We start from the raw sequence: 57,111 nt of genomic DNA, 5'->3' as shown, positions 1-57,111 counted from the left end.
ATGCGCACCATGACCCGGATGGGGCAGCCGGTCCTCGACGAGCTCGGTGAGGACGGCTTCTTCGTGAAGGCCGTGCACACGCTGGGCGCCCCGCTGGCCGACGGCGAGCAGGACGTGCCGTGGCCGTGCAACTCCACCAAGTACATCTCGCACTTCCCGGAGTCCCGCGAGATCTGGTCGTACGGGTCCGGGTACGGCGGCAACGCCCTGCTCGGCAAGAAGTGCTACGCGCTGCGGATCGCGTCGGTGATGGCCCGGGACGAGGGCTGGCTTGCGGAGCACATGCTCATCCTGAAGCTGACGCCGCCGACCGGCGAGTCGAAGTACGTCGCCGCGGCCTTCCCGTCCGCGTGCGGCAAGACCAACCTGGCCATGCTGGAGCCCACGATCTCCGGCTGGACGGTCGAGACGATCGGTGACGACATCGCCTGGATGCGGTTCGGCGAGGACGGCCGCCTCTACGCGATCAACCCCGAGGCCGGCTTCTTCGGCGTCGCGCCCGGCACCGGCGAGCACACCAACGCCAACGCGATGAAGACGCTGTGGGGCAACTCCGTCTTCACGAACGTCGCCCTCACCGACGACAACGACATCTGGTGGGAGGGCATGACGGAGGAGACCCCGGCCCACCTGACGGACTGGAAGGGCAACTCCTGGACGCCCGGGTCGGGCACGCCGGCCGCGCACCCGAACGCCCGCTTCACCGTCCCCGCCTCGCAGTGCCCGATCATCGCGCCCGAGTGGGAGGACCCGCGGGGCGTGCCGATCTCGGCGATCCTCTTCGGCGGCCGCCGCGCCTCGGCCGTGCCGCTGGTGACCGAGTCCTTCGACTGGAACCACGGCGTCTTCCTCGGCGCCAACGTGGCCTCCGAGAAGACCGCCGCCGCCGAGGGCAAGGTCGGCGAGCTGCGCCGCGACCCGTTCGCCATGCTGCCGTTCTGCGGCTACAACATGGGCGACTACATGGGCCACTGGGTCGACGTGGCCAAGGGCAAGGACGCCGCGAAGCTCCCGAAGATCTACTACGTCAACTGGTTCCGCAAGAACGACGCGGGCAAGTTCGTCTGGCCCGGCTTCGGTGAGAACAGCCGCGTCCTGAAGTGGATCGTCGAGCGCCTCGACGGCAAGGCCGACGGCGTCGAGACCCCGATCGGCATCCTGCCGACCCGGGAGTCCCTGGACACGAACGGCCTCGACCTGCCCGACGCCGACCTGGACTTCCTGCTCACGGTCGACAAGGAGGTCTGGCGCGAGGAGGCCGCCCTGGTCCCCGAGCACCTCAACACCTTCGGCGAGCACACCCCGAAGGAACTGTGGGACGAGTACCGGTCGCTCGTGGAGCGCCTCGGCTAGTTCCCGCACAGACCGGCGAGGCCCCGTACAACGGCGTGCGGGCCCCCGCCCGCAACGGGAACACCACGCACACCTCACCCTTCACAGCACCTTCACATGTTTCAATGTCCTCACCGTGCGCCCCGGTCAGGGGATGGGGCGTCAACTCGGCCTGTGGGGGGCTTCGTTGAGATCAGTGAGGCAGTACAGAAGGACGGCCGCGATCATCGCGGCGGGGGTGCTCGGGGCGGCGGGCCTGGTCGGCGTCACGGCGCCCGCGGCGTCGGCGGCGACCCCGGCCGACGTGGCGGTGCGGCTGCAGATGTCGTCGTTCGGGTCGATGGTCGTCGACTCGGAGCACCAGCGCGTCTTCGTCGCGGACAACTGGACCGAGAACTCGACGTACAGCGGCAACATCCTGGTCTACGACTTCGAGGGCCGCAGGATCGGTCTGATCAACAACTACTTCACCACGTCGGGCATGGCGCTCAGCGCGGACAGCTCGACGCTCTACGTCGCCGACGTCTCCACGGTGACCTCGTACGACACCCAGACCCTGAAGTCGACGGCCACCACCTACGTGGACTCGGGGCGCCGGTGCTCCCGCGCCGCGGCCTTCTCCGGCGGCAGCCTCTGGTACACGTACGCGCCGGACGCCTACGAGGGCTCCTGCGCGACCTACACGCGCAATCTGGTCAGCGTGCGGGGCGGGAGCGTCGCGGGCGGCGGGTGGACCGGAGCGGGCCCGCTCTCGCTGGAGGCCGTGCCGCAGGCGCCGAACAAGCTGGTCGTCGCCCAGTCCCTGAACGCGGCGGCGAGCAACCCGTATCTGACGGTCATCGACACCACGGACGGCTCGTCGGTGCGCGGCCCCGAGCGCCGGTTCGCGGCCGCCGACGGCAGCGGCGCGCTGAACACCAAGGACACCGCCCTGTCGCCGGACGGCACCAAGGTCGCCGTCGCCGACGCCAACTACCCCGGCGGCACAAGGCTGTTGAACGCCGACGACCTCAGCGACGCGGCCACCGGCTACCAGGCGCTGCCGGACGGCGCCAAGTCCACGGCCGTCGCGTTCAGTGGCGACGGCAAGTACATCGCGCGGGGCGCCGCCGCCTCGGGTTCCACTCCGGACCTGCTGATCCAGCCCGCCGACCCCGACCAGGGCGGTACCCCGCTGGAGTTCGCCTTCGAGGGGGACCTCGACGGCAACTCCGTGGTGCCGGAGGGTCTTGCCTGGTCGGCGGACGGTTCGCGGCTGTTCGCCGTGACGACGGACGGCGTCTACGGGCGCTGGCTGCACATCGTCACCCCGCCCGCCGAGCAGTACGACTCCCGCTTCGGCACCGGCCTCACCCAGAGCCCGTCCGCCGCCGTCGTCGGCGAACCGCTGGGCCTGCGCGGCAAGCTGGAGTTCGACGGCACCGCGCCCGCCACGCCGGGACAGGTCACCGCCGTGCGCAAGGACGCCGACGGCACGACCGAGCTGGCGCCGGTCAAGGTCGCCGCTGACGGCTCGTTCACGGTGCTCGACGTCCCGGACCGGGTCGGCGAGGCGACGTACACCGTCTCCTACCTGGGCGACCTGACGCACCGTCCGGCCACGGACATCACGAAGACGGTGCAGGTCGGCAAGGCCGGGTCGAAGATCACCCTGAGCGCCCCGGCCGAGGCGTCGAAGGAGGCCGGTGTCGAGATCACCGGCACGTTCGAGGCCGGGGGCCCGGCGCTGTCCGCCGGGACCAGCCTGAAGGTGCGGCGCACGGACCGCCTCGGCACGGGCGAGCTGACGTCGGTCACGGTCGGCGCGGACGGCACGTTCCGGATCAAGGACCTGCCGCGTACGACCAAGACCGTGACGTACGAGGTGAGCTGGGCCGGTGACGACCTCCACGAGGGCGCCACGGCGTCGGCCGCGGTGATCGTGGGGAGGTAGCCCCGCCCTAGGCGGCGACCAGCGTGTGGGCTTCCATGCGCTGGGCCGCCAGGATCGCGGCGGCGGTGTCCGCACGGGACGCGGCGACCACCAGGGCGCGCCCGGCGAGGGCGTGCGCCCGCTGGTGCAGCCCGGCGACGGCGGGTTCGTGGAGGGAGGCGGCCACGGCGGCGCGGACCGGCGGGTGGCCGCCGCGCAGCCGGGTCACCTGCGCGACCAGTGCGTCCGCCGCCTCGTCCAGCTCGGCGCTCGGCGAGAGCCGGCGCAGCTCGTCCGTCACCGCGAGAAGCGCGGACAGGTGCCCGGCGAGCTGGATGTCCAGCTCCTCCTCGCGGGAACGGTGCGGGAAGTCGCCGCCGTGGTCGGCCGCCATCGTGTGGACCGATTTGGTGCGGATCGGCTCGTACATGGAGGCCTCCGGGGCAGCAGGCGGTAACTTGGCCTCCATCGTACCTTAGAACGCGTCTAATTTAGAACCTGTCCAAAGTAGGCGCGTCAGGGCTGGCTGTAGCCGTCCAGGAAGTTCCCGATCCGGGTCACGGCCGTGGTCAGCTGCTCGGCCGAGGGCAGGGTGACGACGCGGAAGTGGTCGGGCTCGGGCCAGTTGAAGCCCGTACCGTGGACGACCATGATCTTCTCGGCGCGCAGCAGGTCGAGCACCATCTGCCGGTCGTCCTTGACCTTGAAGACCTTCGGGTCGAGACGCGGGAAGAGATACAGCGCGCCCTTGGGCTTCACACAGGTCACGCCGGGGATCTGGGTCAGCAGCTCGAACGCGACGTCGCGCTGCTCCTTGAGCCTGCCGCCCGGGAGGACGAGGTCGTTGATGGTCTGGCGGCCGCTGAGCGCGGCGACGACTCCGTGCTGGCCCGGCATGTTCGCGCACAGGCGCATGTTCGCGAGGATCGTCAGGCCCTCGATGTAGGACTCGGCGTGCGCGCGCGGGCCCGAGATCGCCATCCAGCCCACACGGTAACCGGCGACGCGGTACGCCTTCGACATGCCGTTGAAGGTGAGCGTCATCAGGTCCGGGGCGATCGCGGCCGTCGGGGTGTGCGTCGCGTCGTCGTAGAGGATCTTGTCGTAGATCTCGTCGGAGCAGACCAGGAGGTTGTGGCGGCGCGCGATGTCGGTCAGGCCGCGCAGCATCTCGTCGCTGTAGACGGCGCCGGTGGGGTTGTTCGGGTTGATGATGACGATCGCCTTGGTGCGGTCGGTCACCTTGCGCTCGACGTCGGCCAGGTCCGGCATCCAGTCGGACTGCTCGTCGCAGCGGTAGTGCACGGCGGTGCCGCCGGAGAGCGAGACGGCCGCGGTCCACAGCGGGTAGTCGGGGGCCGGGACGAGCACCTCGTCGCCGTCGTCGAGCAGGCCCTGCATCGCCATCACGATCAGCTCGGAGACCCCGTTGCCGATGAAGACGTGCTCGACGTCGGTCTCCACGCCGAGGGTCTGGTAGTGCATCATCACCGCGCGCCGGGCCGCGAGCAGGCCCTTCGCGTCGCCGTAGCCGTGCGCGTCGCCGAGGTTGCGCAGCATGTCCTCCAGGATCTCCGGCGGGCAGTCGAAGCCGAACGCCGCCGGGTTTCCGGTGTTGAGCTTGAGGATCCGGTGACCTGCCGCTTCGAGCCGCATCGCCTCCTCGAGCACCGGGCCCCGGATCTCGTAGCAGACGTTGGCGAGCTTGGTCGACTGGATGAGCTGCATGCTGAGACTTTACGGCGGTGTTTCGTGCCCTGGCGCCCTCTTTACGGCCTGCCGTGGCACTCCGCGCCGCCCTGGTCGCGGATCCTTCGGCACGGGGTGCCAGGTGTCTTCGGATTGCGGGGTGGGGTGCGGGGCGGGGCTTTGAAGGGGCTGGTCGTGGGGGCGGGTGAGATGGACCACTCGTGGATACGTTCGCCTCCGGCGGGCGCGGGCTGTGTCGTTGTGCGGCTCCGCCGCGCGGGCGTGACCGGCGGTGAGGTGAGCCCCGTCGGGGGCGCGACCGGCGGCGAGGTGCGCCCCGTCAGGGGCGCGGGGAACTGCGCGACCAGCCCCCACCGGGCCTGCACCCGGCGATGACGGGTCGGGACCGGGCTGGGGGCCGGTTGGAGCGCTCGCCCCGCGCCGGGGTGCCGCCTTGCCCACCCTGCCGCCCTTGGCGGCAGATTGCCCAAGGCGGCGGGGCCGGCGTATGGCCCGAGGCGGCGGGGGCCGGCGTATGGCCCGAGGCGGCCGGGGTCGGCGTATGGCCCGAGGCGGCCGGGGTCGGCGTATGGCCCGAGGCGGCCGGGGTCGGCGTATGGCCCGGGGCGGTCGGGGTCAGGCCGGGGTGAGGGATGTGGGGGTGTTCGTGAGGATGGTGCGTTCGGCTCGGGTCGCCTGGGGGATCCATTCCGGGGCCAGCGCCGCGTAGGTCGTGACGTCGTGCCACGTGCCCTGGGTGTGGAAGAGCTGGCGCAGCGTGGCCTCGGGTCGCAGACCCGCCGCGATCATGATCTCCCGCATCCGGGTGTGATCGGCGCGGTGCCCCGCCCAGATCCGGTGCAGACCGAGCGGTCCGAAACCGTGGGCCATCAGCAGCCGGCCCGCCTCGTGGCCGTGACCGCGCACCGGGGCGTCGGGCAGCAGCACCAGACTGGTGAGCATGGCGTTGCGCCCGTACTCCTCCAGGAGCAGCCCCATGGTGCCGACCATCGTGTCGTCGTCCAGGGCGCACACGGCCAGCGTGTACTTGTGGCGCGGGTGGTGGAAGGGCTGGGCCAGGCAGCGGGCGAAGGCGTCCTGGGCCTGCCGGACGTCCATACGGTCGATGCCGAGATAACGGGTCAGGACCCGGTGGGTGTGAATGCGCTCGAAGGGGGCCAGGTCGGTGGGGCGCAGCTCGCGCAGCCAGAGGTGATGGCCGTGCAGATCGGGCAGCCGGTTGCGGTTCACGCGCACACTCCCTCGGTCGGACGGCCCACGCACTCGTCGAGGTCGACGTAGTAGCGGCCCGACGCCAGGGGCCGGCCGAGCAGGACCCGCCGGGCGGCGTCGGTGACGAGGGCGCCGCCGAGCGCCACCCCGCTGGCCAGTTGCGGCCAGCTGGACAGCGTGGTCCCGATCCGGCCGAGCGCCGCGGTCATCGCGGGGCTCAGGTTCGCCTCGTCGCAGACGTCGAGGAGGTACGCCCTGGCCGCGGCCGGGTCGAGGGCGCGCACCTGCGCCGCGGTCAGACCGCCGCCGCGCCCGTGGAAGAGCGGGCGGTCCGGCTCCAGGTCGAAGCGCTCGACGTCGAGCAGACCGCGGTCGTTGGCGTCCATCAGGACGGGGACCCGGCGGGCCCGGGCGTGCTCGCGCACGGCCGTCTTCACCCAGGGCGTGTCGCACTCCTCCACGACCAGGTCGAGCGCGCCCGCGCCCTCCCCGACGAACGCGCCGACGTTGTCCTCGGTCAGCCCTTGCGGCCAGAGCTCGATGTCGAGAAAGGGATCGGTCTCGTACATCTGGCGGGCGCACAGGACCGTCTTGGCGACGCCGATGTGGTGCACCCCGGCCCGCAGCCGGTTGAGGTTGCTCAGGCCGACGGCGTCGAAGTCCGCGAGCCGGAACGATCCCCCGACGCCCTCCATCGCGCAGGTCAGGGCCGCGCTGTTGCCCACGGAGAGGCCGACGACGCCGATCCTGCGGTCCAGCAGCCGGAGCTGCTCGGCGCCGGTGATCTTGCCCCGGTTGCGGTCGGTGCGCACCCGGCGGAACTCCGGCTCCGGCAGCACGCGCACGAGCCGCCCCGACCACGGGTACCAGACCCAGGTCCCGTACCGCCGCGGGTCGGCGCCCGCCAGCACCCCGGCGACCGCGTCGTCGAGCGCGCGCCCGTCGGGGAACCCGCCGGGGTGCAGGCAGCGCACGAGCTCGGCGAGTTGTTCGCCGATGCGGTCGTGCGTCTCGCGCACGGCGCCCGAGTCCCGCAGGGAGCCGAGTCTCGCCCGGTCGTCGGGGTCGTCGGGGCGCAGCAGGACGGGGTGCCAGGAGACCGGTGCGGCCGGAGCCGGCGCACCCTGCCCTTGCGTACGGAACGTGACGGAAGGAGCGGAATTGATCACAGCCAGTGAAACTAGCAGCGCGTTGGTGTACGAGGGGGCGCGCGCCGTGCTTTGCACTACGGGAAAATGTGAGCGAATCGTCAGCCGTGCGCCCCGCCTGTCGTTCGAGCGAATGTTCGAATCGCGCGGTACGGTGGAGTCATGCTTCAGGGATCCCTCTTCGACCAGGCCGAGGAGATCGCGCTCGGACCGCTCGCCGGCGTGCGGCGGACCGTGCTCGGGGACGGCGCCTGGATCGACGTCCTGCCCGGCTGGCTGCGCGGCGCCGACGCGCTGTACGAAGAACTGGCCGGGTCGGTGCCGTGGCGGGCCGAGCGGCGGCAGATGTACGAGCGTGTCGTCGACGTGCCCCGGCTGCTGAAGTTCTACGGCGCGGGCCAGGAGCTGCCGCACCCGGCGCTCGGCGCGGCCCGCGACGCCCTGACCGCCCACTACGGCGACGAACTGGGCGAGCCGTTCACCACCGCGGGCCTCTGCCACTACCGCGACGGACGCGACAGCGTCGCCTGGCACGGGGACCGGATCGGCCGCGGGGCGCGCGAGGACACCATGGTCGCCATCGTCTCGGTCGGGGCGCCCCGGGATCTGCTGCTGCGGCCCGTGCGCGGGGGCGGGCCGACGGTGCGCAGGGCGCTCGGGCACGGCGACCTCATCGTGATGGGCGGCTCCTGCCAGCGCACCTGGGAGCACGCGATCCCCAAGTCGGCGCGGGCCGCGGGCCCGCGGATCAGCGTCCAGTTCCGGCCACATGGGGTGCGCTGAGCGGTAGTTGACGGTATGCGGCGATATCGCCGTCGGCTGTTCCTGGGCCTCCGCAGTCCTTACAATTCGCGCCCATGTCCTGGCAGCACCCCCACGAAGGCGGCGACCCCGCGATCCCCGGGGTCGTGTACGACCCGCAGCAGTCCGCCCGCTCCTACGACGGTTACGCCGATCCGGCCGCCGCCCATGGCTGGAACGACGCGGTCGTCCCCGACCCCCACGCCTATCCCGACGCGTACGACACGGCACCGCTGGAACCGATACCCGACGGATCCGCGTACGGGCCCGGGCCCGAACGCGAGCCCGAACGCGAGCCCGAGCCCGAGCGGGACGACGACGGCGCCGTCTTCGTCGACGGCTCCGGGCGCAGACGTCGCCTGATGCGGCGGGGCGGCATCGCCGCGGGAGCGGTCTGCGTGGTCTTCCTCGGCGTCGTCGTCGCCGGGCTCTTCGGGTCCAGCCCCTCCGGCGGCCCGCTGCCCTGGAGCGACGGCCAGGACGAGCACAAGCAGCCGCGCGCCGAGCACTCCGCGCCGGCCTCGCCCAGCCCCGGCGCCACCGGCGGCGCGGCCACACCGAGCACCACCCCGTCCGCGTCGGACAGCGCGGACACCGAGAAGCAGACCGAGAAGGACGCGAGCCCGACCAGCTCCGCGACCCAGAGCACCGGCACCAAGGCGCCGACGACCACGGCACCGGCCACCACCGCACCCGCCCGGGGGAACTCCGACAACAACCCCGGTCGAGGCAACGGCTCACCGGGGGCGACCAAGGGACCCAAGTGACCCCCACGCGCGCTCCTGCCGCACCTTCCCGCCCGTCCCGCACGTCCCGGTCCCGCGGCCGCACCCGGCACGCCCTGCGCCGCGACCCGCGCGCCCACTGGGTCCTGCTCCTGCTCGGCCTCGCGGTCGCCGCCACCGCCCTGGTCTTCAGCGGATACGGCCGCCACGAGATCGCCGCCACCGGCGCTCCGGCCGCCGACTGCGCCCCGGCCGCCAAGGAGCTGCGCGACGGCGGGCCCGTCCTCAGCGAGGCCCCCGGCACCGGCGCCCTGCGCAGCGCCCGGATGCCCGCCGGGGCCGTCGCCCTCACCTACGACGGCGGGCCCGACCCGTCCTGGACCCCCCGCCTGCTCGACGTGCTGAAACGGCACCACGCGCACGCCACGTTCTTCCTCACCGGCACCCAGGCCGCCGCCCACCCGGACCTCGTGCGCCGCATCCGCGACGAGGGCCACGAGATCGGCACCCACACCTATACCGACACGAACCTCGCCGCCGTCTCCGCGACCCGCGCCCGCCTCGAACTCTCCCTCGGCCAGAACACTCTCGCCGGCTCCGCGGGCCTCGGCACCCGCCTGCTGCGTCTGCCGCACACCGCGCGGACCGCGGCCTACTGCGCCGACCAGGCCGAGGCCGCCCGCCGCGCCATGTCCGACGGCTATGTCGTGGTCGCCGCCGACGACGCCGCCCGCCCCCTCAAGCGGGGCGCGGTACGGCAGTTCACCGGATCCGCGCAGGCCGTGCGCGACACCGAGCGGCTGTTCGCGGTGCCCATCGGCGGCGTGCGGTTCACGACGGTCGGCGCCGGGCTCGGCCTCGACGGTGTCACCTACGACGTATCCACGGCGGACAAGGTGCGCGGCACGGCGGTCGTCCAGGCACAGGCCGTGTTCCGGTTCTTCGTCGACGCGACGGTGTGGCTGATGGCCGCGGCCGGCGCGATCACCGTGGCACGCCTGCTGCTCCTGTTCACGGTCGCGCGCGTGCACGTACGCCGCGTACGGCGCAGGAAGCGGCGCGGACACCGGCCGCCGCCCCTGACCGAACCGGTCTCCGTGATCGTGCCCGCGTACAACGAGGAGGCCGGCATCGAGGCGACGATCCGCTCGCTGCTCGCCTCCACGCACCCGTACGTGCAGATCGTCGTCGTCGACGACGGCTCCACCGACCGGACGTACGAGATCGCCGAGTGGATGCGCGCCCAGGACCCGCGGATCACGGTGGTCCGGCAGGAGAACGCGGGCAAGGCCGCCGCCCTCAACACCGGTCTGAAGTGGTCGCAGTGCGAGCTCGTCGTGATGATCGACGGCGACACGGTCTTCGAGCCCGACGCCATCGGCAACCTGATCCAGCCCTTCACCGACCCGCGCGTCGGCGCGATCAGCGGCAACACCAAGGTCGGCAACCGGCAGGGGATCCTCGGCCGTTGGCAGCACCTGGAGTACGTGATCGGGTTCAACCTGGACCGCCGCATGTTCGACGTCCTGGAGTGCATGCCGACCGTGCCGGGCGCCATCGGCGCGTTCCGCCGCACCGCCCTCGAAGGCGTCGGCGGCGTCAGCGAGGACACCCTCGCCGAGGACACCGACCTCACGATGGCGCTGTGCCGGGCCGGCTGGCGCGTCGTCTACGAGGAGTCTGCCATCGCCTGGACCGAGGCGCCGGACAGCGTGCGGCAGCTGTGGAAGCAGCGCTACCGCTGGTGCTACGGCACCCTCCAGGCCATGTGGAAGCACCGCAGGGCGTTCGTCGAGGGCGGCCAGGCGGGCAAGTTCGGGCGGCGCGGACTCACGTACCTGCTCGTCTTCCAGACCCTGCTCCCGCTGATCGCACCGCTGGTCGACGTGTTCGCCGTGTACGGGCTGCTGTTCCAGGGCGCGGGGCAGGCCCTCCTGGTGTGGGCGGTGTTCACCGCCGTGCAGGTGATCAGCGCCCTGTACGCCCTGCGCCTGGACCGCGAACGGTTCGAACCGCTGTGGACGCTGCCGCTCCAGATCGTCGTCTACCGGCAGCTGATGTATCTGGTCGTGGTCCAGTCCGTGGTCACGGCCCTGCTCGGCAACCGGCTGCGCTGGCAGCGCATGCAGCGCACCGGAACCTTCAGCAAAGGCCTTGTAAATCACGGTAGTTGAGCGCGTAAAGCAGTGTGGCGGAGGTGGTGCGCGGGAGTACGGTTCCCGCGCTCGGCCCGGAGATCCAGCGTGTCCGTGTGGGGCGGGCGCCGCTCCGGGCCGCGGAACCGGAGGCACACATGCGCCTGCAGTCCGCGAGATCCGGCAGATCCGGCAGACGGCGAGCGACCCGAACGGTCCTCGCCTTCTGCGCCGCCGGACTCCTCGTCGCCGGGACGGGATCCGTCACCGGCGCCTATGCGGAGGACGACGACGCGGGACACGGCCGCCACGAGGTGGCCGGGGACGAGTCCCACGAACTGATGGAGTCGCTCGACTCGTTCAACGAGCCGCGGCTCTCACCCAGCGGCCAGGTCGCCCCCGGCGCCTACGCCGCCGCCTGGGCGCACATCACGAACATGCCGGTGCAGCCGGCGAGCTGGAGCGAGGTCACCACCTCCCCGTACAACGCCGACGCCCTGCACTACCGCGACCACTCCGCCTCCAACTCCGGTGGCGGCGCCGGGCATTCGGCGGGCCGGATCGCGGCGATGGCCACCGACCCGACGCACACCGGCGTGGTCTACGCGGGCGCGGCGGGCGGCGGCGTCTTCCGCTCCGGCGACAACGGGGCCACCTGGACGCCCATCGCCGACAAACTGCCCGCCCTGTCGGTGGGCGCGCTCGCCACCGCGCCCGACGGCTCGCTGTGGCTGGCGACCGGCGAGGCGAACACCGCGTCCGACAACTACCTCGGCAGCGGCGTCTACCGCCTCGCGAACCCGGCGACCGGCACCTTCTCCGAGGCGGACAAGGTCGGCGGCACCGAACTCGACAGCACCTCGATCCACACCCTCGCCTTCGACAAGGCCGCGGGCTACGTCTTCGCCGCGTCCTCGCACGGCGTCTACCGGCGCCCGCTCGCGGCCGGGCAGTCGACAGCCTGGTCGAAGGTGCTCGCCCCGTGCGCGGGCGTCGGTGTCACCGGCGTCAGCTGCGGCACGACGCCCGAGTTCGCGGACATCGCCGACGACATCGCCGTGCGCCCCGGCAGCGACGGCAAGAAGCTCGTCGCCAACGTCGCCTGGCGCGGCGGAGCCGGCTACAACGGCTTCTACTACTCCGACGACGCGGGCACGACCTGGAAGCGCGCCAACCCGACCGGGGCGATCAACCCGGCCGAGATCGGCAACGCCTCCTTCGCGTACGCCGCCGACGGTTCGAAGCTCTACGTCTCCATGGAGTCCCCCAAACTCCTGGGCAAGGCGTCGGGCGCCGGGGTCTACTCGGTCCTCGCGGGCGTGTACGTGAGCGAGAGCGGCGACGCGTCGGGCTCGTACAAGCAGATCGCGACCGCCGCCCAGCTGGCCGCGTCGGGCTCCGCGATGAAGGTCAACGAGATCGGCACCGGCTACCAGCCCGGCTCCCAGGCCTGGTACGACCAGATCGTCGCCGTCGACCCGGCCGACCCGAACCACGTCTACCTCGGCCTTGAGGAGATGTTCGAGTCCCGCGACGGCGGCGCGAACTGGAAGGCGATCGGCCGGTACTGGGACTTCGGCATGCCCTGCTTCTCGTACGACGAGGAGAGCAACACCTGCGACGGCGACGTCATGCACTCCGACCAGCACGCCCTCGCCTTCTCCCAGTGGAAGGGGCAGGCCCCGCAGCTCTTCGTCGGCAACGACGGCGGCGCGTACGCCCGGCCCACCGCCCAGAAGACGTCCGGCTGGCGCAACCTCAACGAGTCCGGGACGCTGCGCAACCTCCAGTACTACTCGGTGGGCGCGGGGAAGATGACCGACGGCAGCGGTGAAGCCGTCTGGGGCGGCCTCCAGGACAACGGCGTCTCGCTCCTCGCCCCCAAGGGCTCCACCTACCAGGGGCAGGCGCTCAACCCCGACGGGCAGATGGTCTCCCCGTTCGGCGGCGACGGCGGCGACCAGCTCGTCAACCCGGCCAACGGCTGCGAGACGGTCGGCGAGTACACCAACCTCGCCCTCCAGATCACCCGCAACTGCGGCTACACCGCGAGCGACGACGGCGCGGAGGACGTGATCACGGACATCGCGCCCGACGACCCGAACGCCCGCTTCATCGCCCCCTTCAGCGCCGACGACAAGGACGCCGGGTACTGGGTGGCGGGCGGCCAGTACATCTGGGGCAACACGCAGACGTGGGCCACGGACGACGGCGACGCGTGGACGCAGCTGTACGACACCGGCGCCGGGCACTCCACCACCGCGGTGGCCAGCGCCAACCGCGTGGTGTGGGGCGCCTGGTGCGGCTCCTGCAACCCGGGCTCGTCCTTCGGGCGCGGCATCGTCACCAACTACGGCGGCACCTGGCACCAGGTGACGCTCCCCGCCGACTTCCCCAACCGCTACATCGCCGACGTCACCATCGACCCGTCCGACGCCACGGGCGGCACGGTGTACGCGGTCGTCAACGGCTTCTCGCGGCACTGGAACGAGGGCCCCGGCGCCGGTTACGGCCACGTGTGGCGCACCACCGACGGCGGAAAGACGTGGACGGACGTGAGCGGTGACGCCTCGGCCGCCGACTCCTTCCCCGACGCCCCGGCCAACTCCCTGTACGTGGCGGCGGACGGCACCCGCGTCGTCGCCACCGACCTCGGCGTCTTCACCAGCGCCGCCGGGGCCGACGGCCACTGGAAGCGCCTCGGCACGAACCTGCCGACCGCTCCGTCCGTGTACCTGTCGCCGAGCCCCGACGCGAAGAGCCTGTACGTGGCCACGCACGGGCGTGGCATCTGGAAGGCCGCGATGCCCTGACCGGCACGTTCCGCAGGCTGCCGGGACACGGCCGTGACAGCGGCCGCGCCCGGCAGCCGGCCCAGGGCGACCCCCCACACCGCCCCGACGCCCCGCAATCCTCGGTCGCTGCTTCCCGCACGGCGGGAAGGCCGACGGATCGACGTCGACCGGGTGGATCGCCGCGACGCGGCCGACCGGGAACCGTCAGGACACGGTGCGCCGCACGGACCTGCCCGCCAGCACGTCCGTGCGCCGCCCGTCCTCGATCACGGACTTTCCGTCGATCAGCACGTGCGGGATGCCGACGGGCAGGGTGCGCGGCGCGTCGAACGTCGAGCCCGCCGCCACCGTCTCCGGGTCGAAGAGCACCAGGTCGGCGCGGTACCCCTCGCGGACCAGGCCCCGGTCGGGCAGGCGGAGCCGGGCCGCCGGACGGCCGGTGAGGTGCGCGACCGTCTCCTCCAGGGAGAGAACGCCCAGGTCGCGGGCGTAGTGGCCGAGATAGTGCGGGAACGTGCCGTACGCCCGCGGGTGCGGCTTCGTGCCCTGGAGGATGCCGTCGCTGCCGCCCGTGTGCACCCGGTGCCGCATGATCGCGCGGACGTTCTCCTCGTGGCCGACATGCTGGAGGATCGTCGTGCCGAGCCGGTCCTCGATCATCAGGCGGCGGGCGGTGACCCAGGGGGACTCGGAGCGGGCCGCCGCGTTCCCGGCGACCGTCCTGCCGATGTGGCCGGCGAGTTCGGGGTTGGTCGTCCCGGAGATCTCGATGGTGTCCCACTCGATCGGAACGCCGTGACAGCCGTCGGAGCCCAGCTCCTCCACGTGGTGCCGGATGCGTTCGGCGGTCGCGTCGTCGAGGAGGCGGGCGAGGGTGGCGTCGGGCCCGCCCTCGTTGGCCCAACCGGGCAGCATCGCCACGAGCGTGGTCGAGCCCGGGGTGTACGGATACGTGTCCAGGCTGATGTCCGCGCCGGAGGCGAGCGCGTCGTCGAGCAGGTCGAGCAGATCGGCCGCCTTCCCCTTGTTCACACCGAAGTTCATGGTGGCGTGGGCGAGGTGCAGCGCGCAGCCCGCGCTGCGGGTGAGGTCGACCATCTCGCGGTACGCGTCGAGGGCGCCCGCGCCGTAACTGCGGTGGTGGGGGCAGTAGTAGCCGTCGTACGCGGCCACCACCCGGCACAGCTCGGTGAGTTCGGCGTCCTTGGCGTACATGCCCGGCGTGTAGGTCAGGCCCGACGACATGCCGACGGCGCCCTGCTCCAGGCCCTCGGCGACGAGCCGCTTCATGTGCTCCAGCTCGGCCGGGGTCGCGTCGCGGTCCTCCCAGCCGACGGCGTACATGCGGACCGTGCCCTGCGGGACGAGGTAGGCGGCGTTCACGGCGATGCCCCGGTCGAGGCGGTCCAGGTACTCGCCGACCGTGCGCCAGTCGAAGTCGACGGAGGTGTCATCGGGGCCGCCGCCGTTCCAGCCCGGGATCGTGCGGCGGACCTGGTCCAGGGTGCGGTCGTCGACGGGCGCGTACGAGAGGCCGTCCTGGCCGAGGACTTCCAGGGTGACGCCCTGGGCGGCCTTCGCGCTGTGGTCCTTGTCGCGGAGCAGGGCGAGGTCGCTGTGTGCGTGCATGTCGATGAAACCGGGGGAGAGCGCGAGTCCTGTGCCGTCGATGGTGCGGGGCCCTGCCGGGCGGGGGGCGGGGTCGTGTTCGCGGTGGATCTTCTCGATGCGGCCGTCAGTGATCGCCACGTCGGCACGATAGGAGGCGCCGCCGGTGCCGTCGATCACTCGGGTGTCCTTGATGACCAGGTCCATGGGGGTCTCTTCTCGTCTGCCGGGTCGGGTTCGGTGGGTGGGTGCGGGTCTCGTCGTGGCTGGTCGCGCAGTTCCCCGCGCCCCTGAGCGAGCGGAGCTCGCTTCCAGGGGCGCGGGGAACTGCGCGAGGACGGACCACCGGCCGGCAGCCGGTACACGACCGATGGCCCAACGGCGTCTAGAAGAATGTCCGCACGTAGTCCACGACCGTGCCGTCCTCCTCCACCACCGGGATCAGCTGCCACTTGTCGAACGACGTGCAGGGGTGCGAGAGACCCATCCCGAGCCAGTCACCCACCTGCACCTCGGCCCCCGGTTCCAGGCGGAGCCACCCGTGCTGGTCGGAGAGGCCCGTCACCGAGATCCCCTCCGCCGGGCGCGGCCCCTGCGCGTCCCGGACGACCTGGGCCTCGGGAAGATCCAGGTCGTACGCGGCGTCGCGCTTGCCCGCGTTCGTGAACGCCTGGCCGGGGGCGGGGTGCGAGACGACCTGCGCCCACAGCCGGAACGCGGGGTGCAGCGCGCCCTCCTCGGGGACCCGGTTGAACGGGGTCAGATGCCGGTAGTGGCCGTCGTCGTGCGAGACGTACGCGCCGGAGCGCAGCAACTTCAGTACGGGCACGCTCAGTTCGGGGATCCCGGCGAACACGTCCGCCACCGCGTCGAACCAGGCGGAGCCGCCCGCGCTGACCACGATCTCGTCGAGCCCGGTGAAGCGGCCCGCCTTGTCGAGGTCCACGGCGAGCGCGACGAGCCGGCGCAGCCATGCGCGGACCCGGTCGCCGTCGGCGTCCGGCACCTCGCCCTCGTAGCCGGCGACGCCGACGAGCCGCAGCCGGTCGGCCGCCGCCACCGCGTCCGCGACCGCCGCGCACTCGGCCTCGGTGCGGGCGCCGGTGCGCGCGCCCACCCCGGCGCCGAGCTCGACGACGACGTCGACGGGCCGGCCCGCGCCCGCCTCGGTCAGGGCGGCCTGCATCAGTTCCGCGCCGCGCACGGAATCCACGTAGCAGACGAAACGGAACGAGGGGTCCGCGTCGAGCTCGCCCGCGAGCCAGCGCAGGGCGGCCGGGTCGACCAGTTCGTTGGCGAGGAAGACCCGCTCGATGCCGAACTCCCGTGCCACGCGCACCTGGTGGGGGACCGCGAGGGTGATGCCCCACGCGCCGTGCTCGATCTGGCGGCGGAAGAGTTGCGGCGCCATCGACGTCTTGCCGTGCGGCGCGAACGCGAGACCGTGCCGCGCCGAGTACGTCTCCATCAGCGCGAGGTTGTGCTCCAGGCGCTCGGCGGACAGGGCGAGGACCGGGGTGGTGAAGCCGTCCGTGAAGAGGTTGAGGCGGCGCTCCGCCAGCTCGGCGACGGTCGCGCCGTCGGCCGAGGGCGGCAGGCCCTTGAAGCGGAAGTCCACTCGGTCGTTCGCGAGCTCGTCCAAGCGGTCGGCGGTCATGGGCCCTCCTCCGGGCGTGCCGTTGCATTATGTGCAACGGTCATTGCGTATGTCGCTCACTGCTGTCTAACATCCGAGCCGACGCCGGGTCAACGGAGCCGTGGACCCGCAGACGCAAGGAGGAGCCCCCATGGATTCCGCGCATCCCGCGCCGCCGTTCGAGGTGGTCGCGCTCGGCGAGTCCATGGTCACGTTCCTGCCCGCCGTCCCCGGGCGCCTCGCCGACGTCCCCTCCTTCGACCGCGGGATCGGCGGCGCCGAGTCCAACGTCGCCTGCGTGCTCGCCGCCGGCGGCCACCGCACCCGCTGGGTCAGCCGGGTCGGCGCCGACGGCTTCGGCGACCACCTCGTCGAGGCCGTCGGCGCGTACGGCGTCGACGTCGCCGCCGTACGCCGGGACCCCGCCCGCCCCACCGGGATCTACTTCCGCACCGCGGGCGACCGGGCCACCGACGCCCACGAGGTCGCCTATTACCGCGCCGGGTCCGCCGCCTCCGCCATGTCCGCCGCGACCATGGACCTCGACGTGCTCCGCGCGGGCCGCGTGCTCCACCTGTCCGGCATCACCGCCGCGCTCTCCGCCGACTGCCTCGGCCTGCTCCGTACGCTCATCGGCGCTCCCGGCACCGCGCACGGCGGCCCGCTCGTCTCCTTCGACGTCAACCACCGGCCCGGCCTGTGGCGCACCGCCGATGACGCCCGCGTCCTGCTGGACCTCGCGCGCGGCGCCGACCTCGTGTTCGTCGGCGAGGACGAGGCCGAGGAGGCGTGGGGCGTCACCGGCGGACCCGACGCCATCCGCGCCGCACTGCCCGAGCCCGCCGTCCTCGTCGTCAAGCGCGGGGCCGACGGCGCCGTCCTGTACGACGCGCAGGGACGGCACGCCGAGCCCGCCCCGCGCGTCGACGTCGTCGCCGCCGTCGGCGCGGGCGACGCCTTCGCCGCCGGATTCCTCTCCGCGACCTTGCGCGCCCTGCCCGCCGCCGCCCGGCTCCGCCACGGCCACCTGTGGGCCGCCGCCGCCCTCACCGTCCCCGGCGACCTCGCCACGCCCCCGAGCCGCGCCCACGCCGACCGCCTGGCCGCCCTGGAGACGGCCGCGTGGGAGACACTGCACCTCGGCCCAGGCTGGACGACCGCAGCCGCACCGGAGGCCGCCGAGGAGGTACGTACGCCATGAGCCAGACCGTCGACCGCGCGCTCAGCATCCTGCCGCTGCTCGCCGAGGGACCCGCGGACCTGGGGCAGGTCGCCGACCGGCTCGGCGTCCACAAGTCCACGGCGCTGCGCCTGCTGCGCACCCTGAACGAGCACGGGCTCGTCTACCGCCAGTCCGACCAGCGCTACCGCCTCGGCGCCCGCCTCTTCGCCCTCGCCCAGGAAGCCGTCGAGAACCTCGACGTCCGCGAGATCGCCCACGCCCACCTCGTGGAGCTGAACGAGAAGTGCGGGCACACAGTCCACCTCGCCGTCTACGAGGAGCACGAGGTCCTCTACATCGACAAGGTCGAGAGCCGCTACCCGGTGCGCATGTACTCGCGCGTCGGCAAGCCCGTCGCCATCACCGTCGCCGCCGTGGCCAAGCTGCTCCTCGCCGACCTGTCCGAGGCCGAGCGCCGCGCGATCGCGGAGAAGCTCGACTACCCCATGTACACGGCCCGTTCCACCCCCAACGCCCCCGCCTTCCTGCGGGAGCTGGAGAAGGTGCGCGAACAGGGCTGGGCCACCGACCTCGGCGGCCACGAGGAGTCCATCAACTGCGTCGGGGCGCCCATCCGCGGCGCCGACGGCCGGGTCGTCGCCGCCATGTCGGTCTCCGCGCCGAACGTCGTCGTCACCGCGGAGGAACTCCTCACCCTGCTCCCGCTGGTGCGCCGCACGGCGGAAGCCATCAGCAGGGACTACTCAGGAAACCCCGCCAACCCCTCACACAAGGAAGCCAGTTCACCATCATGACCGAGAAGATCGCGCTCACCCCGGCCACCCACACCACCCCGCCCGCGAAGTTCTCCCACGGCGTCAAGAAGGGCAACATCCTTCAGGTCGCCGGCCAGGTCGGCTTCCTCCCGGCCGTCGAGGGCCAGGCCCCGACCCCCGCGGGCCCGACCCTGCGCGAGCAGACCCTCCAGACGTTCGCCAACGTCAAGGCGATCCTCGAAGAGGGCGGCGCCACCTGGGACGACGTCATGATGATGCGCGTCTACCTCACGGACGTGGACCACTTCGCGGAGATGAACGAGATCTACAACGCGTACTTCGAGGAGCAGGGCCTGAAGGCCCCGGCCGCCGCCCGCACGACCGTCTACGTCGGGCTCCCGAAGGGCCTGCTCATCGAGATCGACGCGCTCGCCGTCCTGAGCTGACGCCCGCCGGGCACCTCCTCTGAACCACCAGCAAGCCGCTCGTCGTCACGGCACGGCCCACCCGCTCCCCGAGCGCGGTGGGTCGTGGACTTCAGACGGGGTGCCCCTCGTGTGCCTGGTCACCCACACGAGGGGCACTGGACGATTGTGCCGGCGGGAGGTGTACGCGGTGCTTAGGTTTGCTCGTGTAGCCGTCCATGGACACAGGGGGAAGGGGGAACAGCGTGATCCGCGCCTACAAGTTCCTCATTCGCCCCACGGTGCGGCAAGAAGTTGCCTTGCGGGCGATGCTCGCCGACCATTGCTCCCTGTACAACGGCGCCTTGCAGGAACGCCGTGACGCGTACCAGCACGCTTCCAGGACGAGCATCACGTACGGGGACCAGTCCGCACAGTTGAAAGAGATCCGGTCGGCTGACCCCGAGCGGCAGGGGCGCTGGTCGTTCTCCAGCCAGCAGGCCACCCTGCGTCGCCTGGATGGAGCGTTTGCCGCGTTCTTCCGTCGTGTGAAAGCTGGAGAGAAGCCGGGATACCCGCGCTTCAAGGGCGCCGGGCACTTCGACACCGTGGTTTTTCCGAGAGACGGTGACGGCTGCCGCTGGGACTCCACTCCGAATGAGCGGCAGACCCGAGTGCGCCTGCAAGGCGTCGGGCATGTGCGCGTGCACCAGCACCGTCCGGTGAAGGGGCGTGTCAAGACGATCAGCATCAAGCGGGAGCGGCGTCGCTGGTACGTCGTACTTGCCTGCGACAACGTGGGCGCCGAGCCGCTCACGGTCACAGGGCGCCGGATCGGTATCGATATGGGCGTTACGCACTTCCTGACCACCAGCGACGGCGTCCACGTGGAGAATCCGCGCTTTCTGGCGAAGGCGGCTGACGAACTGGCGGCCGCCCAGCGGGCCCTCGACGCGTTCCCCAAGCGGAAGAAGGTGAAAGACCGAACGAAGAAGCACCGGGCCGCAGCGTACAAGGTCGCTGAACTGCACGCCAGGATCCGGCGTCAGCGCCAGGACTTCGCTCACAAGGCGGCCAACTTCGTCGTGGCCGACGCCGACGTGATCGGCCACGAGGTGCTGAACATCGCCGACATGACCAGCGCCCCCAAAGCGCGGCCGGACACAGACCAGCCGGGCATGTTCCTTCCGAACGGCGCTGCGGCAAAGACCGGGCTCAACCGCAGCATTCTCGACGCGGGCTGGGGAATCTTCCTGAACATCCTGGCGCACAAGGCTGAAAGTGCTGGTCGCCGCGTTGTTCCGGTGGACGCCCGCAACACGTCCCGCACCTGCCCCGATCCGTCATGTGGGCATGTGAGTGGGGACAACCGTAGTGGGGAGACTTTCGCCTGCGTCGCATGCGGACTCATCGAGCACGCCGACCGCGTCGGTGCACTCAACATCAACCACAGGGCCGGGCTGGTCCTCTGTGAAGCAGCTTGACCGGTTTCGCAGGAAGCCCCCGTTCATCGGTGGGCGGAGTCACCTTCGCCTCGCACGTCAACGACGGCGCCCGCGCGCGGAGCGCGCCAATGGATGCAGCTGGATGGTCGCCAAGTACTTCGGCATCTCCGAGCGCGACACCCTGCGCACCTGGACGGTCCTGGAGTCGGTCCTGTCGGTGGCCGGGTTCGCGGTCGCGGGCGTGGTCAGCCTGTTCGTGTAGCGGTGGTGCGGGGCGCCCGTCCGGCGCCCCGCACGCTTACGCGAGGAGCGCGGCGAGCCCCGAGCAGCCGGTGCCGCCCGACGGGTCGGGCCGGTACACCCAGTACAGGGCGAGCAGCTGGACGGCCAGCAGCAGCACGCTCAGGCAGACCAGCGCCACGCCGGCGCCGGTGCGGCGCTGGCCGCCGCGGACCGTCAGGACCAGGGCGGCCAGGCTGCACACCGGGCCCGCCCACGCGGTCACGTACATCCGCGTCGAGGGGCCCAGATACGCGCAGTGCCGGAACGTGTCCCCGTCGAAGGAGACGTGCGCGACCAGCAGCACGGCCGAGATCACGGCCGACACGGCGGCCGCGACGAGCATCCCGCGGCGGACCGGCCCAGGTACGACGGTGGAATTCATCCCGGTCATCATGCCAACGGGCCCGCGCGGACGGGCACTTGTCCCGAAGTCCGTGCTTTGTGACCAGGACGTGAGGGCCCGGGGGAGGCGTGACACAGGCTCGTCCGCCATACTTCGGCCCGTGGAGCAGCGCATGGACAGTCAGAAGGTCACGCCCGTCGCCGGCGCCGGTTTCGACCCGGCGTTCGTCCCCGGCCTGACGTCTCCGGCCAGGGAGGCCGACGAGACGGTTGTCGAGGACGCCGAGGCCACGGTCGAGGAAGCAGACGAGACCGCGGAGGAGGTGACGACGCGCAAGCCCTCCCTGGAGAAGAAGGCCCCCGAACCCGAGGAGGCCGAGCCCGGGGACGCCGCGGAGGAGGACTCCGGGCCGCAGGACTCCGAGGGCGCGAAGGACGACGCCTCCGAGGACGCCACGGAAGACGCCGACGAGGACGCCACCGAGGACGTCACCCTGGAGGCCAAGGACCGGCGCGGCTCCATCACGGTCGACGCCACCGGCATCCGCTTCACGCTGGACGACCAGGAGGCCGACTTCACCTGGGACGAGATCAGCGCGGTCGAGGTCGGCTCCGCCCGCAAGCGCCTCACGGTGACGGTCCACACGCCCAACAGCCGCTGGTACCCGAACGACGTCGAGGCCCCGGACAAGTCCCGCCTCAAGGAGTGGGAGGACACCCTCGACAGGGCGCTGGACGCCTACTTCGAGGACTGAGTTCCTGCCCGCCCCCTTGCCAGCGGGGGCACTTTACGCACCCTTGGTGTTCATGGCGGACACCAAGGGCACCTCGGCAACCACCGAACGCAACCAACCCCGCAAGTCCAGCTGGAAGTACATCGGCCCCGGCATCGTGGTCGCCGCGACGGGCGTCGGCGCGGGCGATCTCGTCGCGACGCTGATCGCGGGCAGCAACTTCGGCTACACCCTCCTGTGGGCCGCGATCATCGGCTGTGTCGTCAAGATCAGCCTGGCGGAGGCGGCGGGCCGCTGGCACCTGGCCACCGGCCGCACCCTCTTCGACGGCTGGGCCAGTCTCGGCCGCTGGACCACGTACTTCTTCGTGATCTACGTGATCGTCTGGGGCTTCGTGTACGGCGCGGCCGCGATGTCGTCGAGCGCGCTCCCGCTCCAGGCGCTGTGGCCCGACGCGTTCCCGGCGGACTGGTCGATCAAGCCGTGGGCGATCCTCTGCGGTCTGGTCGGCCTCGTCTTCGTCTGGTTCAACAAGTACGCGGTCTTCGAGAAGGTCATGACGGTCCTGGTGGGCGTCATGTTCCTGGTCACCGTCTATCTCGCGATCCGGGTCACCCCGAACCTGGGCGACGCCTTCGCGGGCCTGCTCCCCGTGCTCCCCGACGAGAAGGACTCCGTCCTCAACACCCTGGGCCTGATCGGCGGCGTCGGCGGCACCATCACGCTGGCCGCGTACGGGTACTGGGTCAACGCCAAGGGCTGGACGAACACGTCATGGATGAAGGTGATGCGCCTGGACAACCGGGTCGCCTACATCACGACGGGCATCTTCGTCGTCGCCATGCTCTTCGTCGGCGCGGAGATGCTGCACGCCTCGCACACCTCGATCGCCGGCGGTGACAAGGGACTTCTGGATCTGACGGCGATCCTGGAGGACCAGTACGGCACGGCCACCGCCAAGCTGTTCCTGATCGGCTTCTTCGCCACGTCGTTCACCTCGCTCATCGGCGTCTGGCACGGAGTGAGCCTGATGTTCGCGGACTTCGTGGAGCGCTACCGCAGCGCGCGGGTCACGGGCGAGGAGGTCGCCCGCGGCGACCGGGAGAAGGGCTGGCCGTTCCGGGCGTATCTGCTCTGGCTGACGTTCCCGCCGATCGTGCTGCTCTTCCAGGGCCAGCCGTTCCGCCTGGTGATCCTGTACGGGGTGCTGGGCGCCGCCTTCATGCCGTTCCTGGCACTGACGCTGGTGTGGCTGCTCAACTCCAGCCGCACACCCGCGAGTTGGCGCAACGGCTGGCTGAGCAACGGCATGCTGGCGATCGCGGGCCTGCTCTTCGTCGTGCTGTGCGTGAAGCAGATCTGGGACGTGCCCTGGGCCGACGTGTTCTAGACGGAAGCGCCCCGGGCGTCGTCCGGCAGCCAGTTCCCGTGGAAGCCGTACGGCACCCGCCAGGGGAGGTGGACGCGCGCGACGGGTCCCTCGGCGATCCGGTCGGCGGCGAGCACGACGAGTTCGCCGAGCCCGGTGGCGTGGTCGTGCACGTACGTCATCAGCCATCCGCCGGGCACGTGCACGGCCTCGCCGGGGACCCGGCCGGGCCCGAACGCGAAGGTCTCCGCGGTGACATCGCCGCGCAGGCCGTACCGCAGCAGCGTCCCGCCGTGCTCGGCGTCCCCGGCGTCGACCGCGTACCCGTACGCGGCCTCGCGTCCCGCCAGCCGGTCGTCGATGCGCGGGAACTCGCAGTCCCGGTCGTCGAGTTGCTCCTCGCGGACTTCTGCGGTGACCGGGTCGAGCGTCCACCGCCACAGATGCGAGGCGGGGTGGTCGTGCCCCTCCCACCACAGGTGCGGGTACCGCACGCCGTGCAGGACGACGCGTCCGGCCGCGTCCTCGTGCGCGTTGAGGGTGTGGAAGACGTAGCAGGGCTCGATCTCGCACCACACGACCTTCCCGTACGGATCGTCGCGCCGCAGCAGCCCGATCCGCGCTCCGTGCCCCGGATCGAAGCCGTACGGCATCCCGCCTCCGCCACTCACCGCCTTCCGGAGATCGAAGACGACGGGCAGGTCGAGGAGAACGACATGGCGGGACGTGAGCGCGAAGTCGTGCATCATCACGTGCGCCGGGACGTCGACGGGCCTGCTGACGGTCAACTGCCCCCGTGCGTCCGCCCGGTGGTAGGTGACGTAGGGCGGCGTGATGCTCCCGTACGAGAAGAAGTGCAGCTCACCGGTGTCGGGGCAGATCTTCGGGTGGGCGGTCATGGAGTCGGCGAGCCGGCCGCCGAAGTCGTAGGGGCCGAGCGTCGTCAGGTCGTCGGCGGTGCACGCGATCTCGTACGGCAGCGACGACTCGACGAGGGCGAAGGTGCGCCCGGCGTGCCGCACCACGTGGGTGTTGGCGGGGCCGACGGCCAGGTCCCGGGTCCCGTCGGCCCGGTAGAGGCGTGCCGCCGGATCCTCGTAGGCCTTCGTGCGCACCCAGCGGTTGCGGTACCAGGCGGCCCGTCCGTCCTCGATCCGCACGGTGTGCAGCATGCCGTCGCCGAGGAACCAGTGGGCGGACGGGGTGCGGGGGTTGGGGCCGTTGCGCACGAACCAGCCGGTCAGCTCCGGCGGCAGGGTGCCGGTGACGGGGAGGTCGTGGGCGGTGCGCTCGGCGTCGACGGGGGCGTGGTTGCCGGCCAGATGAAAGGCGGGGGAGGGGGTGGTGGTCACTTGTCGGCACCGTTGCGGGCGGCGGCGGCGGCGGTGGCGGCGCGGGAGCGGGCGATCTCCGGGTAGCGCACGGTGAACAGGATCGGCAGGACGAGGCAGACGACGGTCAGGACGGTGCGGGCGGTGCCGTCCTCGGGCCGGGCGTGCCGCAGCCAGGCCGTGCCGATCCCGCTGACGGTGAAGGAGGCGGCCCACACGGCGCTGATCACGACATTGACCCTCTTGAAGACGGGGTTGCCCCACAGCTCCTCCGGTACCTGCGTCTTCGCGATCCCCAGCGTGAACGGCCGCCCGATGACGATCGAGCCCCAGGCGACGAGCGCCAGCCACAAGGACGCCCCGGCGGACGCGTAGTGCGCGACGGTGTCCGAGCCGGGGGCGGCGAAGGCGGCGGCCGTGGCGACGGCGAAGTACGCCCCCGCGCTCACCTCGATCACCAGCGCGTCCCAGGCGCGGCCCGCCCGGCGCTGGCCCGCGGCCAGCACGACGGCGAGGGCGAACCCGGCGAGCAGTGCGTACCGGATGTCGATCGAGCCGATCAGCGCGCTGACGGCGATCCACGGAAGAAAGCTGCGCAGGTAAGCCATGACGTCCCCCGGACGAATAGGTGGCCCGGCGGCCGGTGTTCCGGCCGCTGCCGAGCTTCGGAAGCTCCACATTCCTGAACTGACATGTCGAAGATAGAAGCTCCACTCGCGACATGTCAATAGTGGAAGGTGCAAGGTAAGCTGCCCCCCATGAGCCTTCGACACGCACTGCTGGGCCTCCTCGCGGACGGCCCGGCCAGCGGCTACGACATGCTCGGTACCTTCCGTACCAGCCTCGCCAACGTCTGGCCCGCGACGCAGAGCCAGATGTACACCGAGTTGACCAAGCTGGACGCGGCCGGTCTGGTCCGGGTCGCGGAGGAGGGCGCCCGCGGCCGCAAGACGTACGCGATCACGGACCCGGGCCGCGCCGAACTGCGCACCTGGCTCCTGGAGACGGCCCCCAACGGCTACCGCCGCAACGACGTCCTGCTGCGCGTCTTCCTGCTCGGCACGGTGGAGCGCGACGAGGCCCGCGGATTCCTGCGCGACCGCGCCGAGTCCGCGGCCGCCCGCCTCGCCGAACTGAAGTCCTTCGACGCGTCGATGGACTGGGGCGACGACGACCTGTCCGTCTACGGCCGGCTGACCCTGGAGTGGGGCAAGCGGTTCATGGCGATGCAGGCGGAGTGGGCCGAGTGGGCGCAGCGGCAGGTCGCCGGGGCTGAGCCGAGGGCCGGGGCCCTGGACTGAACCCCGGCGCGGATCACCCCCGGCTCGCCGCGCGTGTCCCGCGCGGCCCGGTGTGCGGCCCGGTACGCCGCCGTGCCGGTCGCGTCCCGGCCGTCGCCCTCTCCCCGTGTCACGCGCCCGCCCTGAGGGGCGGGGTGTGGGCAGCGTCGCCGGGGGAGCGGGGACGCTGCCCGTCCCGAGGCTCCAAGCTGGTCCAGACCAATTGTGAAGTCAAGGGGGCGTCCCCGATCGGTCCGTATTCGTTCCGTATGCGCTCCGTTCCGCGTCCGCCGCGCGGTGACGGAGGGGATGGATCCGCGCCAACCCGAACCCATCTGGCCATGAACAGTGCGAAGTTGGGTGTTGCCGGGCGGTCGCGCGGATAGGGTGCACTGGCAGCAGGGCCGCGATGGACTGCACGGACCGCAGTGTCAGAGGAGCGCAGAGCGACCGGGGGTGCATGCGTGCCGACCGCCATAGCCGTGACCGACCCCGACCTCGTGCTCGTCTCACCCGACCGGCACACACCGACGGCCTCCGTGCTGCCGGTGGGGGAGCCGCAGGAGCGGTATCCGCTCGACCGGGCGATCATCGACGTCCATACGCTGATCGAGCAGCACGGCTATGTGATCGTGCTCTGTCCGCAGTCCGCACCTGACTCCGTCGTCCACCGGCTGCACTCGGTCCGTTCCGTGCTCGAAAGTGACCGGATCGCGATCCTGCGGCCCGAACTGCCACCGCTCGGACTGGCCGTACTGGCCCTGCAGTTGCGCCAGTTGTCGATCTGCGACTTCAGCCCCGGAGTCCTCGCCTCCGCCGCGCGGCTGCTCGCCCACTACGTGTACGCGGGCGCCGTCGTCGGCTCCGTCGCCAAGCTCGACCGGGTCCCCGTCTCACTGCGCGCGCACACCAAGTCATGGGCGCCCGGCGCCCAGTTCGCGGTGGTCGCCTCGCCCCAGCCCGAGCTGGTCCGGCTCGGCGCGACGACCGGCGGCGAGGTGCCCGGCGGGCCCTCCTTCGGCACGCACCTCTTCTACGCCCCCGGGCAGCAGACCCCCGACTGGGTCACCGGGACCCTCGCCCCGGCCTGGCGGGTGAACGGGGTGACTGAGGCGCGGCTGCCGGCGGAGTCGGCGCGCTGGTGGGCCACCGGGAAGCCCGGCAGCCCCGGCCGCATCGTGGAGTTCGCCGCGGCGATCCCCGACATCTCCGTGCTCTACCAGCTCGTGTCGTCCGTGCGGCGGGAGAGCTGCCGCTGGTGCGGGCTCGAACTCATCGGGGACCGCTGCGGGTTCTGCGCGGCTCCGCTGTCCGTCGCCGAGACGCCGGGGGAGCGGGTGGGAGGCGGGCGCTCGGCGTCGGCCTCGGCCCTCGCCCCGGCCGCCGCCTCGGCGCGGGCCGCCCTGCCCAGGGCCCCGCACTGATCCGCCCGCCGGCCTCCGCTTCCGCCCGCCCTGCCCGCCTCCGTCCGTCCCGTCCCTGTCCGTCCGACTCGCAACGAGGTTGTCCCGTCCATGAATTCACGTCAGCGCCGCGGCGTCATTCTCCTGGTCGTCTCGGCCCTGTGCGCCCTCGCGGCCTTCGCCGGCGTGCTGTCGGTGATCCGTGACGTGAACTCCAAGGTGGGCGACGAGACCACCGCGTACCGTCTGAAGCAGGACGTCGCCCCGTACAAGGAGCTGTCGCAGGACCAGTTCGAGAAGGTGGAGATGCCCAAGCGCTGGCTCTCCTCCACCGCGATCACCAGCCTGAACGAGATCCGCGGCAAGATCGCCGTCACGCAGCTGAAGAAGGGCTCCCTGCTCCAGCAGGACATGATCGTCGCGCGGCCCGAACTCAAGGCGGGGCAGCAGGAGATCGCCATCATGATCGACGCCGAGACGGGTGTCGCGGGCAAGATCAACCCCGGGTCGAAGGTGAACATCTACGCCACCTTCAAGGCGGAGAACGACAAGGAGCACGACCAGTCCAAGGTCATCGTGGAGAACGCCGAGGTCATCGACGTCGGCAAGCTCACCCCGATCGACCAGCAGGGGGCGAACGCCTCCGGCAATTCGAGCGTGCGGCGCCAGGGGGAGGCCGTGCCGATCACGTTCGCGCTCGGCGCGGCGGACGCCCAACGGGTCGCGTACGCCGAGTCGTTCGCGACCCATGTGCGGTTGGCGCTGGTGGCGCCGGGCAGTGACGGGTCGGTTCCACCGGGGGACCGGACGTACACGCTGGACGAGGACAAGTAGGGGGGCCGGGCGTGGTGATTGCTGCTGGTTCGCGGTGCGCGGGGCCGGGGATTCCCGCCACCCCTGCCCGACCCGCCCCGGGGGGCTGCGCCCCCAGACCCCCGAAAGGTCTCGTCGTCGGCCGCGGCCCGGTGGGGCCCGCTCGCGCGGTTCCCCGCCCCCCTGACGGGGCTCGTCCCGTGGCCGCCGGTGCGGTCGTCGCAGCCTTGGCCGGTCTGCCGCCCGGGGCGGCACGGGTGGGCGAGACGACAGGCGCCGGACGCCCGTTCAAGGGGCAGTGCACACACCCCGGTACCGGAACAACAGCCCCCAGGGAGACTCGATGACCACGCGCATTCTCCCGGCCGTCGGGGACCCGGACGGCGCCCGCGCCCTCATCACCCTGCTCTCCCAGCTCCCCGACACCGAACCGGCCCCGCCCGTCCCCGACTCCACCGCCCTCCTCGACCTGCTGGCCCGCCTCGCCGCCGAGTCCCTGGACGAACTCCCCGAGGTCGTCCTCGTACACGAACGCATAGGCCCGGTACCGGCCCTGGACCTCATCCGCGACCTCGTCCTCCGCTTCCCCGCGGTGGGCGTCGTCCTGGTCACCGCCGACACCAGCCCCGCCCTGCTCACCGCCGCCATGGACAGCGGCGCCCGCGGCATCGTCCCCTTCCCGCTCAGCTACGACGCCCTCGCCGAACGCGTCCAGGCCGCCGCCTCCTGGTCCGCCGGCATGCGCCGCCACCTCGCGGGCTCACCCGGAGGCGAACTCGTCCCGGCGGGCGGCGGCGCCCGCGTCGTCGCCGTCACAGGCGCCAAGGGCGGCGTCGGCACCACCCTCGCCGCCGTCCAGCTCGCCCTCGCCGCACGGGCGTCGGGCCGCTCCGTGGCACTGCTCGACCTCGACCTCCAGTCCGGCGACGTCGCCTCCTACCTCGACGTCCAGTTCCGCCGCTCCGTCGCCGACCTCGCCGCGATCCACGACATCACCCCGCGCGTCCTCGCCGACGCCGTCTTCACCCACGAGACCGGCATCGACCTCCTCCTCGCCCCCGCCGACGGCGAACGCGGCGAGGAGGTCACCGACCGCGTCGCCCGCCAGGTCGTGCACGCCCTGCGGGCCCGCTACGAGGTCGTGGTCGTCGACTGCGGCACACAGATGGGCGCCGCCAACGCCGCGGCGGTCGAACTCGCCGACCAGGCCGTCCTGCTGGTCACCCCGGACGTCGTCGCCGTACGCGCCGCCAAGCGCATGGTCCGCCTCTGGGACCGCCTCCAGATCCGCAAGGCCGAGGAGACCCTGACCGTCGTCAACCGCCACGCACGCTCCGCCGAGATCCAGCCCACCCTCGTCGAGCGCGTCACGGGCACGAAGACGACCCGCGCCACTGTCCCCGCCGCCTACAAAGAACTGCAGGCCGCCGTCGACGCGGGCCGCATGCAGGACCTCGACAACCGCTCCACGGTGAAGCAGGCCCTGTGGACCCTGGCCGGCGAACTCGGCCTGGTCGCCGCCCCGCCCCCCGACCAGGGCGGCCGCCGCTCCCGGCGCCGCGCAGACAAGGGCGCCGTGACCCTCGAATTCGCCGCGATGTTCCCCCTGGTCCTGATCGTCATGGCCCTCATGTGGCAGTGCGTCCTGTACGGCTACACGTACTCCCTCGCCGGGAACGCGGCGGACGAGGCGGCCCGCGCGGCGACCTCCGCGCAGGCCGGGAACGGCGACGCGGCGGGAGCCTGCACCACGGCGGGCAGGAAACACCTCCCGTCGGCCTGGCAGAGCGCCACCGTCACGTGCGCCGACGACGGGACCCTGATGAAGGCCACGGTGCAGGTGAAGGTCCCCCTGTTCTTCCCGGGCGTGAACCCGGGCTGGGAGGTCAAGGGCCAGGCAGGAGCGGCGTCCGAAGGAACGGCCCCGTGAGGGGCGCGGGGAACGGCGCGACCAGCCCCCACCGGCGCGATGCCGCCCACGCAACGAGTTGGGGCCCGGGGGCGAAGCCCGCGGTTTCGGGACGGGAAGGGGAGGAGGGGGCGACCCCCAAGACCTCCCCCAAGACCTCCGCCGCGACGCACCGTCACCGGAAGCCGGACGACCGCGGCGTCTCCATGCTGGAGTTCGCCGGCTTCCTCCCGTTCCTCCTGGTGATCGGCATGGCCGCGATCCAGCTGGGCCTGGTCGGCTACGGCGCCAACCAGGCCGGCAGCGCCGCCCGCGCCGCGGCACGGGCCGAATCCCTGACCCCCGGCTCCGGCGGAGCAGCCGCGTCCGGCGCGGCCAGCACCTGGCTGCACCCGTCGGCGGCCGTGTCCACCGGCGACACGGTCACCGCCACCGTCACGGTCCACGTCCCCGCCGTCATCCCCCTGTTCGGCGGCTGGGACCTGCACCGCACGGCGACGATGCCGAACGACCGCGACAACGGAGGGAGCTGAGATGAGCCTGCGCAGCAGAGTGGTGGCCACCCGAGACACCACCGTCGAACCGTCCCGCGACAACAGCCTCGTGGCCGTCTACCGCGCCAAGCTCCTGGAGGAGATCGACCTCGCGGAGATGTCCTCGCTCCAGGCCGCGGACCGCCGCGTCCGCCTGGAGCGCGTCCTCGGCCACATCATCAGCCGCGAGGGCCCGGTCCTCTCCTCCACCGAGCGCACCCAGCTGATCCGCCGCGTCGTCGACGAGGCCCTCGGCCTCGGCATCCTCGAACCGCTCCTCGCCGACGCCTCCGTCACCGAGATCATGGTCAACGGCCCGGACGCGATCTTCGTGGAGCGAGCGGGCCGCGTGGAACAGCTCCCGCTCCGCTTCGCGTCCGCCGAACAACTCATGCAGACCATCGAACGCATCGTGTCGACCGTGAACAGAAGGGTCGACGAGTCGAACCCCATGGTCGACGCCCGCCTGCCCACCGGCGAGCGCGTCAACGTGATCATCCCGCCGCTCGCCCTGACCGGCGCCACGCTCACCATCCGGCGCTTCCCGCGCGCGTACAGCCTCACCGAACTCATCGGCCTGGGCTCGCTCGACGAGCACATGCTGATGTTCCTAGCGGCCTGCGTCCGTGCCCGCTTCAACATCATCGTCAGCGGCGGCACCGGCTCCGGGAAGACCACGCTGCTCAACGCCCTCTCGGCGCTGATCCCGTCCCACGAACGCATCATCACCATCGAGGACTCGGCCGAACTCCAGCTCCAGCAGGACCACGTGATCCGCCTCGAATCCCGCCCGGCGAACGTCGAGGGCAAGGGCCAGGTCACCATCCGCGACCTCGTCCGCAACAGCCTGCGCATGCGCCCCGACCGCATCATCGTCGGCGAGGTCCGCGGCGGCGAGACCCTCGACATGCTCCAGGCCATGTCGACCGGCCACGACGGCTCCCTCGCCACGGTCCACGCGAACACCGCGGAGGACGCCCTCACCCGCCTCCAGACCCTCGGCTCGATGTCCGAGGTCGACGTGCCCTTCGAGGCGCTGCGCGACCAGATCAACTCCGCGGTCGACGTCCTCGTCCAGCTCACCCGGCACGCCGACGGCTCCCGCCGCGTCACCGAGATCGCCCTCCTCGTCTCGCACGGCCGCGAACAGTTCACCATCGCCACCGTCTCCCGCTTCGTCACCCAGCCGCACACCTTCACCGACACCGGCGGTCCGCGCCGGGTCCACGGCTACTACGAGCACCTGCCGATGCCGCGCCGCGTCGCCGACCGGCTGTACGTGGCGGGGGAGTCGGTGCCCCCGGCGTTCGGCGTCGTGGAAGCCGTCGAGGCACGCAACACGAGGGAGGCCACGGGATGACCCCGGCACGCGTACCCGTACCCGTACCTGCGCCCGCACCCGTACCCGTACCCGCCCCACGCCTGGGAGCCGTGTCATGACGACGCCCGTCCTCGTCACGCTCGTCGCCACCGTCCTGACCTGTCTCGTCGCCATCGCCGGCGTGCACGTCTACGCGTCCGGGCGCGCCCAGCGCCAGGCCCTCGTCGACCGCCTCGACGACTACCCGGGCGCCGGCGCCGCGCACGGCGCCGGAGGCAGGACCCGCCGCTTCGTCGCGGTCGACCGCCGCCTGCGCCGCACCCGCCTGGGCAGGGCCCTGCACCTGCGCCTCTCCGCGACCGGCCTCGACCTGACACCGGGCGAGTTCTTCGTCTACGTGGCCGTGGTCGTCGCGGCGCTGTGGCTGCTCGCGGCGACGGCCCTGGCCCCGTTCTTCGGCCCGATCGCCGCGGCCGTGGCCGTCTGGGCGGCCGCGATCTTCCTCAACTGGCAGCGGCAGAAGCGCATCGAGGCGTTCATCAACCAACTCCCGGACGTGGCCCGCCTGCTGGCCAACGCGACCGCGGCCGGACTCGCCCTGCGCACCTCGCTCGCCATGGCGGCGGAGGAGCTGGAGGCCCCGGCGGGCGAGGAACTCTCGCGCGTGGCCGACCAGTTGGCACTCGGCCGGTCCGTCGACGACGCCCTCGACGAACTCGCCGTACGCCTGCCCTCCCGCGAACTCATCGTCCTCGTCACGACGCTGGTCCTCGCGAACAAGGCGGGCGGCACGGTCGTCTCCTCCCTGCGCAACCTCACCCAGACCCTGGAGGACCGCAAGGAGACCCGGCGCGAGATCCGCACCATGCTCTCCGAGGTCAACGCCACCGCCTTCACGGTCCCGCTCCTCGGCCTCGGCTCCCTGATCCTCGTCAACGCGTCGAACGACGGCGCCCTGGCCCGCGTGACCGGATCGCCGCTCGGCCAGACGCTGATCCTGGTCTCGCTCGGCCTGTACGGGATCGGCTTCTTCGTGATCCGCCGCCTGGGAAAGATCGAGGTCTGAGCAGCCCATGTCCACCCCCGTCATCGGTCTCCTCCTCGCCCTCGCCATGGGCCTGGCCGTCCTCGGCATCTTCACCGGCGTCCGGATGTACCGCGCCGACGCCAAGGTCCCCAGCGACCTCGCGCTCGCCCTCGAAGTCGGTGCCACCCGGGTCTCCGCGACCGGCTCGGCGATCGACCGCCTGGGCATGCGGTTCGCGCCCCTCGTCCTGCGCCTGATGGGCCCGCGCCGCGTCGACGCCAAGCGCCGCAAGATCGACATGGCGGGCAACCCCGGCGGCCTCACCATCGACCGCTACGCGGCCCGCCGCGCGGTCTACGGCGCCTTCGGCGTCCTCATGGCCCTGGTGTTCTTCAAGAACGGCCAGCCGCTGATCGGGGCGCTGACCCTGGCCTTCGGCGCGTTCGCCGCCGACGCGCTGATCTGGCAGGCGGTCCGCGACCGCAAGGACGTCATCGACCGCACGCTTCCCGACTTCCTCGACGTCCTCGCCGTGGTCGTCTCGGCGGGTCTCGGCTTCCGCCAGGCCCTCGACCGTGTCGCGGAGAAGTACGAGGGCCCCTGGGCCGACGAACTCCGCATCACGCTGCGCCAGATGGACATGGGCGTCCCGCGCCGCCAGGCCTTCGACGAGCTGCGCCGGCGCAACGCGTCCGAGCAGGTCGCCCAGTTCGTCTCGGCGCTCCAGCAGGGCGAGGAACTCGGCTCACCCATCGCCGACACGCTGATCCAGCTCGCGACCGACATGCGCCGCACCGACGCCCAGAACTCCCGCCGCCGGGCCGCGAAGACGATCCCCAAGGCCACCATGGTCACCCTGGTCTTCATGCTCCCCGCGACGATGATCCTGATCGGCACGGGTATGTTCCTCGGCTCGGGCTCCGACTTCGGCTCGATCCTGGGCCGCTGACCCCGGCCCGGCCCGGCCCGGTGCGGCAACCTTCCGGCCCGCGGCGACCACCAGAGGGAGACAGGCCACGCCCCCGGCCGCCCCGACCGCCCAGAGGACCCCAGTGACCCCCCGACCCCGAGCCCGTTCCGGATCCCGAGCCCGCGACCGCCGCGGCAGCCGCTTCACCCCGTACGCCCTCCTGGCGGTCGTCGCCGTCCTGACGCTCGTCGGCACGCTGATGGTGACGCTGGGCGGGGACGGCGACGACGGCGACGCCACGGCGGTCCGTACGACGACGAGCCCCGCCACCACACCCCCGGCGAGCCCGTCCCGCACCTCTAAGCCCTCGAAGTCCCCCAAACCGGCCAAGTCCCCCCGCCACAGCGCGACTCCGACCGCCACGGCCCAGAGCAAGAAGCGGTCCTCCCCCACTGCCGCCGCCCCCGCCCCCGCCCCGGCGGCCGGCGGCCCGGCCCCGCTCGCGGGCCGCATTCGCCCCGGCAGGACGTACGACGGCATCGCCACCTTCTACGACGCGGGGGACGGCGACGGCGCCTGCCTCTTCGGGCCCGCGGGAACCACCCTGACGGCGGCCATGAACACCGCGGACTACGAGACGTCGAAGGCGTGCGGCGCCTACATCCGAGTACGGGCGTCGTCCGGAAAGTCGATCACGGTCCGCGTCACCAACGAGTGCCCGGCGCCCTGCAAACCCGGTCAACTCGACCTGAGCGCCGAGGCGTTCGCCCAGCTCGCCGCCCCGGTGCAGGGACAGACAGCCATCACCTGGTCCCTGGTCAGCCCGGCCGTGTCCACGAACGTCGCGCTCCGCTACAAGACCGGCTCGTCCGTCCACTGGTGCGCGATCCAGGCCATCGGCCACCGCAATCCGGTCGCCCGCCTCGAAGTCCGGACGAGCGGCGGCGGTTGGCGCGGCCTGTCCCGCACGTCCTACAACTACTTCCTCTCCGAGGACGGCGCCGGATGCGGTGGCGCGATCCGGCTCACCGACATCTACGGCCAGCAACTCACCTTCACCGGAATCGCGTTGCGGCCGGACGCCGTACAGCGGACAGCCGCACAGTTCGCCCGGCACGCCTGAGCCCCGGCCCGCGCGGTGTCCACACGCGAGGGGGCGCCCGTCCGTATCAACTCGACTTCGCAATAGGCACGTTGTCCCCCTCCTGCGACGGCCTCAGACTGGCTACATTGGTCGGAGCCCAGCGTTGGCGAATGCGAACACCGCGGGAGGGGGGTGCGTATGCCGGGCCCACGACACCGACAACATCCGGTCAAGCAAAGGCAGTTAATTGTCGAATCCGGGTACAAGCGGTTGCCGGTCGCGTACGTTGCGTACGGTACGCGCGCGAGCGTAGCTCTCGTACGGGGAAGGGGAGAACGTGACCAGGACCAGGGATCGGCTGCTCGGGGTGTGGGTCAAGTGGACGGTTTCGGTGAGGGAGCAGGTTCGGGGGGAGCGGCGGGATGCGGGGGCGGGGTTTGTGGAGTATGCGGGGTTGATGATTTTGATTGCGGGGATTTTTGTGGCGATCGACAGCTTGGGCCTCGACGGCATGATCTCCGGCGCGATCATGGATGCCATCAACAACGTCATCGGCGGCTGAGCGGCGATCTGGGATCGACCCTTCCGATCTACATCTGGCTGACCGGAATTCTGCTCTTCGCCGCGTTCGCCTTCTTCGCTTTCGCGCAAGCCGCTTCGGCGCGCAATGGAGCTCAATCTGCTGCGGACGCGGCCGCGTTGGCGGCAGCGCAGTCCGCACGTGACGAGTTGATGGACGGCTTGGGCCAGGCCATCGGTGACGGTGACGACTGGCTCGGCTGGCTCCGCGGGCAGGGGTTCGAGGGTGCCGATGCGCAGGCGGCGGCCGGGCAGCTGGCCGCAGACAACGACGCCGATGTAGTCGCAGGCCCCGATCCTGCTGAGGTCGACGGCTTCCCCGGATACCGCGTAGAGGTCCTGACCCGTTACACGGTCGGTGACTCCATCATTCCTGGCACGGAGAACAAGCACGCGAAGGCGCACGCCACCGCAGTGATTCAGCCGCGCTGCGAGATTCCCGACGATGCCGACTTCAAGAAGCCCGTTCAACTCACCTGTGAAGGCGACCAGTTCGAGATCGACCCTAAAAACCTCGACCCGGGGGACCTGCCGGACGCCTCGGCGCTGTTCTCCGTTCACCTGGCCGACTGACGAGAAGGGGAAGCCGTAGCGATGAATCTTCGGCGCACTACGACGACCCGCCGGGCACTGGCCGCGGTGGCGTTCACGACTGGTCTGGTCCTCTCAGCGGGCGGCTGTGGAGGTGACGGTGGCGACAAGCCAGAGAAGGCGCCCAGTACGGCGTCCGCCGACAAGGGGAACGACAAGCAGGAGTCGCAGTCCGCCAGCCCGAGCAGTCAAGTGCTAGCAGAAGTGAAGGGCGAGAACGGCATCACACTGTCCGTCACGTCGGCCCAGCGGGACGAGGGCGGCTTCGTCACCGTGCAAGGCAACGTCACGAACGGCACGGGCAAAGGCTGGGTGCCCGTCGACTGGCGTGGCGACGAGAAGGAGCTGATGTCTAACGGCGGCTCCATCGCCGGCGCCGCTCTGGTGGACGAGGCGGGCAAGAAGAAGTACCTCGTGCTCCGGGATACAGAGGGACGCTGCCTGTGCACCCGCTTCACCGGCGGGGTGCGCAATGGGGAGACGGACAGTTGGTACGCCCAGTTCCCCGCCCCACCAGAAGGCACCACCAAGGTCACCTTCCAGGTGGGCTCGATGCCGCCCGCTGCCATCGACATCTCCGAGGGCGAATGACATGCCCCGCCACCTGACAACCGCCGTACTGACGGCCACCGTTCTGATCCTGAGCGGCACGGCCGCCCACGCCGTCGACGACAAACCCTCCGCGCCGCCCGGCAGCACCACCACCTCCGCGCCTCCGCAGGTGGACGCCAACAGTCCGGGGCTCAAGCTTGCCGACGGGGCCACCCTCGCTCCGGCCAAGGTGCTGGACATCAAGTCGGTCGTGGAGGACCTCTCCGGCGACGAGCGGCGCTCGGACACCAACGAGACGGTCACCTTCGCGTTGCAGGCCGAGGTCCTCTTCCCGAAGGACAGCGCGAAGCTGAACCCGGACGCGAGGTCCCGGATCCAGGCGATCGCGGACGAGATCAAGGCCCAGAAGGCGGGCACGGTAAGGGTGTTCGGGTTCACCGACAACCTCGGCTCGTACGCGCACGGCCTGGTCCTCTCCAAGAAGCGCGCGGAGGCCGTCCACGACGAACTGACGGCGGCACTCGGCGCGGCGGGCGGCGACGTCACGTTCCAGGTCAGGGGCTACAGCGAGGACTACCCGATCGCGGACAACGGCAGCGAGGAAGGCCGCAAGAAGAACCGGCGCGTGGAGGTGTCGTTCCCGAAGTCGGGCTGACTGGTCACTCCTTGTCGTCGTCGCCTTCGGCCTCGGGGTAGGCGATGAACGTGCCCTTGGACGGGAGGGTGACGACGAGGCCCCGTTCGCGGAGTTCCTTGGTGGCGCGGCGGGCGGTCAGGTGGGCCACGCCGTATTCGGCCGCAAGGTCCCGCTCGCCGGGGAGGCGGGCCCCGGGGCGCAGCTCGCCCTTGGCGATGCGCTCGGCGATGTGGTCGGCCATCTGCATGTAGACGTACGCGATCTTCATCGGGTCGATCGGCGACCGATCGTGCCCAGAGTCTCCTGCCATTCGAACAATGTACGACACCCATGAGCTGCACTGATCTATGGAGTGTGCCTAACCGCTATACACCACGCCTTTGCGCCCAGTACCGTGCTGTACGGAGAGAATCCGGCGGCGGCACATGGGGCCGCCCCGGGGCATGCCCAACGCTGCAAAGGAGCGCCAACATGCTGGACCTCTACGCGGGCCCGAGTGTGATCCACGACATCGTGATGGGGGCGGCCCGATGAACCACGGCCGTGACCGCGCCCCGATCCGCATGTGCGCCCGCTGCCAGCGCACCACCGAGGCCCCCGTCCTCGTACACGAGGTCCATGCCGCGACCGGACCCGGCTTCAACGTGTACGCGTGCGAGGCGTGTGCCCCGCTGTATCCGCCTCCGCTCGTCGATGAACTCGAACTCCTCGGTGGGGAGGGGGAGTCCGAGCCGCCTTCCCGCCGCTCCCGGTTGACGCTGCGGGTCTACCGGGTCCGGGCCGACGGCGAAGTGATCGGCGACCGGGGGAAAGTGCGGGTGTTGGTGGGCTCGGCGGGCGACCCGCTCGCGCGCTCGGCCGCGTACCCGCCGTGCCGGTGCGAGAGGTGCACGGCGGCCGACCGGAACTGACCGCGACCGTTGTGGGATCGCGGCGGGCCGGCGGCCGGTGGGGCTCGCAGGCCCGTCGCTTCGCAACGGTGGGGTGGTGACGGACCTCCCTTTGTCCGCGACCCGGTGGGCACCTTCTATGGGATTGCATGGTTGCTGTCCGTGGCTGGTTGCGCGTGGCCTCCGCTTGTCTCGTCGTCGTCGGACGACCGTCGATGGCTGGCTTTCGGGGGTTGCGGAGGTGGGTGGAACGGGCAGAGGTCCCCGGCATCTCCAGGCCTTCGGACGTACCCGCCGCAGTCGCCGACGGGGCGGGTGCGGCTATGGGTGGGGTGACGGTGGAGAAGGCGGCAAGGCGAGTGGAGAGAGGAAGCCTCACCGTCGGCGCGGGAGGGACGCCTGGGCGAGAGCGTGACGGATGCGGGCCACCATGCGCTCGGGGGAGTCGCGGACGTCGTTTGCGGTGAAGCGCAGGACGAGGCGGATTTCGGGGCAGAGCTGGAGGTCGTTGAAGCGGGCGAGGTCGCGGGCGTGGGCGGTGCGGCTGCCGTGATAGGCGTAGCCCTCGATCTCGACGGCGACGCCTTCGGCGGGGAAGAGGAAATCGGGCCGTACCGATGTGCCGTCCGGGGTGGTGAGGTGAGCCTGGGAGGTGGGGTGAAGGCCGGCCTCGTGTATGCGCAGCCGGGCAAGGGTCTCGGCGGGGGAGCCGGAGTGGGGGTCGACGAGCCGTAGAAGCGCCAGCGCTCTCGCCCTTCCGTGCGGGCCCTTGCGGGAGGCTTCGGCGGTGACGCGGGCGAGTGTGGTGAGCGGCCCGCGCCGACAGTTTTGTACGCGCCGCCGGGTGAGAGCGGAGTCGACGGCCATCACGGCGGCATCCGGGTCGGCGCTCCGGAGCAGGTCGCCGAGGGTTCGGTCGACGGTCGTGCACCGCAACCGTCGGACGACGGCGATGTCCCGCTCGGTGAGGGCGAGGCACCGTACGCCCGCCCGCGGCCGTCCGAGCGTCCGCCGCTCGGCGGTGAACTCGGCCTCGTACGACGGCATTTCGACTCCCCATAACCACGCGGCGGCCGAGTGGCTCACCACGAGGAACGGGGCGGACCACTGCTCGGCGACGAGCCGCACCCGCAGATCCACTTGTGTCCCGGGCGCCAGCCACGTCCCTTGGGAAAGACGCTGCCAACCGTCCCGTACGACGGTCCGCTCCAGAGTGCGGGGCTTCCAGCCGTGCGTCAGGGCCCATGACCGCAAAAGGACCCCCTCAAGCGCCAACTCCCGCAAGGGAACCCGCCCCTCACCCCTCCCGCAAGCGTTCTCTACACCCAAAGCGCCACCCCCACCCGCACGCTGCCACCAGCGGCCCCGGCCTGACGCGCCCGGTGTAGAAACCGCTCACCCCGCGCCTCTCGGAGGCCCCCACCACTCTTCCGTACGCGCACCACCCCCGCTCCGGCCTGTGGATATCTCGCCACCCCCCCTCCCTCGTCGCCTTCTCCACCGTCACCCCTCCCATAGCCGCACCCGCCCCGTCGGCGACTGCGGCGGGTACGTCCGAAGGCCTGGAGATGACGGGGACCTCTGCCCGTTCCACCCACCTCCGCAACCCCCGAAAGCCAGCCATCGACGGTCGTCCGACGACGACGAGACAAGCGGAGGCCACGCGCAACCAGCCACGGACAGCAACCATGCAATCCCATAGAAGGTGCCCACCGGGTCGCGGACGAAGGGAGGGTCCGTCACCACCCCACCGTTGCGAAGCGACGGGCCTGCGAGCCCCACCGGCCGCCGGCCCGCCCCCCGATCTACGCCCCGTCGGCCCGCCAGATCGTCATGTCCGCGGTCAGGAAGGCGGACTCGGGCATGGCGGTCGACTTGACCTCGATGACGAACGAGGCGATGTCACCGTTGCGGTGGCGCATGCAGATCTGGGTGCCTCCCGTCGCGGCGGCGAGTTTCCAGGAGTGGTACTTCTGTCCCTTCGTCAGCGCGGCGCACTCCGAGCGTCCGGCGTCCGGCGTGCCGAAGATCTGCACGAACGCCACGGTGTCACTGGTCAGTTCGCAGCCCGCCGACGCGCAGGAGAAGCGGATGTCGCCCTTGCGGTCCTTGCGCTGGTACGGCGCGTCGAAGCTGAGGGAGTTCTTCGCGTCCAGCCAGAGCCCTGTGTGCGGTTCGGCGGTCGGGGTGGTGCGGTCGTCCGGTGCCGCGGACACGGAACCGCCGGCCGATCCCGAACCGCCCTCCTCGCCCTCGGCCTTCAGCTCCGACGCCGAGGTGGACACCAGCGGGGACGGGCCGGCCGAGGCGGACTCCGAGGTGCCCGCACCGCCCCCCTTCGCCGACCCGCCCTTCGCGCTGTCGCCCCCGATGACCCCCGCCGCGTCCAGCACCGACCAGGCCAGCACCGACAGCACCAGCACCGCCGCCGTCACGGCCGCGCCCACTGCCAGCCGGGCCCCGGGCCTGCGGGCGGGCGGGCCGGCCGGTTCGGTCGGCGGGGCCCACGGGTCGCGGGGGACCGAGGCAGGAGCGGAAGGTGTCGTCAGCAGAGCCGTGGCCGGGGCCGCCGGCTGGGCGGGGACCTCCGGTTCCGGGCCCGTGATGTCCTGCCAGCGCGCTCCCGCGCCGGACGCGTCGCCGAGCCGCTCGCGGCACCACTCCACGATCTCCGGGAGCGTGGCGCGGTCGGCCGGGTCCGCGGCCAGGCAGCGGGCCATCAACGGGCGCAGTTCGACGGGCAGTTGGGTCAGGTCGGGCGCGGAGTGGACGATGCGGTAGAGGACGCTGACCCCGGGACCCTCGCCGTACAGCGACGTACCGAGCGCCGCGAACGACGCCGTCAGGCCGAGCGCGAAGACGTCGGTGGCCGACGTGACCTCGCCGCCCGACGCCTGCTCCGGGGCCATGAACTGGGGCGTGCCCACCGCCATGCCCGAGCCCGTCGCGGTGTACGAGCTGAGGTCGGCGGCGAGCGAGATGCCGAAGTCGATGACGCGCGGGCCGTCGGCGGCGAGCAGCACGTTCGAGGGCTTGAGATCGCGGTGCACGACCCCGGCCGCGTGGATCGCCTGCAGTGCCTCGGCGACCCCCGCCATCAGCCACAGCACCGCGGGCACCGGCAGCGGACCACGCCGCGCCACCGCCTCGGAGAGCGAGGGCCCGGGAACGTAGAGCGTGGCGAGCCAGGGCGGGTCGGCGTCCGCGTCACCGTCGATCAGCTCCGCCGTGTACGCGCCGCGCACCCGCCGGGCCGACTCCATCTCGCGCCGGAAGCGCCGCCGGAACGTGGGGTCGTCGGCCAGTTCGGGGCGTACGACCTTGATCGCCACCGGGCGGCCGCCCTGCGTGTGCGAGAGATAGACCCGGCCCATGCCGCCCGAGCCGAGCCGCGCCACGAGCCGGTATCCGGCCACCTCGGCCGGGTCGTCCGCCTGGAGCGGTGTGAAGGCCGCCTGCGGATCGGGCCGCGCCCCGTCCCCCGTGAGATCCATGATCCCCTCCACCTCTTCGCCCCGTGGCCGCTCGGCCCGGGGCCCCCGTACCCCCGGTCAACCAGTGGTTGACCACTGGAGCACCTTATGCCGCCGGTGACGTCCCGCCCCCAGTGGTGTGGACGGGACGTGACAGCCGTGTGCGTACTCGTGTGAAGACGGAACCGGCATGGCCGCCCGTGACGTCTTTAAGTGATCATTACCATTCCGGTCCGCCCCTGCGGGGCGGGCGAGTTGACGGGCACGGGCGAATTCGGGGGAACACCATGGCCGCCTCGGGCGACGGCTACCAGGTCCGGCATTCCGGCATGACGAGCCAGGCGAAGGAACTCGACGGAGCCGGCGACGACGCCGGCGCGATCCGCGAGCTGCTCGCCGGTACCCCCTGCTACACGCAGGAGGTGCTCGGCGGGGACGACGCGGGCCCCGCCTTCAACGCGTACGCCTCCGCCTGGACCGCGGAGTCCCGCACCATCGAGGACGCCCTGCACGAACTGGCCGACAAGGTGCGTGCCGCGAAGGGCGCCTACGGGGGCTCCGACCGCCTCGTGCAGACCAGCGCGTCCAACGTCACGGTCGGTACGAACGCCGTCGGTACGAACGCCGTCGGTACGCAGTCCGCGTACGGCACCAATCCGGTGTACGGCGGCAGTGCCGTGATCGGCTCGCCGCCGATCGGCACGAACCCGGTGTACGGCGACAGCCCCGTCATCGGCGAGCCGCCGGTCGGCACCGGCCCGACGCCCGCCGGCGACGAGCTGATCAGCACCGATCCGGTCCACGCCGAGGTTCCCTCGGCCCTCACCGACTACTGAAGGGCGCCGCGACCGCCGTGACCGAATCGACGACCGCACGCCGCGCCCGCCTCGACGGCCTGTGCGACCGGATCTCCTCAGCCGGCAGCAAGAACGACCTGATCGACGCGATCGACGACGCCCTCGGTGTCGCACCGCCCGAGGGCGACCCGGTCCTCATCGAATCCCTCGGCAAGCGCTACCGCGGCCAGGCCGACAACGCGATGAAGGTCCACGACCGCACCGACGCCGTCAGCCGCAAGGGCCTGCCCGACGTATGGGCGGGCGACACCAGCGTGCTCGCCTCCGACGCCGTGGACGCCACCGCGCGCGCCGCCGAGCAGATGGCCGAGGCACTGCGCGGCGGCGGCAACGCGCTCATCACGTTCTCCGACTGCCTGGAGGCCGCGCAGAAGAAGGACAGCGGCGGCCGCACCAAACTGCGCGACGCGCGGGCCCAACTCGGCGACAAGGACGGCTTCTTCGACGACTGGCACGAGGACGACGGCGAGGAGGCCGCCCGCAAGGCCGCCCGCTCCCTCGCCACCACCGGCGTCGACGAGCTCCTGACCGCGGCCTCCGACGCCGACGACGCGGCCCGCCAGTGCGCCCGCGACCTCAACAAGTACGCGTCCGAGGCCCGTGCCGGAAAGATGGGCACCGACGAACTCTCCGCGGTGGACCGGATCGCGCTGGCCGACACCGCCAACGTCGGCGGCGACCCCGAACTGAACGAGATCCTCAGCGCCAACGACCTGGAGCGCTCGGGCCGTGCCATGGAGAACATGACGCCCGCCGACCGGGCCCGCATGGAGAAGCTCCTCGCCGACGCCGCCACCCCGCAGGAGAAGGCGTACCTGATGAAGGCGCTCGCCTCCGGGTACTCGGTCGACGAGGTCGCCGAGTTCGGCGGGAAGATCCACGGCAAGGACGAGGTCTGGCTGCGCGAACACCTCGCGCCGGTCTCCACCAACTCCGCGACGGGGCAGGAGCAGCAGACCTTCGGCGGCAAGCTGTGGGACCAGGACGGCGCCACCTGCGTGCCGTCCTCCACCGTCACCGCCCGTGCCATGGTCGACCCCGTCTACGCCCTGGAGCTGACCGGCGGCCCCGACGGCCAGGACAACAGCGACGAGCACTTCCGCGAGCGGCTCACCGACGAGCAGATGCGGATGCACGAGGAGGGTGACGGCTCCAACAGCGGCTGGTGGTGGGACCGCCACCCCTCCGGGATGGACTCCGACGGACAGGTCGAGATCTCCGACAAGGAGCTGAGCCCGCACACCGGCGACAGCTACGAGTCGCACGACATGAACAGCGCCGACGACCGCCGCGACGTCCTCACCGACGTCGAGGAGTCCGTCGCCGAGGGCAAGCCCGTCCCCATCAACATCGAGGGCGAGGAGAACGGCGACTGGGTCGGCCACGGCATGATGATCGTCGGCCAGGAGGGCGACATGCTCCAGATCTACAACCCGTGGGGCACCACCACCTGGGTCAGCGAGGACGACTTCATCAACGGCGACCTCAGCGCGGCGACCGACGACCGCTTCTCCAAGGACAACAACGGCGACGTGAACCGCGTCTACATCGACCAGGACTGAGACCAGGGTTGACATCCATGCACATCCGAACAGCCGTCCTCGTCACGGCAGTTGCCGCTCTGACCGCGGTCCTCACCGGCTGCGGTTCCGACTCCGGCGACCCGACCTCGTACGGGATGGAGAAGCGCACCCTCACGGTCGACGCGGGCGATGCCTTCTCCCTCGACGTGCCGCTGCGCTGCCCCATGGGCGACAACTGGTACCTGGCCGACCCGGCACCGGACACCGCCGTCCTCAAGGAGATGGGCACGCGGCGCGCCTGCGGCGACGACGGCGAGGACGGCTCGAACCACTTCGACTTCACCGCCCGCGCCAAGGGCACGGCCACCGTCACCCTGCTGCACTGCCCGAACGGCATGTGCCACAGCGCACGGGAGGCGGCCACGGCCTCCCCGTCCGCGTCCGGCGCGCCCCTGTACGGCGACGAACCCACGCAGGCGCCGACCGCGACCGCGACGCCGGACGAGCGCGTGACGTACTACCAGTACCGGATCACGGTCCGCTGAGCCCGGGAGACCCGCACATGGCACCCGCACCGACGTCCCGCACCGACGACCAGCTCGTCGCCGACACCGACATCGCCGCGCTGCTCCGCTACGGCCTGACCCGACCGGGCTTCCGTACCGCCCTGTTCGGGGACGGCGCGGTCGCCGCGGCCGTCACCCTGGACCGGCTCGGCGTGGTGCCGCGCTCGGTCGCGTACCTCGGCAAGGTCGTGCGCGCGGGCGGCGTGCGCTACGCCGCCGAGCTGGCCGAACCGCTGCCCTCGCCGGAGGCCTCCGCGGTGCTGCGCGGCTGGCTGGAGGAGGCGGCGCCCACCGCCGGCACCCAGGAGGCGGAGACGGCGGCCGCCCGCTGGCTGACCACCGTCGCCGAACTCATGGGCGCCCGCCGCGCGGCCCGCGGCGGCTGAGGGCGTCTGTCCGAGGCGGCCGGCTACAGCTTCACCGGCAGCGAGTCCACCCCGTACACGATCGACAGCTTGCGGAACTCCAGTTCGGCCGGGTCCACCGCGAGCTGCAACTCCGGGAAACGGCGCACCAGTTGGGGGAACGCGGCGCGCAGCTCCATCTTGCCGAGCTCGGCGCCGATGCAGCGGTGGATGCCGTACCCGAACGCCAGGTGCGAGGAGGCGGGCGGGCGCGCGGGCAGGAAGGCGTCCATGTCGTCGTCGGGGCCGCCCAGGCGCGGATCACGGTCGGCGGCGCTGAGCGAGACGATCACGACGTCGCCGCCGGATATCGGTACGCCGCCGATCTCGACGTCCTCGCGGGCGAACCGCGGGAACGCCGTCTGCACGACGGTGAGATGGCGCAGCAGCTCGTCCACGAAGGGCGCCGCGACCGCCGCCGGGTCCTCCGCGTCGCGCAGCGCCGAGAGGTGCTCCCGGTCCTTGAGCATGATCATCGTGCCGAGCGCGAGCATGCTCGCCGTGGTCTCCAGACCGCCGGTCAGCACCCCGTCCGCGAGGCCGGTCAGCTCCTCGTCGGTGATGTTGTCGCCGTGCTCGCGCACCAGCATGCCGAGCAGCCCCTCGCCCGGGTGGCGCCGCTGCTCGGCGACGACCCCGCGCAGATAGTCCAGGGACTGCGACACCGCGCCGAACGAGGCCCCGGCCCCGCCGAGCACGTCGAAGCGGGCCACGGAGAACTGCTGGAACGCCTCCCGCTCCTCGTACGGCACCCCGAGCAGCTCACAGATGACCAGCGCCGGCACCGGCATCGCGAAGTGCTCGACGAAGTCGGCCGTGCCGTCGGGCGACTCCCGCGCCGCCTTCTCCAGCTGGGCCAGCTGCTCCTCGACGATCGCGTGGATGCGCGGCGTCAGCCGGGACAGCCGGCGCATCGTGAACTCGGGAGTGAGCAGCCGGCGCAGTCGCGTGTGGTCCGGCGGGTCGCAGAAGCCGAGGCCGCCCGGGTTCTGGTCGGCTCCCGCGCCGCCGACGCCCACCAGGTGCCGGAAGTCGTTGCTGAACGCCTTCGCGTTGCCCAGGACCTCCTTCGCCTCGTCGTAGCCCGACACCAGCCAGACCGTGATGCCGGGGATCGGCAGCCTGCTGACCGGCTCACGGTCGCGCAGCGCACCGATCTCGGGGACCGGGTCGACGCCCTCGCGGCGCAGCGGCAGCAGTGCGCCGTCGGGCAGCTTCGACAGGATCGACAGATCCAGGCCCGTGCCCTTTCTCCGCAGACGGGAGAAGTAGAGACGGGTCAGCCAGCTCGCTATCGCGGAACGTGCGGAACGTACGTACATGTGCTCGCATCTCTGCGGAGTGGTGTGGGACGGACGGGCCCTGCGTGGGGGACGTGGGCCTTGGTGGTGGTGCGGCGGGGGTGTGACAAGGGTATGTGCGCCACCCGGGGTCCGGGGAAGAGGGCCAGCCCCTGAGAGACCCCTGTGGACAACCCCCGGACACCCTTGGGGGAGGCCCCCGACGGCGGCCGGGGTCACTGCTCCGGCAGGTATCCGGTCGCGCCGTCGAGCTGCTCGCGCAGGATGTCCATGTGGCCCAGATGCCGGGTGGTCTCCTCCAGCATGTGCACGAGGACCCAGCGCATCGAGACCGTCCGGCCGTCCCACGCCGTGCCCGTCGTCTCCAGCGGGATCTCGGCGATCGCCCGGTCGGCGGCGGCGCGCGCCCGCGCGTAGAAGGCGAGCAGGTCCTCGACCGTCTCGTCGTCGGCCGCCACGATGTCCTCGCCCTTGAAGGGGTCGAACCAGAACGGCTCGCTCTCCCGCCCGAACGTGGTGCAGAACCAGCCGTACTCGACCGAGGCCAGATGCTTCACGAGCCCCAGCAGGCTGGTCCCCGACGGCGTCATCGGCCGTCGCGCCTGCTCCTCGGTGAGTCCTTCCAGCTTCCACACGACACCGTCCCGGTGCCGGTCGAGCGCGGCGAAAAGGCTTTCCCTCTCCCCGCCCTCGTACGGTACGTGCCTCATGCTTGCCTCCCCGTGTGCATGAACCGTCCGCAGAACGTAGCAGCGCCCGGTGACAAAAGAAGATGAGAGCGCTTACGCCTCCTGCGACGATGCAGGGCATGAGCAGCAGGGACTACGCAGAACTCGTCGCCGAAGCGGTCGCCGCGCCCACGGACGGCTGGGACTTCTCCTGGTTCGAGGGGCGCGCCACCGAGGAGCGCCCCTCCTGGGGGTACGCCCGCCTGATGGGGGAGCGCCTCGCCGCCGTGGACGCCGCCCTCGACCTGCACACGGGCGGCGGCGAGGTGCTCGATCTGGCGCCGAGGCTGCCGCGTCTGATGGCCGCGACGGAGGGCTGGCCGCCGAACGTGGCGAAGGCGTCCCGCCGCCTCGCCCCGCGCGGTGTGGTCGTCGTCGCGTCCCCCGACGACGCCCCGTTGCCCTTCGCGGACGCCACTTTCGAACTGGTCACCGCCCGCCATCCGGTGAAGGCGCACTTCGACGAGATCGCCCGCGTGCTGCGCCCCGGCGGTGCCTATTTCGCCCAACATGTCGGCCCCAGCAGCGTGTTCGAGCTCGTCGAGTACTTCCTGGGCTCGCAGCCCGAGGCGGGCCGCCGCGCCCGTGACCCGCAGCGGGAGGCCGAGGAGGCCCGGGCCGCCGGCCTGGAGGTCGTGGACCTGCGCGCCGAGCGGCTGCGCGTCGAGTTCTACGACATCGGGGCCGTCGTCCACTTCCTGCGCAAGGTGATCTGGATGGTCCCGGGCTTCACGGTGGAGGCGTACGAGCCGCAACTCCGCGCCCTGCACGCCCGTATCGAGCAGGAAGGCCCCTTCGTGGCCCACAGCTCCCGCCATCTGATCGAGGCCCGCAAGGCGTAGTCGGCGGGCGCGATCAGCACAGGGCAGACGAAACCGTTGCCGCGGAGCATTCGATTCCGCATCGTTATCGATACGCACTCGATCGCCACGTAAACCTCACGTAAGTTCGTACCAACGGCAATTCGCGTGAGCAAAGCTGCGCGGCGGTACCGCGCGGTGGAGGGGGCTGCGCGGTGCCGCATGCCCTCGTTCCCCGGTGAACTGCGGTGCGCGGGACACCCGCGCGACCCGAATGCGCCATATCTGCGGCGCCGCTCCCGCGGGCCGCGGCGGCGTCAACCTCGTGCGTGACACGCGAGGGGGACGTCGAACCCCCGGCGGCGCCCCCGTGAAGACGGGGCCAGAGGCGCCTGTGAGCACGCTGTGGAGCGGCCGGAAAGCTACCTCTGCCCGTCGTCGCCCGACTCCGGAGAGTAGTTGTGGCACGCCGATGCACGCATCCGCACTTACGAAGGGTTATGGTGGAAACCCCCCCTCGGGCCGGTCCGTCTCCCCCCCACGGACCGGCCCGTTTTTTGTGCCCGCTCATGTCCGTACAACTGGACGTGACAAGCCCCGCTCAGGGGCCCGTCACCGCCGTGCCGGTTCGGCTCGGATCAGCTGCGGCCGGCCCAGATGTTCGTCCCGGGCGTGGAGACCGCGAACGAGTCGATTTCGGTCAGCTCCTCGTCCGTCAGCTTCGCACCGGCCAGCGCCGCCACGTTCTCCTCCAGCTGGCGCACGCTGGACGCCCCGATCAGGGCGGACGTCATCCGCTCGTCCCGCAGCACCCAGTTCAGCGCGAGCTGCGCGAGGGACTGGCCGCGGCGCTGAGCGATGTCGTTCAGGCCGTTCAGCCGGCGCAGCACCTCGTCGCTCAGCAGGTCCGGGTCGAGGGACTTGCCCTGGGTGGCGCGCGAGCCCTCCGGGATGCCCTTCAGGTACTTGCCCGTCAGCAGGCCCTGGGCGAGCGGCACGAAGGAGATGCAGCCCATGCCTGCCGCCTCCAGGGTGTCGAGCAGGCCGTCGTCCTCCGTCCAGCGGTTGATCATCGAGTAGGACGGCTGGTGGATGAGGGCCGGGACGCCCATCTCCTTCAGCAGGCGCGCGGCCTCGGCCGTCTGCTCGCTGGTGTACGAGGAGACGCCGACGTACAGCGCCTTGCCCTGCTGCACCGCCGATGCGAGCGCTCCCATCGTCTCCTCGAGGGGAGTCTCCGGGTCGAAGCGGTGCGAGTAGAAGATGTCGACGTAGTCCACGCCCATCCGCTTGAGCGAGGCGTCCAGCGACGACATCAGGTACTTGCGGCTGCCCCACTCCCCGTACGGGCCGGGGTGCATCAGGTAGCCCGCCTTCGTCGAGAGGATCAGCTCGTCCCGGTAACGGGCGAAGTCCTGCGCGAAGATCTTGCCGAAGTTGAGCTCCGCCGAACCGGGCGGCGGGCCGTAGTTGTTCGCCAGGTCGAAGTGGGTGACGCCCAGGTCGAACGCGCGGCGCAGGATCGCGCGCTGGGAGTCGAGGGTGCGGTCGTCGCCGAAGTTGTGCCACAGGCCGAGCGAGATCGCGGGCAGCTTCAGCCCGCTGCGGCCGGTGCGCCGGTACTCCATGGAGTCGTAGCGGTCGCCCGACGCGACGTAGGGAGAGGTGTCGTTCATGGGTACGAAGCTACGTCAGTCCACTGACACCCCACAGTTCCCACCCGCCTTTGCGGTTGTAGGCTTTCGCCCTCGGGGACTGCCGTCTGCACGGAGGGGCAAAAAGACCGTGAACCTGCGCGACGGGCTGCGCAGCCTGCTGGTCAGGCTGTACGCACGCCGGGTCGAGGGCCACCTGGACCACGACCAGGTGCCCAAGCACATCGGCGTCATCATGGACGGCAACCGCCGCTGGGCGAAGGCCGCCGGATCCACCACCGCCCAGGGGCATCAGGCGGGCGCCGACAAGATCGAGGAGTTCCTCGGCTGGTGCGCCGAGACGGACGTCGAGGTCGTCACGCTGTGGCTGCTGTCGACGGACAACTTCGACCGGCCCCAGGAGGAACTGGGCCCGCTGCTCGGCATCATCGAGGACACCGTCCGCTCGCTGGCCGCCGACGGCCGCTGGCGCGTGCACCACGTGGGCGCCACCGACATCCTCCCGTCGGGCATGCAGACCGTGCTCAAGGAGGCCGAGGAGGCCACCGCCCACCGCGACGGAATACTGGTCAACGTGGCGATCGGCTACGGCGGCCGCCAGGAGATCGCCGACGCCGTCCGCTCGATGGTGCTCGACGCGGGGGAGAAGGGCCAGTCGATCGAGGAGCTGGCCGACGCCGTCTCCGTCGACCTGATCGGCAAGCACCTCTACACGAGCGCGCAGCCCGACCCCGACCTGGTCATCCGCACCAGCGGCGAGCAGCGCCTGTCCGGCTTCATGCTCTGGCAGACGGCGCACTCCGAGTACTACTTCTGTGAGGTCTTCTGGCCGGCCTTCCGCAAGGTCGACTTCCTGCGGGCGCTGCGCGACTACGCGGCCCGCCACCGCCGCTTCGGCGGCTGACGAGCGGTCACCCCGCGGTCACCAGGGACTTACGTCACCAGGAGTTAACGCACGCGCCGTCATATGCCGTGGCATGGCTGCGCGTGTTCGAGGGAATAAGCCTTCCAGGTCGGTGTCCGCACCAAGGACACCGCATCTCAGCGGGTGGCACGGGGCCGCCCGCCCGGGAGGCCCTTTGCACCAGGACGACCGCGCGACTGTCCGTGCGGATGACGACTTGGAGGGCCGGCTCTCGGCCCGTGCAGCGCGGCCGTTGACCGGCGGCTCTCCACCGCCCACCCGGCCCAGTTATCCCTCCGTCGCTCCCCGACCTCATCCGAGGGGGTACGTCCTTCCGTGGTGACCAGCAACAAGCGCCTTCCCAAGCCTGACCGGCGCACCTATGTTCTCGACACCAGCGTCCTGCTGGCCGATCCCAACGCCATGACCCGGTTCGACGAGCACGAAGTCGTGCTTCCTGTCGTCGTGGTCACGGAGTTGGAGGCCAAGCGGCACCATCCGGAGCTGGGGTACTTCGCCCGGCAGGCCCTGCGCCTGCTGGACGACTACCGCATCCGGCACGGTCGCCTGGATGCCCCGATCCCCACCGGGGAACTGGGCGGCACGCTGCGCGTCGAGCTCAACCACTCCGACCCCAGCGTCCTGCCCTCGGGTTACCGCCTGGGGGACAACGACTCACGGATCCTGGCCGTGGCCCGCAATCTGCAGGCCGAGGGGTTCGACGTCACGGTCGTGTCGAAGGACCTGCCGCTCAGGATCAAGGCGTCGTCGGTCGGCCTCCTCGCGGAGGAGTACCGCGCCGAACTCGCCATCACGGACTCCGGCTGGACCGGAATGTCCGAACTGTCGCTCCCCGCCGAGCAGGTGGACCTGCTCTTCGAGGAGGAGACGGTCTACGTCCCCGAGGCCGCGGACCTGCCCGTGCACACAGGCCTGACGATCCACTCCGAGCGCGGCAAGGCCCTCGGCCGCATCACGCCGGAGGGCAACGTCCGCCTGGTGCGCGGCGACCGGGAGGCGTTCGGCCTCAAGGGGCGCAGCGCCGAGCAGCGCATCGCCCTCGACCTGCTCCTCGACCCGGACGTCGGCATCATCTCGATGGGCGGCAGGGCCGGCACCGGCAAGTCCGCGCTCGCGCTCTGCGCGGGCCTGGAGGCGGTCCTGGAGCGGCGCCAGCACCAGAAGGTGATGGTCTTCCGTCCGCTGTACGCGGTCGGCGGCCAGGAGCTCGGCTATCTGCCCGGCACCGAGGCCGAGAAGATGGGGCCGTGGGCGCAGGCGGTCTTCGACACGCTCTCCGCCGTCACCTCGCGCGAGGTCATCGAGGAGGTCACGGCGCGCGGGATGCTGGAAGTCCTGCCGCTCACCCACATCCGCGGGCGCTCGCTGCACGACGCGTTCGTGATCGTGGACGAGGCCCAATCGCTGGAGCGGAACGTTCTGTTGACCGTTCTGTCCAGGATCGGGGCGAATTCGCGTGTCGTCCTGACCCATGACGTCGCCCAGCGCGACAACCTCAGGGTCGGGCGGTACGACGGGGTCGTCGCCGTCGTCGAGAAGCTGAAGGGGCACCCGCTCTTCGCGCACGTCACGCTGACGCGCTCGGAGAGGTCGCAGATCGCGGCGCTGGTGACCGAAATGCTCGAAGACGGTCAGATTTAGTCCACTAAGGGCCCGTTACGCGACAGTTGGCGCCGTCCAGCAAGGCGAAAGAGCCTAGCCGGGCGGCGCCTCGGCGTGTGCTGGTTTCCTGAAATCCCAAGGGCCAAACGGGGTGTGACGTTTCCCACGCAACACAGAATTGCCTTGCGGCGTCCGAGTACGGCAGAGTCACGGTCCTGTCAGGCCCCGCATACGGCACTTGTGTACCCCCAGCGGTACAGCACCACCGCAGCACCAGCTGCACCTTGAACTCCATAACGGCCGTCGTATGCCGCCCGAGCACCACGCGGCGCTCCCCGCAAGGGAGTTGCCCACCGGGCCCGTGCCTCCCGTGACCCGTCAGTTGGGAGGCCAGCGTCAGGGGCACGATTGCGTCCGCGAGGGGTCACACCAGAGCGGGCGATGCTGGAAGGAAACCGTGTGAGCCGGATTTCGGTCCGGGGATTCGCAGTGGCCTCGGCCACCGCGGTCACCACTGTCGGCGCCGTCGTGGGTGTTGCCTCGGGCAGCACCGCTCAGCCCTCCAACGAGGCTGAAGCCACGGCGAGCGACGCGACCCTCCTCGCCGACATACCCGCGGGCCAGCAGGCCCAGGTGCAGACCTCGTCACTTGAGCAGCAGGCTCAGACGCAGGCCATCGCCGCGGACAACGCTGCGCAGAAGACCGCGGAGGAGGCAGCCCGTAAGAAGGCCGCCGAGGACGCGATCGCCAAGCAGCAGGACGCGCAGGCGGCCAAGGAGAAGGCCGAGAAGGAGGCCAAGGAGCGCGAGGAGGCCAAGAAGGAGGCCGCCAGCCGCTCCGAGACCCGCGACGCCTCCAGCTTCGCCACGCAGTCGTCGTACTCCGTCGCCCAGATCCAGGCGATGGCGCGCCAGATGGTGCCGTCCGGTCAGTTCCAGTGCTTCAGCAACATCGTGGACCACGAGTCCAGCTGGAACTACAAGGCCGTCAACGCCTCCTCCGGTGCCTACGGTCTCTTCCAGGCACTGCCCGCCTCCAAGTACTCCACCGCGGGCGCGGACTGGCAGACCAACCCGGCCACCCAGATCAAGTGGGGCCTGAACTACATGAACTCCCGCTACGGCAGCCCCTGCGAAGCGTGGTCGTTCTGGCAGGCCAACAGCTGGTACTAGGGCGCGGCCGCGTTCAACCTTCGGAAGCCCCTCACCGTCCTACGGTGAGGGGCTTTCGCCATGTACGGTCGGTGCCACAGGTGCTCCCGGGGGAGTGAAGGGTGCGCACGGGGACCCCTGCGGGGGAAATCAGAGGACGGATCATGTCGCGAGTTCCAGGCTGGCTCGGCCGAGTCGGCGCCGGGATCAGCAAGGTCGGCGAGCGCCTCGACGAGCGCAGGGCCGAGGCCGAGCGGGACGAGGACGGCGACGCGCCGGGCCCGCCGCTGCCCGGCCGGCCCGCACCGTCCGCCGCCCCAGACAAGGAAGCTGAAGGGGCGTCGGGCGAGCAGCCGCACGACCAGGTGCCCGCGCCGCCGACGTACGCCCCGGCCATAGCGCCCCGGCCGGAACCCGTCGCCGCCGTGCCGTGGGGGCTGCGGGTCGCCGCCGAGGCGGGCTGGCGGCTGCTGATCCTCGCGGGCGCCCTCTGGGTGCTGATGAAGGTCATCAGCTCCGTACAGCTGGTGGTGTTCGCGTTCGTCGCGGCGCTGCTCATCACGGCGCTGCTGCAGCCGACGGTGGCCCGGCTGCGCCGGCACGGCGTACCGCGAGGGCTCGCCACCGCGCTCACCGCGATCCTCGGCTTCGTGATCATGGGACTCGTCGGCTGGTTCGTGGTCTGGCAGGTCCAGGAGAACATCGACAACCTCTCCGACCAGGTCCAGGACGGCATCGACGAGTTGCGCAAGTGGCTCCTCAACAGCCCCTTCCACGTCACCGACAACCAGATCAACGAGATCGCGAAGCAGCTGCGCGACGCCGTCGGGGCGAACACGAACGAGATCACGACGGCGGGTCTCGAAGGCGTCACCGTCATCGTCGAGGCGATGACGGGCATCCTGCTCACGATGTTCTCGACGCTGTTCCTGCTCTACGACGGCCGGCGCATCTGGGACTGGACGCTCAAGCTCGTCCCGGCGCAGGCCCGTCCGGGCATCGCGGGCGCGGGTCCGCGGGCCTGGCGCACGCTGACGGCGTACGTCCGCGGCACGGTGATAGTGGCTCTGATCGACGCCATCTTCATCGGCCTCGGCATCTTCTTCCTCGGGGTGCCGATGGCGGTGCCGCTCGCCGTCTTCATCTTCCTGTTCGCGTTCATCCCGCTCGTCGGCGCGGTGGTGTCCGGGGCGCTGGCGGTGGTGGTCGCGCTGGTCACGCAGGGCGTGTTCACGGCCGTGATGACCCTGGCCGTGGTTCTGGCCGTGCAGCAGATCGAGGGCCACATCCTGCAGCCGTTCATCCTCGGCCGGGCGGTGCGGGTGCATCCGCTGGCCGTGGTGCTCGCCGTGGCGACGGGGAGCATGGTGTCCGGGATCGGGGGCGCCGTCGTCGCCGTGCCTCTGGTGGCCGTCACCAACACGGTGGTCGGCTACCTCCGGAGCTGGTCCCAGGAGGCGGCGCTGCGGCAGTCCCCGCCACCACGGGGCGCGACAGCCGTCTCGGTCGCTCCGGTGGATCCGTCGTCGCAGGAGTAGGCAGGGGCGCGGGGAACTGCGCGGCCGGCCACGACGGCGCCGCACCCGCCCACGCACCCAAAAAGGCCGGGCCCCGATGCATCTGCATCGGGGCCCGGCCGCATGGACCCGGTTACGCCAGGACGGCTTCCGCGTCGAGGGTGACCGCGACCGCCTGGATCACCGAGGCGATCTTGAACGCCTCCTGGATCACGTCACGGTCGACGCCCGCCTTGCGGAGCACCTGCTCGTGCGAGTCGAGGCACATCCCGCAGCCGTTGATCGCGGAGACCGCGAACGACCACAGCTCGAAGTCGACCTTGTCGACGCCGGGGTTGCCGATGACGTTCATCCGCAGACCCGCGCGCATCGTCCCGTACTCGTCGTCCGAGAGCAGATGACGCGTGCGGTAGAAGACGTTGTTCATCGACATGATCGCGGCAGCCGACTTGGCCGCCTTGAACGCCTCGGGGGAGAGGTTCGCCTCCGCCTCCGGGGCCAGCTCGCTCAGCACGCGCGGCGAGCGGGCGGCGATGGCGGTCGCCAGGACCGTGCCCCACAGCTGCTGCGCCGGCAGGTCCGAGTTGCCGATGACCGAACCCAGGTTGAGCTTCAGGTCCTTGGCGTAGTCCGGTATGGCGGACTTCAGTTCGTCGAGTGCCATGTCAGATCAGTCCGTTCGGTTCACTCGCCGGAGAGCAGCGCGACCGGGTCCAGGGTCTCGTCGCCCTTGCTCCAGTTGCACGGGCACAGCTCGTCCGTCTGGAGAGCGTCGAGGACCCGCAGGACCTCCTTGGGGTTACGGCCGACGGAGCCGGCGGTCACCATCGTGAACTGGATCTCGTTGTTCTGGTCGACGATGAAGACGGCGCGCTGCGCGAAGCCGTCCTCGCCCTCGATGCCGAGGTCACGCATGAGCTCGTGCTTCGAGTCGGCCAGCATCGGGAAGGGCAGGTCGGTCAGGTCCGGGTGGTCCTTGCGCCAGGCGTGGTGCACGAACTCGGAGTCACCGGAGAAGCCGAGGATCTGGGCGTCACGGTCGGCGAACTCGTCGTTCAGCTTGCCGAAGGCGGCGATCTCGGTCGGGCACACGAAGGTGAAGTCCTTGGGCCATGCGAAGACGATCTTCCACTTGCCCTCGTAGGTCTTGTGGTTGATCTGCTCGAACTCCTTGCCCTTCTCCAGCGAGACACAGGCAGTCAGGTCGAACTCGGGGAACTTGTCACCGACAGTGAGCACACGTACTCCTAGCAGATAGAAACGTCCCTTTTGGGGACTTTTCCATGGGTTGGACTACGCATGATCGTGGCACAGAGTGCATTGATTACGGAAATAGCTAGACTCGGTCGTGTTGATCGGAGGTGGCTATCAGTGGCCGTGCAGAACGGGAAGCGCAAGCAGCCGAGCCTGGCGCAGTTGAGGGCGTTCGCCGCGGTCGCGGAGCATCTGCACTTCCGGGATGCCGCCGCCGCGATCGGGATGAGCCAGCCCGCGCTGTCGGGGGCCGTCTCGGCCCTGGAGGAGGCACTGGGGGTCACCCTGGTCGAGCGTACGACGAGAAAAGTGCTGCTCTCGCCCGCCGGGGAGCGGATCGCGGTGCGGGCGCGCGCCGTGCTCGACGAGGTCGGGGCGCTGATGGAGGACGCCGAGGCGGTGCGGGCGCCGTTCACCGGGGCGCTGCGGCTCGGCGTGATCCCGACCGTCGCGCCGTATCTGCTGCCGACCGTGCTGCGCCTCGTCCACGACCGGTACCCGGAGCTGGATCTGCAGGTGCACGAGGAGCAGACCTCCTCGCTCATCGAGGGGCTCGGCGCGGGGCGGCTCGACCTGCTGCTGCTCGCGGTGCCGCTCGGGGTGCCGGGCGTCACCGAACTCCCTTTGTTCGACGAGGACTTCCTGCTGGTCACCCCGCTCGATCACTGGCTCGGTGGCCGCGAGGGCATCCCGCGCGAGGCGCTGCGCGAGCTGAACCTGCTGCTGCTCGACGAGGGGCACTGCCTGCGCGACCAGGCGCTCGACATCTGCCGGGAGGCGGGGCGCGACGACGTCGACGTCACCACGACCGCGGCCGGGCTCTCCACCCTCGTGCAGCTCGTCGCGGGCGGGCTCGGCTGCACCCTGCTGCCCCGCACCGCGCTGCGCGTCGAGACCGCCCGCAGCACGCAGCTGCTCACCGGGTCCTTCGCCGAGCCCGCCCCCACCCGCCGGATCGCCCTCGCC

General features: G+C 71.2%; 53 protein-coding genes and 1 pseudogene (2 of these 54 running past the window's edge). 37 read left to right on the top strand and 17 right to left on the bottom strand.

What is annotated here, in order from left to right:
- Positions 1-1,353, top strand: partial view of a phosphoenolpyruvate carboxykinase (GTP) gene (locus J3486_RS26060; RefSeq protein WP_207824345.1) — the 3' portion only. It extends 489 nt beyond the left edge of the window; the window shows 1,353 of its 1,842 coding nt (coding positions 490-1,842); the start codon falls outside the window, past its left edge; the stop codon is at positions 1,351-1,353.
- A gap of 175 nt (positions 1,354-1,528) precedes the next feature.
- The gene (locus J3486_RS26055; RefSeq protein ID WP_307804944.1) at positions 1,529-3,265 is read left to right on the top strand and encodes an Ig-like domain repeat protein; all 1,737 of its coding nucleotides are present in this window, start codon (positions 1,529-1,531) and stop codon (positions 3,263-3,265) included.
- A 7-nt stretch (positions 3,266-3,272) separates the two neighbouring features.
- Here J3486_RS26055 and J3486_RS26050 read toward each other — a convergent pair whose 3' ends face one another.
- The 4 genes from J3486_RS26050 to J3486_RS44375 all read right to left on the bottom strand — a co-directional run bounded on the left by J3486_RS26050 (position 3,273) and on the right by J3486_RS44375 (position 7,335).
- Positions 3,273-3,674 carry a hypothetical protein gene (locus J3486_RS26050; protein ID WP_207824343.1) on the bottom strand — a complete coding sequence of 134 codons (402 nt, stop codon included), beginning with the start codon at positions 3,672-3,674 and terminating at the stop codon, positions 3,273-3,275.
- Positions 3,675-3,760: 86 nt separating this feature from the next.
- Positions 3,761-4,972, bottom strand: coding sequence for a pyridoxal phosphate-dependent aminotransferase (locus J3486_RS26045; protein WP_207824341.1), 1,212 nt, complete (start codon positions 4,970-4,972; stop codon positions 3,761-3,763).
- Positions 4,973-5,569: 597 nt separating this feature from the next.
- Positions 5,570-6,184 (bottom strand): GNAT family N-acetyltransferase, encoded by a 615-nt coding sequence (locus tag J3486_RS26040; protein ID WP_207824340.1) that lies wholly within the window; start codon positions 6,182-6,184, stop codon positions 5,570-5,572.
- Entirely contained in the window at positions 6,181-7,335 is a 1,155-nt protein-coding gene (locus tag J3486_RS44375; RefSeq protein ID WP_307804943.1) for a ThiF family adenylyltransferase, read from the bottom strand. Before J3486_RS44375 ends, J3486_RS26040 begins: the two co-directional genes overlap by 4 nt.
- A gap of 141 nt (positions 7,336-7,476) precedes the next feature.
- On the opposite strand from J3486_RS44375, the gene J3486_RS26030 reads away from it, so the two are divergent.
- The 4 genes from J3486_RS26030 to J3486_RS26015 all read left to right on the top strand — a co-directional run bounded on the left by J3486_RS26030 (position 7,477) and on the right by J3486_RS26015 (position 13,788).
- Positions 7,477-8,097, top strand: a complete 621-nt coding sequence (locus tag J3486_RS26030; protein WP_207824338.1) for an alpha-ketoglutarate-dependent dioxygenase AlkB — start codon at positions 7,477-7,479, stop codon at positions 8,095-8,097.
- 74 nt (positions 8,098-8,171) lie between these two features.
- A complete protein-coding gene (locus J3486_RS26025) occupies positions 8,172-8,882 on the top strand; it encodes a hypothetical protein (RefSeq protein WP_207824336.1) in 711 nt (236 codons plus the stop codon).
- Positions 8,879-11,014, top strand: coding sequence for a bifunctional polysaccharide deacetylase/glycosyltransferase family 2 protein (locus J3486_RS26020; protein WP_307804942.1), 2,136 nt, complete (start codon positions 8,879-8,881; stop codon positions 11,012-11,014). Before J3486_RS26025 ends, J3486_RS26020 begins: the two co-directional genes overlap by 4 nt.
- Before the next feature lie 119 nt (positions 11,015-11,133).
- Entirely contained in the window at positions 11,134-13,788 is a 2,655-nt protein-coding gene (locus J3486_RS26015; protein WP_207824333.1) for a glycosyl hydrolase, read from the top strand.
- Between the two features lie 186 nt (positions 13,789-13,974).
- Here the strand turns inward: J3486_RS26015 and J3486_RS26010 are convergent, their stop codons facing one another.
- Both J3486_RS26010 and J3486_RS26005 read right to left on the bottom strand, forming a co-directional pair.
- Complete coding sequence (locus J3486_RS26010) at positions 13,975-15,585, bottom strand: amidohydrolase family protein (RefSeq protein ID WP_207824329.1); 1,611 nt, start codon at positions 15,583-15,585, stop codon at positions 13,975-13,977.
- Positions 15,586-15,763: 178 nt separating this feature from the next.
- The gene (locus tag J3486_RS26005; protein WP_207824327.1) at positions 15,764-17,035 is read right to left on the bottom strand and encodes an amino acid deaminase; all 1,272 of its coding nucleotides are present in this window, start codon (positions 17,033-17,035) and stop codon (positions 15,764-15,766) included.
- Between the two features lie 130 nt (positions 17,036-17,165).
- On the opposite strand from J3486_RS26005, the gene J3486_RS26000 reads away from it, so the two are divergent.
- The 5 genes and pseudogenes from J3486_RS26000 to J3486_RS25980 form a co-directional block, all read left to right on the top strand.
- Positions 17,166-18,215 (top strand): sugar kinase, encoded by a 1,050-nt coding sequence (locus J3486_RS26000; RefSeq protein ID WP_207824325.1) that lies wholly within the window; start codon positions 17,166-17,168, stop codon positions 18,213-18,215.
- A complete protein-coding gene (locus J3486_RS25995) occupies positions 18,212-18,991 on the top strand; it encodes an IclR family transcriptional regulator (RefSeq protein WP_207824323.1) in 780 nt (259 codons plus the stop codon). The genes J3486_RS26000 and J3486_RS25995 overlap by 4 nt, the downstream gene beginning before the upstream one ends.
- Positions 18,988-19,398 carry a RidA family protein gene (locus J3486_RS25990; RefSeq protein WP_207824321.1) on the top strand — a complete coding sequence of 137 codons (411 nt, stop codon included), beginning with the start codon at positions 18,988-18,990 and terminating at the stop codon, positions 19,396-19,398. The genes J3486_RS25995 and J3486_RS25990 overlap by 4 nt, the downstream gene beginning before the upstream one ends.
- A 224-nt stretch (positions 19,399-19,622) precedes the next feature.
- On the top strand, positions 19,623-20,840 hold the full coding sequence (locus tag J3486_RS25985) for an RNA-guided endonuclease TnpB family protein (RefSeq protein WP_207824319.1): 1,218 nt from the start codon (positions 19,623-19,625) through the stop codon (positions 20,838-20,840).
- 35 nt (positions 20,841-20,875) lie between these two features.
- Positions 20,876-21,063, top strand: a pseudogene (locus tag J3486_RS25980) (hypothetical protein); the annotation flags it as partial.
- Between the two features lie 36 nt (positions 21,064-21,099).
- On the opposite strand, the gene J3486_RS25975 reads toward J3486_RS25980, so the two are convergent.
- Positions 21,100-21,465, bottom strand: a complete 366-nt coding sequence (locus tag J3486_RS25975) for a hypothetical protein (protein ID WP_207824317.1) — start codon at positions 21,463-21,465, stop codon at positions 21,100-21,102.
- Between the two features lie 133 nt (positions 21,466-21,598).
- Between J3486_RS25975 and J3486_RS25970 the strand changes: the two genes are divergently transcribed.
- Both J3486_RS25970 and J3486_RS25965 read left to right on the top strand, forming a co-directional pair.
- Complete coding sequence (locus J3486_RS25970) at positions 21,599-22,180, top strand: hypothetical protein (RefSeq protein WP_229378599.1); 582 nt, start codon at positions 21,599-21,601, stop codon at positions 22,178-22,180.
- Between the two features lie 52 nt (positions 22,181-22,232).
- Complete coding sequence (locus J3486_RS25965; RefSeq protein WP_207824313.1) at positions 22,233-23,549, top strand: Nramp family divalent metal transporter; 1,317 nt, start codon at positions 22,233-22,235, stop codon at positions 23,547-23,549.
- Here J3486_RS25965 and J3486_RS25960 read toward each other — a convergent pair.
- Together J3486_RS25960 and J3486_RS25955 are read right to left on the bottom strand one after the other, a co-directional pair.
- Entirely contained in the window at positions 23,546-24,880 is a 1,335-nt protein-coding gene (locus tag J3486_RS25960; protein ID WP_207824310.1) for a carotenoid oxygenase family protein, read from the bottom strand. The genes J3486_RS25965 and J3486_RS25960 overlap by 4 nt on opposite strands.
- On the bottom strand, positions 24,877-25,467 hold the full coding sequence (locus J3486_RS25955) for a hypothetical protein (protein ID WP_207824308.1): 591 nt from the start codon (positions 25,465-25,467) through the stop codon (positions 24,877-24,879). Before J3486_RS25955 ends, J3486_RS25960 begins: the two co-directional genes overlap by 4 nt.
- A gap of 150 nt (positions 25,468-25,617) precedes the next feature.
- On the opposite strand from J3486_RS25955, the gene J3486_RS25950 reads away from it, so the two are divergent.
- The 13 genes from J3486_RS25950 to J3486_RS25895 all read left to right on the top strand — a co-directional run bounded on the left by J3486_RS25950 (position 25,618) and on the right by J3486_RS25895 (position 37,516).
- A complete protein-coding gene (locus J3486_RS25950; protein WP_207824306.1) occupies positions 25,618-26,160 on the top strand; it encodes a PadR family transcriptional regulator in 543 nt (180 codons plus the stop codon).
- Between the two features lie 443 nt (positions 26,161-26,603).
- A complete protein-coding gene (locus tag J3486_RS25945; protein WP_307804941.1) occupies positions 26,604-27,563 on the top strand; it encodes a hypothetical protein in 960 nt (319 codons plus the stop codon).
- Positions 27,564-27,653: 90 nt separating this feature from the next.
- Positions 27,654-28,376 (top strand): Flp pilus assembly protein CpaB, encoded by a 723-nt coding sequence (gene cpaB / locus J3486_RS25940; RefSeq protein WP_207824305.1) that lies wholly within the window; start codon positions 27,654-27,656, stop codon positions 28,374-28,376.
- A gap of 322 nt (positions 28,377-28,698) precedes the next feature.
- Positions 28,699-30,285 (top strand): AAA family ATPase, encoded by a 1,587-nt coding sequence (locus tag J3486_RS25935; RefSeq protein WP_207824303.1) that lies wholly within the window; start codon positions 28,699-28,701, stop codon positions 30,283-30,285.
- Positions 30,282-30,797 carry a pilus assembly protein gene (locus J3486_RS45020; protein WP_307804940.1) on the top strand — a complete coding sequence of 172 codons (516 nt, stop codon included), beginning with the start codon at positions 30,282-30,284 and terminating at the stop codon, positions 30,795-30,797. Before J3486_RS25935 ends, J3486_RS45020 begins: the two co-directional genes overlap by 4 nt.
- 1 nt (position 30,798) lies before the next feature.
- The gene (locus J3486_RS25925; protein ID WP_207824301.1) at positions 30,799-32,157 is read left to right on the top strand and encodes a CpaF family protein; all 1,359 of its coding nucleotides are present in this window, start codon (positions 30,799-30,801) and stop codon (positions 32,155-32,157) included.
- Between the two features lie 76 nt (positions 32,158-32,233).
- A complete protein-coding gene (locus J3486_RS25920; protein ID WP_207824299.1) occupies positions 32,234-33,184 on the top strand; it encodes a type II secretion system F family protein in 951 nt (316 codons plus the stop codon).
- Positions 33,185-33,191: 7 nt separating this feature from the next.
- The gene (locus J3486_RS25915; protein WP_207824291.1) at positions 33,192-34,094 is read left to right on the top strand and encodes a DUF5936 domain-containing protein; all 903 of its coding nucleotides are present in this window, start codon (positions 33,192-33,194) and stop codon (positions 34,092-34,094) included.
- 103 nt (positions 34,095-34,197) lie between these two features.
- Positions 34,198-35,178 carry an expansin EXLX1 family cellulose-binding protein gene (locus tag J3486_RS25910; RefSeq protein WP_307804939.1) on the top strand — a complete coding sequence of 327 codons (981 nt, stop codon included), beginning with the start codon at positions 34,198-34,200 and terminating at the stop codon, positions 35,176-35,178.
- A gap of 328 nt (positions 35,179-35,506) precedes the next feature.
- Positions 35,507-35,701 carry a hypothetical protein gene (locus tag J3486_RS44370; RefSeq protein WP_374194773.1) on the top strand — a complete coding sequence of 65 codons (195 nt, stop codon included), beginning with the start codon at positions 35,507-35,509 and terminating at the stop codon, positions 35,699-35,701.
- A complete protein-coding gene (locus J3486_RS44365; protein ID WP_267878232.1) occupies positions 35,698-36,291 on the top strand; it encodes a pilus assembly protein TadG-related protein in 594 nt (197 codons plus the stop codon). The genes J3486_RS44370 and J3486_RS44365 overlap by 4 nt, the downstream gene beginning before the upstream one ends.
- A 21-nt stretch (positions 36,292-36,312) precedes the next feature.
- Positions 36,313-36,900, top strand: coding sequence for a hypothetical protein (locus tag J3486_RS25900; RefSeq protein WP_207824287.1), 588 nt, complete (start codon positions 36,313-36,315; stop codon positions 36,898-36,900).
- 1 nt (position 36,901) lies between these two features.
- On the top strand, positions 36,902-37,516 hold the full coding sequence (locus J3486_RS25895) for an OmpA family protein (RefSeq protein WP_207824286.1): 615 nt from the start codon (positions 36,902-36,904) through the stop codon (positions 37,514-37,516).
- A 4-nt stretch (positions 37,517-37,520) separates the two neighbouring features.
- On the opposite strand, the gene J3486_RS25890 is transcribed toward J3486_RS25895, so the two are convergent.
- Positions 37,521-37,808, bottom strand: a complete 288-nt coding sequence (locus tag J3486_RS25890; RefSeq protein WP_207824285.1) for a winged helix-turn-helix domain-containing protein — start codon at positions 37,806-37,808, stop codon at positions 37,521-37,523.
- Between the two features lie 220 nt (positions 37,809-38,028).
- Between J3486_RS25890 and J3486_RS25885 the strand changes: the two genes are divergently transcribed.
- Complete coding sequence (locus tag J3486_RS25885; RefSeq protein WP_207824751.1) at positions 38,029-38,409, top strand: hypothetical protein; 381 nt, start codon at positions 38,029-38,031, stop codon at positions 38,407-38,409.
- Positions 38,410-38,763: 354 nt separating this feature from the next.
- On the opposite strand, the gene J3486_RS25880 is transcribed toward J3486_RS25885, so the two are convergent.
- Together J3486_RS25880 and J3486_RS25875 are read right to left on the bottom strand one after the other, a co-directional pair.
- Entirely contained in the window at positions 38,764-39,528 is a 765-nt protein-coding gene (locus tag J3486_RS25880; protein ID WP_307804938.1) for a hypothetical protein, read from the bottom strand.
- 665 nt (positions 39,529-40,193) lie between these two features.
- Complete coding sequence (locus J3486_RS25875; protein ID WP_207824283.1) at positions 40,194-41,882, bottom strand: serine/threonine-protein kinase; 1,689 nt, start codon at positions 41,880-41,882, stop codon at positions 40,194-40,196.
- 266 nt (positions 41,883-42,148) lie between these two features.
- Between J3486_RS25875 and J3486_RS25870 the strand changes: the two genes are divergently transcribed.
- Genes J3486_RS25870 through J3486_RS25855 form a run of 4 tightly spaced genes read left to right on the top strand, consistent with a single transcriptional unit; the run spans position 42,149 to position 45,193 of the window.
- Positions 42,149-42,697, top strand: coding sequence for a hypothetical protein (locus tag J3486_RS25870; protein WP_207824282.1), 549 nt, complete (start codon positions 42,149-42,151; stop codon positions 42,695-42,697).
- 17 nt (positions 42,698-42,714) lie between these two features.
- Entirely contained in the window at positions 42,715-44,280 is a 1,566-nt protein-coding gene (locus J3486_RS25865; RefSeq protein WP_207824281.1) for a peptidoglycan-binding protein, read from the top strand.
- Positions 44,281-44,297: 17 nt separating this feature from the next.
- Entirely contained in the window at positions 44,298-44,786 is a 489-nt protein-coding gene (locus J3486_RS25860) for a hypothetical protein (protein ID WP_207824280.1), read from the top strand.
- Positions 44,787-44,803: 17 nt separating this feature from the next.
- Positions 44,804-45,193, top strand: a complete 390-nt coding sequence (locus J3486_RS25855) for a hypothetical protein (protein WP_207824278.1) — start codon at positions 44,804-44,806, stop codon at positions 45,191-45,193.
- Between the two features lie 23 nt (positions 45,194-45,216).
- Here J3486_RS25855 and J3486_RS25850 read toward each other — a convergent pair whose 3' ends face one another.
- Together J3486_RS25850 and J3486_RS25845 are read right to left on the bottom strand one after the other, a co-directional pair.
- Entirely contained in the window at positions 45,217-46,533 is a 1,317-nt protein-coding gene (locus tag J3486_RS25850) for a cytochrome P450 (RefSeq protein ID WP_207824273.1), read from the bottom strand.
- A 194-nt stretch (positions 46,534-46,727) separates the two neighbouring features.
- Complete coding sequence (locus tag J3486_RS25845; protein ID WP_207824271.1) at positions 46,728-47,222, bottom strand: DinB family protein; 495 nt, start codon at positions 47,220-47,222, stop codon at positions 46,728-46,730.
- A 98-nt stretch (positions 47,223-47,320) separates the two neighbouring features.
- On the opposite strand from J3486_RS25845, the gene J3486_RS25840 reads away from it, so the two are divergent.
- On the top strand, positions 47,321-48,082 hold the full coding sequence (locus tag J3486_RS25840; protein WP_307804937.1) for a methyltransferase domain-containing protein: 762 nt from the start codon (positions 47,321-47,323) through the stop codon (positions 48,080-48,082).
- A 596-nt stretch (positions 48,083-48,678) separates the two neighbouring features.
- On the opposite strand, the gene mgrA is transcribed toward J3486_RS25840, so the two are convergent.
- Complete coding sequence (gene mgrA, locus J3486_RS25835; protein WP_207824268.1) at positions 48,679-49,716, bottom strand: L-glyceraldehyde 3-phosphate reductase; 1,038 nt, start codon at positions 49,714-49,716, stop codon at positions 48,679-48,681.
- 109 nt (positions 49,717-49,825) lie between these two features.
- Between mgrA and J3486_RS25830 the strand changes: the two genes are divergently transcribed.
- The 4 genes from J3486_RS25830 to J3486_RS25815 all read left to right on the top strand — a co-directional run bounded on the left by J3486_RS25830 (position 49,826) and on the right by J3486_RS25815 (position 54,912).
- The gene (locus J3486_RS25830) at positions 49,826-50,599 is read left to right on the top strand and encodes an isoprenyl transferase (RefSeq protein WP_207824266.1); all 774 of its coding nucleotides are present in this window, start codon (positions 49,826-49,828) and stop codon (positions 50,597-50,599) included.
- A gap of 336 nt (positions 50,600-50,935) precedes the next feature.
- A complete protein-coding gene (locus J3486_RS25825) occupies positions 50,936-52,261 on the top strand; it encodes a PhoH family protein (RefSeq protein ID WP_207824265.1) in 1,326 nt (441 codons plus the stop codon).
- 402 nt (positions 52,262-52,663) lie between these two features.
- Positions 52,664-53,395, top strand: coding sequence for a transglycosylase SLT domain-containing protein (locus tag J3486_RS25820; RefSeq protein ID WP_207824263.1), 732 nt, complete (start codon positions 52,664-52,666; stop codon positions 53,393-53,395).
- Positions 53,396-53,538: 143 nt separating this feature from the next.
- Positions 53,539-54,912 (top strand): AI-2E family transporter, encoded by a 1,374-nt coding sequence (locus J3486_RS25815; RefSeq protein WP_207824255.1) that lies wholly within the window; start codon positions 53,539-53,541, stop codon positions 54,910-54,912.
- A 112-nt stretch (positions 54,913-55,024) separates the two neighbouring features.
- Here the strand turns inward: J3486_RS25815 and J3486_RS25810 are convergent, their stop codons facing one another.
- Together J3486_RS25810 and J3486_RS25805 are read right to left on the bottom strand one after the other, a co-directional pair.
- Positions 55,025-55,555: an alkyl hydroperoxide reductase gene (locus J3486_RS25810; RefSeq protein ID WP_207824246.1), complete on the bottom strand. Its 531-nt coding sequence runs from the start codon at positions 55,553-55,555 to the stop codon at positions 55,025-55,027.
- A 20-nt stretch (positions 55,556-55,575) separates the two neighbouring features.
- Entirely contained in the window at positions 55,576-56,130 is a 555-nt protein-coding gene (locus J3486_RS25805) for a peroxiredoxin (protein ID WP_055697876.1), read from the bottom strand.
- Between the two features lie 132 nt (positions 56,131-56,262).
- On the opposite strand from J3486_RS25805, the gene J3486_RS25800 reads away from it, so the two are divergent.
- On the top strand, positions 56,263-57,111 hold the 5' portion of the coding sequence (locus J3486_RS25800) for a LysR substrate-binding domain-containing protein (RefSeq protein WP_207824244.1). It continues 105 nt past the right edge of the window; only the first 849 of its 954 coding nucleotides appear in the window; its start codon is at positions 56,263-56,265; its stop codon lies off the right edge, out of view.

The organism is Streptomyces sp. VRA16 Mangrove soil, from assembly GCF_017377775.1.
In the GTDB taxonomy this organism is placed as follows: Bacteria; Actinomycetota; Actinomycetes; order Streptomycetales; family Streptomycetaceae; genus Streptomyces.
Note: the sequence above shows the minus strand (reverse complement) of the source record. Positions and strands in the feature narration are given on the sequence as shown.

Excerpts from the sequence above, each read along its gene's own strand:
- mgrA (WP_207824268.1), bottom strand. The coding sequence starts at position 49,716 with ATGAACGACACCTCTCCCTACGTCGCGTCGGGCGACCGCTACGACTCC.
- J3486_RS26050 (WP_207824343.1), bottom strand. The coding sequence starts at position 3,674 with ATGTACGAGCCGATCCGCACCAAATCGGTCCACACGATGGCGGCCGAC.
- J3486_RS26045 (WP_207824341.1), bottom strand. The coding sequence starts at position 4,972 with ATGCAGCTCATCCAGTCGACCAAGCTCGCCAACGTCTGCTACGAGATC.
- J3486_RS25970 (WP_229378599.1), top strand. The coding sequence starts at position 21,599 with ATGGACAGTCAGAAGGTCACGCCCGTCGCCGGCGCCGGTTTCGACCCG.
- J3486_RS26000 (WP_207824325.1), top strand. The coding sequence starts at position 17,166 with ATGGATTCCGCGCATCCCGCGCCGCCGTTCGAGGTGGTCGCGCTCGGC.
- J3486_RS26015 (WP_207824333.1), top strand. The coding sequence starts at position 11,134 with ATGCGCCTGCAGTCCGCGAGATCCGGCAGATCCGGCAGACGGCGAGCG.
- J3486_RS25950 (WP_207824306.1), top strand. The coding sequence starts at position 25,618 with ATGAGCCTTCGACACGCACTGCTGGGCCTCCTCGCGGACGGCCCGGCC.
- J3486_RS25935 (WP_207824303.1), top strand. The coding sequence starts at position 28,699 with ATGACCACGCGCATTCTCCCGGCCGTCGGGGACCCGGACGGCGCCCGC.
- J3486_RS25995 (WP_207824323.1), top strand. The coding sequence starts at position 18,212 with ATGAGCCAGACCGTCGACCGCGCGCTCAGCATCCTGCCGCTGCTCGCC.
- J3486_RS25855 (WP_207824278.1), top strand. The coding sequence starts at position 44,804 with ATGGCACCCGCACCGACGTCCCGCACCGACGACCAGCTCGTCGCCGAC.
- J3486_RS25810 (WP_207824246.1), bottom strand. The coding sequence starts at position 55,555 with ATGGCACTCGACGAACTGAAGTCCGCCATACCGGACTACGCCAAGGAC.
- J3486_RS25860 (WP_207824280.1), top strand. The coding sequence starts at position 44,298 with ATGCACATCCGAACAGCCGTCCTCGTCACGGCAGTTGCCGCTCTGACC.
- J3486_RS25845 (WP_207824271.1), bottom strand. The coding sequence starts at position 47,222 with ATGAGGCACGTACCGTACGAGGGCGGGGAGAGGGAAAGCCTTTTCGCC.
- J3486_RS25815 (WP_207824255.1), top strand. The coding sequence starts at position 53,539 with ATGTCGCGAGTTCCAGGCTGGCTCGGCCGAGTCGGCGCCGGGATCAGC.
- J3486_RS25895 (WP_207824286.1), top strand. The coding sequence starts at position 36,902 with ATGCCCCGCCACCTGACAACCGCCGTACTGACGGCCACCGTTCTGATC.
- J3486_RS25915 (WP_207824291.1), top strand. The coding sequence starts at position 33,192 with ATGTCCACCCCCGTCATCGGTCTCCTCCTCGCCCTCGCCATGGGCCTG.
- J3486_RS26010 (WP_207824329.1), bottom strand. The coding sequence starts at position 15,585 with ATGGACCTGGTCATCAAGGACACCCGAGTGATCGACGGCACCGGCGGC.
- J3486_RS25965 (WP_207824313.1), top strand. The coding sequence starts at position 22,233 with ATGGCGGACACCAAGGGCACCTCGGCAACCACCGAACGCAACCAACCC.
- J3486_RS26025 (WP_207824336.1), top strand. The coding sequence starts at position 8,172 with ATGTCCTGGCAGCACCCCCACGAAGGCGGCGACCCCGCGATCCCCGGG.
- J3486_RS25890 (WP_207824285.1), bottom strand. The coding sequence starts at position 37,808 with ATGGCAGGAGACTCTGGGCACGATCGGTCGCCGATCGACCCGATGAAG.
- J3486_RS25820 (WP_207824263.1), top strand. The coding sequence starts at position 52,664 with ATGCTGGAAGGAAACCGTGTGAGCCGGATTTCGGTCCGGGGATTCGCA.
- J3486_RS25925 (WP_207824301.1), top strand. The coding sequence starts at position 30,799 with ATGAGCCTGCGCAGCAGAGTGGTGGCCACCCGAGACACCACCGTCGAA.
- J3486_RS25875 (WP_207824283.1), bottom strand. The coding sequence starts at position 41,882 with ATGGATCTCACGGGGGACGGGGCGCGGCCCGATCCGCAGGCGGCCTTC.
- J3486_RS25920 (WP_207824299.1), top strand. The coding sequence starts at position 32,234 with ATGACGACGCCCGTCCTCGTCACGCTCGTCGCCACCGTCCTGACCTGT.
- J3486_RS26030 (WP_207824338.1), top strand. The coding sequence starts at position 7,477 with ATGCTTCAGGGATCCCTCTTCGACCAGGCCGAGGAGATCGCGCTCGGA.
- J3486_RS25885 (WP_207824751.1), top strand. The coding sequence starts at position 38,029 with ATGAACCACGGCCGTGACCGCGCCCCGATCCGCATGTGCGCCCGCTGC.
- J3486_RS25840 (WP_307804937.1), top strand. The coding sequence starts at position 47,321 with ATGAGCAGCAGGGACTACGCAGAACTCGTCGCCGAAGCGGTCGCCGCG.
- J3486_RS25900 (WP_207824287.1), top strand. The coding sequence starts at position 36,313 with ATGAATCTTCGGCGCACTACGACGACCCGCCGGGCACTGGCCGCGGTG.
- J3486_RS25990 (WP_207824321.1), top strand. The coding sequence starts at position 18,988 with ATGACCGAGAAGATCGCGCTCACCCCGGCCACCCACACCACCCCGCCC.
- cpaB (WP_207824305.1), top strand. The coding sequence starts at position 27,654 with ATGAATTCACGTCAGCGCCGCGGCGTCATTCTCCTGGTCGTCTCGGCC.
- J3486_RS25870 (WP_207824282.1), top strand. The coding sequence starts at position 42,149 with ATGGCCGCCTCGGGCGACGGCTACCAGGTCCGGCATTCCGGCATGACG.
- J3486_RS25955 (WP_207824308.1), bottom strand. The coding sequence starts at position 25,467 with ATGGCTTACCTGCGCAGCTTTCTTCCGTGGATCGCCGTCAGCGCGCTG.
- J3486_RS25850 (WP_207824273.1), bottom strand. The coding sequence starts at position 46,533 with ATGTACGTACGTTCCGCACGTTCCGCGATAGCGAGCTGGCTGACCCGT.
- J3486_RS26005 (WP_207824327.1), bottom strand. The coding sequence starts at position 17,035 with ATGACCGCCGACCGCTTGGACGAGCTCGCGAACGACCGAGTGGACTTC.
- J3486_RS25975 (WP_207824317.1), bottom strand. The coding sequence starts at position 21,465 with ATGAATTCCACCGTCGTACCTGGGCCGGTCCGCCGCGGGATGCTCGTC.